This is a genomic window from Salinibacter sp. 10B, assembly GCF_002954405.1.
GTDB lineage: Bacteria > Bacteroidota > Rhodothermia > Rhodothermales > Salinibacteraceae > Salinibacter.
On record NZ_MQWC01000004.1, the window covers coordinates 3546157 to 3603827 of the forward strand.

46 protein-coding genes (2 of these 46 only partly in view) are annotated in these 57671 nt (G+C 61.0%); 31 read left to right on the forward strand and 15 right to left on the reverse strand.

The window, feature by feature from the left end; translation table 11 throughout:
• On the reverse strand, positions 1-124 hold the beginning of the coding sequence (locus tag BSZ35_RS14475) for a YkvA family protein (protein ID WP_105013106.1). The gene continues 455 nt to the left of window position 1, outside the view; only the first 124 of its 579 coding nucleotides appear in the window; it begins with the start codon at positions 122-124; its stop codon lies off the left edge, out of view.
• A gap of 209 nt (positions 125-333) precedes the next feature.
• Between BSZ35_RS14475 and BSZ35_RS14480 the strand changes: the two genes are divergently transcribed.
• Both BSZ35_RS14480 and BSZ35_RS14485 read left to right on the forward strand, forming a co-directional pair.
• Entirely contained in the window at positions 334-2316 is a 1983-nt protein-coding gene (locus BSZ35_RS14480; RefSeq protein WP_146110121.1) for a hypothetical protein, read from the forward strand.
• Positions 2317-2517: 201 nt separating this feature from the next.
• Complete coding sequence (locus tag BSZ35_RS14485; protein WP_146110122.1) at positions 2518-3051, forward strand: hypothetical protein; 534 nt, start codon at positions 2518-2520, stop codon at positions 3049-3051.
• Between the two features lie 103 nt (positions 3052-3154).
• On the opposite strand, the gene BSZ35_RS14490 is transcribed toward BSZ35_RS14485, so the two are convergent.
• The 4 genes from BSZ35_RS14490 to BSZ35_RS14505 form a co-directional block, all read right to left on the reverse strand.
• The gene (locus BSZ35_RS14490; RefSeq protein ID WP_181149356.1) at positions 3155-3874 is read right to left on the reverse strand and encodes a phosphatase PAP2 family protein; all 720 of its coding nucleotides are present in this window, start codon (positions 3872-3874) and stop codon (positions 3155-3157) included.
• A gap of 74 nt (positions 3875-3948) precedes the next feature.
• Positions 3949-5025 carry a recombinase RecA gene (gene recA / locus BSZ35_RS14495; protein WP_105013110.1) on the reverse strand — a complete coding sequence of 359 codons (1077 nt, stop codon included), beginning with the start codon at positions 5023-5025 and terminating at the stop codon, positions 3949-3951.
• Positions 5026-5223: 198 nt separating this feature from the next.
• On the reverse strand, positions 5224-5436 hold the full coding sequence (locus BSZ35_RS14500) for a type II toxin-antitoxin system prevent-host-death family antitoxin (protein WP_105013111.1): 213 nt from the start codon (positions 5434-5436) through the stop codon (positions 5224-5226).
• Between the two features lie 348 nt (positions 5437-5784).
• Entirely contained in the window at positions 5785-6690 is a 906-nt protein-coding gene (locus tag BSZ35_RS14505) for a DUF4835 family protein (RefSeq protein WP_258096581.1), read from the reverse strand.
• Between the two features lie 403 nt (positions 6691-7093).
• Here BSZ35_RS14505 and BSZ35_RS14510 point away from each other — a divergent pair, with 403 nt between their 5' ends.
• The 4 genes from BSZ35_RS14510 to BSZ35_RS14525 all read left to right on the forward strand — a co-directional run bounded on the left by BSZ35_RS14510 (position 7094) and on the right by BSZ35_RS14525 (position 12533).
• A complete protein-coding gene (locus tag BSZ35_RS14510; protein WP_105013112.1) occupies positions 7094-7921 on the forward strand; it encodes a hypothetical protein in 828 nt (275 codons plus the stop codon).
• 40 nt (positions 7922-7961) lie between these two features.
• Positions 7962-10088, forward strand: a complete 2127-nt coding sequence (locus tag BSZ35_RS14515) for a helix-hairpin-helix domain-containing protein (RefSeq protein WP_181149357.1) — start codon at positions 7962-7964, stop codon at positions 10086-10088.
• Positions 10089-10655: 567 nt separating this feature from the next.
• Positions 10656-11840 (forward strand): pyridoxal phosphate-dependent aminotransferase, encoded by a 1185-nt coding sequence (locus BSZ35_RS14520; RefSeq protein WP_105013114.1) that lies wholly within the window; start codon positions 10656-10658, stop codon positions 11838-11840.
• 66 nt (positions 11841-11906) lie between these two features.
• Positions 11907-12533: a YigZ family protein gene (locus tag BSZ35_RS14525; protein ID WP_105013115.1), complete on the forward strand. Its 627-nt coding sequence runs from the start codon at positions 11907-11909 to the stop codon at positions 12531-12533.
• A 32-nt stretch (positions 12534-12565) separates the two neighbouring features.
• Here BSZ35_RS14525 and rnhA read toward each other — a convergent pair whose 3' ends face one another.
• Positions 12566-13009, reverse strand: a complete 444-nt coding sequence (rnhA, locus tag BSZ35_RS14530; RefSeq protein WP_105013116.1) for a ribonuclease HI — start codon at positions 13007-13009, stop codon at positions 12566-12568.
• A 371-nt stretch (positions 13010-13380) separates the two neighbouring features.
• Between rnhA and obgE the strand changes: the two genes are divergently transcribed.
• From obgE to BSZ35_RS14545, 3 genes are all read left to right on the forward strand, one after another.
• Positions 13381-14412: a GTPase ObgE gene (gene obgE, locus BSZ35_RS14535; RefSeq protein ID WP_105013117.1), complete on the forward strand. Its 1032-nt coding sequence runs from the start codon at positions 13381-13383 to the stop codon at positions 14410-14412.
• Positions 14409-15575, forward strand: coding sequence for a DNA-processing protein DprA (gene dprA / locus BSZ35_RS14540; RefSeq protein WP_105013118.1), 1167 nt, complete (start codon positions 14409-14411; stop codon positions 15573-15575). The genes obgE and dprA overlap by 4 nt, the downstream gene beginning before the upstream one ends.
• A gap of 310 nt (positions 15576-15885) precedes the next feature.
• Entirely contained in the window at positions 15886-17022 is a 1137-nt protein-coding gene (locus tag BSZ35_RS14545; RefSeq protein WP_105013119.1) for an aminotransferase class V-fold PLP-dependent enzyme, read from the forward strand.
• 81 nt (positions 17023-17103) lie between these two features.
• Here BSZ35_RS14545 and BSZ35_RS14550 read toward each other — a convergent pair whose 3' ends face one another.
• Together BSZ35_RS14550 and ppk1 are read right to left on the reverse strand one after the other, a co-directional pair.
• Entirely contained in the window at positions 17104-17739 is a 636-nt protein-coding gene (locus BSZ35_RS14550) for a hypothetical protein (RefSeq protein WP_105013120.1), read from the reverse strand.
• Positions 17740-17772: 33 nt separating this feature from the next.
• Positions 17773-20010 (reverse strand): polyphosphate kinase 1, encoded by a 2238-nt coding sequence (gene ppk1 / locus BSZ35_RS14555; RefSeq protein ID WP_258096589.1) that lies wholly within the window; start codon positions 20008-20010, stop codon positions 17773-17775.
• Between the two features lie 736 nt (positions 20011-20746).
• Here ppk1 and BSZ35_RS14565 point away from each other — a divergent pair.
• Positions 20747-23704, forward strand: a complete 2958-nt coding sequence (locus BSZ35_RS14565; RefSeq protein WP_146110123.1) for a hypothetical protein — start codon at positions 20747-20749, stop codon at positions 23702-23704.
• Positions 23705-23884: 180 nt separating this feature from the next.
• A complete protein-coding gene (locus BSZ35_RS14570) occupies positions 23885-24277 on the forward strand; it encodes a hypothetical protein (RefSeq protein ID WP_105013123.1) in 393 nt (130 codons plus the stop codon).
• A 70-nt stretch (positions 24278-24347) separates the two neighbouring features.
• Here BSZ35_RS14570 and BSZ35_RS14575 read toward each other — a convergent pair whose 3' ends face one another.
• Positions 24348-24731, reverse strand: a complete 384-nt coding sequence (locus BSZ35_RS14575) for a response regulator (RefSeq protein WP_105013124.1) — start codon at positions 24729-24731, stop codon at positions 24348-24350.
• A gap of 627 nt (positions 24732-25358) precedes the next feature.
• Here BSZ35_RS14575 and BSZ35_RS14580 point away from each other — a divergent pair.
• Both BSZ35_RS14580 and BSZ35_RS14585 read left to right on the forward strand, forming a co-directional pair.
• On the forward strand, positions 25359-25841 hold the full coding sequence (locus BSZ35_RS14580; protein ID WP_181149358.1) for a nucleoside deaminase: 483 nt from the start codon (positions 25359-25361) through the stop codon (positions 25839-25841).
• A gap of 830 nt (positions 25842-26671) precedes the next feature.
• Positions 26672-27427: a DUF1080 domain-containing protein gene (locus tag BSZ35_RS14585; protein ID WP_181149359.1), complete on the forward strand. Its 756-nt coding sequence runs from the start codon at positions 26672-26674 to the stop codon at positions 27425-27427.
• A gap of 44 nt (positions 27428-27471) precedes the next feature.
• Here the strand turns inward: BSZ35_RS14585 and BSZ35_RS14590 are convergent, their stop codons facing one another.
• Positions 27472-30189, reverse strand: coding sequence for a cation-transporting P-type ATPase (locus BSZ35_RS14590; protein ID WP_105013127.1), 2718 nt, complete (start codon positions 30187-30189; stop codon positions 27472-27474).
• A gap of 135 nt (positions 30190-30324) precedes the next feature.
• Here BSZ35_RS14590 and BSZ35_RS14595 point away from each other — a divergent pair, with 135 nt between their 5' ends.
• On the forward strand, positions 30325-30840 hold the full coding sequence (locus BSZ35_RS14595) for a dihydrofolate reductase (protein WP_105013128.1): 516 nt from the start codon (positions 30325-30327) through the stop codon (positions 30838-30840).
• Here BSZ35_RS14595 and BSZ35_RS14600 read toward each other — a convergent pair.
• Both BSZ35_RS14600 and BSZ35_RS14605 read right to left on the reverse strand, forming a co-directional pair.
• Positions 30804-32024, reverse strand: coding sequence for a patatin-like phospholipase family protein (locus BSZ35_RS14600; RefSeq protein WP_105013129.1), 1221 nt, complete (start codon positions 32022-32024; stop codon positions 30804-30806). The genes BSZ35_RS14595 and BSZ35_RS14600 overlap by 37 nt on opposite strands.
• A 126-nt stretch (positions 32025-32150) precedes the next feature.
• On the reverse strand, positions 32151-32957 hold the full coding sequence (locus tag BSZ35_RS14605) for a DoxX family protein (RefSeq protein ID WP_105013130.1): 807 nt from the start codon (positions 32955-32957) through the stop codon (positions 32151-32153).
• Positions 32958-33280: 323 nt separating this feature from the next.
• On the opposite strand from BSZ35_RS14605, the gene BSZ35_RS14610 reads away from it, so the two are divergent.
• The 12 genes from BSZ35_RS14610 (at position 33281) to leuC (ending at position 50607) form a co-directional block, all read left to right on the forward strand.
• Complete coding sequence (locus tag BSZ35_RS14610) at positions 33281-33799, forward strand: hypothetical protein (protein WP_105013131.1); 519 nt, start codon at positions 33281-33283, stop codon at positions 33797-33799.
• A gap of 55 nt (positions 33800-33854) precedes the next feature.
• On the forward strand, positions 33855-34904 hold the full coding sequence (locus tag BSZ35_RS14615) for a potassium channel protein (protein ID WP_105013132.1): 1050 nt from the start codon (positions 33855-33857) through the stop codon (positions 34902-34904).
• A gap of 218 nt (positions 34905-35122) precedes the next feature.
• On the forward strand, positions 35123-36106 hold the full coding sequence (locus BSZ35_RS14620) for a L,D-transpeptidase (protein WP_105013868.1): 984 nt from the start codon (positions 35123-35125) through the stop codon (positions 36104-36106).
• 92 nt (positions 36107-36198) lie between these two features.
• Positions 36199-37611, forward strand: coding sequence for a glycoside hydrolase family 140 protein (locus BSZ35_RS14625; RefSeq protein ID WP_105013133.1), 1413 nt, complete (start codon positions 36199-36201; stop codon positions 37609-37611).
• Positions 37612-37852: 241 nt separating this feature from the next.
• A complete protein-coding gene (locus BSZ35_RS14630; RefSeq protein WP_258096599.1) occupies positions 37853-39064 on the forward strand; it encodes a hypothetical protein in 1212 nt (403 codons plus the stop codon).
• Positions 39065-39258: 194 nt separating this feature from the next.
• Positions 39259-41391, forward strand: coding sequence for a glycogen debranching protein GlgX (glgX, locus tag BSZ35_RS14635; RefSeq protein WP_105013134.1), 2133 nt, complete (start codon positions 39259-39261; stop codon positions 41389-41391).
• 916 nt (positions 41392-42307) lie between these two features.
• Positions 42308-44095 carry a biosynthetic-type acetolactate synthase large subunit gene (ilvB, locus tag BSZ35_RS14645; protein WP_105013136.1) on the forward strand — a complete coding sequence of 596 codons (1788 nt, stop codon included), beginning with the start codon at positions 42308-42310 and terminating at the stop codon, positions 44093-44095.
• Between the two features lie 117 nt (positions 44096-44212).
• The gene (gene ilvN / locus BSZ35_RS14650; protein ID WP_105013137.1) at positions 44213-44860 is read left to right on the forward strand and encodes an acetolactate synthase small subunit; all 648 of its coding nucleotides are present in this window, start codon (positions 44213-44215) and stop codon (positions 44858-44860) included.
• A gap of 100 nt (positions 44861-44960) precedes the next feature.
• Positions 44961-46004, forward strand: coding sequence for a ketol-acid reductoisomerase (gene ilvC, locus BSZ35_RS14655; RefSeq protein WP_105013138.1), 1044 nt, complete (start codon positions 44961-44963; stop codon positions 46002-46004).
• A 130-nt stretch (positions 46005-46134) separates the two neighbouring features.
• Positions 46135-47232 (forward strand): 3-isopropylmalate dehydrogenase, encoded by a 1098-nt coding sequence (leuB, locus tag BSZ35_RS14660; protein WP_105013139.1) that lies wholly within the window; start codon positions 46135-46137, stop codon positions 47230-47232.
• 187 nt (positions 47233-47419) lie between these two features.
• Positions 47420-49066: a 2-isopropylmalate synthase gene (locus tag BSZ35_RS14665; protein WP_105013140.1), complete on the forward strand. Its 1647-nt coding sequence runs from the start codon at positions 47420-47422 to the stop codon at positions 49064-49066.
• 131 nt (positions 49067-49197) lie between these two features.
• A complete protein-coding gene (gene leuC / locus BSZ35_RS14670; RefSeq protein WP_105013141.1) occupies positions 49198-50607 on the forward strand; it encodes a 3-isopropylmalate dehydratase large subunit in 1410 nt (469 codons plus the stop codon).
• A gap of 108 nt (positions 50608-50715) precedes the next feature.
• Here the strand turns inward: leuC and BSZ35_RS14675 are convergent, their stop codons facing one another.
• Positions 50716-51195: a four helix bundle protein gene (locus BSZ35_RS14675; protein WP_105013142.1), complete on the reverse strand. Its 480-nt coding sequence runs from the start codon at positions 51193-51195 to the stop codon at positions 50716-50718.
• Between the two features lie 68 nt (positions 51196-51263).
• On the opposite strand from BSZ35_RS14675, the gene BSZ35_RS14680 reads away from it, so the two are divergent.
• The 4 genes from BSZ35_RS14680 (at position 51264) to cimA (ending at position 56173) form a co-directional block, all read left to right on the forward strand.
• Positions 51264-51881, forward strand: coding sequence for a 3-isopropylmalate dehydratase small subunit (locus BSZ35_RS14680; protein ID WP_105013143.1), 618 nt, complete (start codon positions 51264-51266; stop codon positions 51879-51881).
• Between the two features lie 126 nt (positions 51882-52007).
• Positions 52008-52715: a class I SAM-dependent methyltransferase gene (locus BSZ35_RS14685; RefSeq protein ID WP_105013144.1), complete on the forward strand. Its 708-nt coding sequence runs from the start codon at positions 52008-52010 to the stop codon at positions 52713-52715.
• Positions 52716-52750: 35 nt separating this feature from the next.
• The gene (gene ilvD / locus BSZ35_RS14690; RefSeq protein WP_105013145.1) at positions 52751-54469 is read left to right on the forward strand and encodes a dihydroxy-acid dehydratase; all 1719 of its coding nucleotides are present in this window, start codon (positions 52751-52753) and stop codon (positions 54467-54469) included.
• 96 nt (positions 54470-54565) lie between these two features.
• Complete coding sequence (gene cimA / locus BSZ35_RS14695; RefSeq protein ID WP_105013146.1) at positions 54566-56173, forward strand: citramalate synthase; 1608 nt, start codon at positions 54566-54568, stop codon at positions 56171-56173.
• 3 nt (positions 56174-56176) lie between these two features.
• On the opposite strand, the gene BSZ35_RS14700 is transcribed toward cimA, so the two are convergent.
• On the reverse strand, positions 56177-56659 hold the full coding sequence (locus BSZ35_RS14700) for a hypothetical protein (protein ID WP_258096609.1): 483 nt from the start codon (positions 56657-56659) through the stop codon (positions 56177-56179).
• Positions 56660-56932: 273 nt separating this feature from the next.
• Positions 56933-57217, reverse strand: coding sequence for a DUF2470 domain-containing protein (locus BSZ35_RS14705; RefSeq protein ID WP_105013147.1), 285 nt, complete (start codon positions 57215-57217; stop codon positions 56933-56935).
• Positions 57218-57428: 211 nt separating this feature from the next.
• Between BSZ35_RS14705 and trxA the strand changes: the two genes are divergently transcribed.
• Positions 57429-57671, forward strand: partial view of a thioredoxin gene (trxA, locus tag BSZ35_RS14710; RefSeq protein ID WP_105013148.1) — the 5' portion only. The gene runs 570 nt beyond the window's last position; 243 of the gene's 813 nt are visible here — the first part of the coding sequence; it begins with the start codon at positions 57429-57431; its stop codon lies beyond the right edge, outside the window.

Sequence of the window (57671 nt, forward strand, 5' to 3'; positions counted from 1 at the left end):
GTCGCAGGAGGCGGGCACGTGCTTTGACTTTCGGTACTACGCTGCGGGCCTGTTCCCGTACGCGATCGGGGGCGGGAAGGAATCGACGCAGGCGCGAAGAGTCGGACGAGGCGGAATCGGTCATGGGAGGGTCCGCACATCTGTGAGGTGAATCTGGACTCTGTTAACGGATCGTTAGGAAGAAAGCTCCCCACCCCTCCCTCACGGTCACCTGCACGATGCTACAGGAATGCAATCGTCTCGCGAATCTGAGGCTTTTGCTTTTACAGCGTCGCACTCGTTCCTTAGGTTCAACTACAGACCATCGGACTGCCTCCGTTTTCTTTCCCGCCTATGGCTGCTCGTTTTCGTGCTTCTCCGTTCGTTCGCCCCCTCATGTGGAGCATCTGTCTGCTGGGTGGGGTCCTGCTCGTGAACGCATGTGGGATCTCGAAGTCGACCCAGAAGACGCAATCGACCCGTACCCTTCGCCTCACGGCTCTTGATAGTACCTCAGGGACGCCCCTCGATAGTGCCCGGGCGGTGAATCGGACCCTCGGCGACACCCTTCGGACCGACTCGGCAGGGATGTTTGTGATGCGAGACATTGAGCCTGCGCTCTATGTCTTCGACGTGAGTGGGTATGGGTACCATTCGCAGCGGCACGTGTCGGTCTTGGTAGAGCCCGAGGATACCAACGCTACCGCCACGACTACGCTGTTGCCGCAGCTTCTGAGCATTAATTGTGAGGGAAGCCGGCCGTACAACTGGGACTATCTGACGGAGGAATACAAAAAGGACTCCACGCAGGTTCGCATTCAACTGATTGAGGTATTTGCGGACGACGGGGAGGTGCAGGTGCAGCCGGTGGTGGTTAACGACATGCCCACCACGACGCTCTTTCTCCCGAACAACTTCGGGGCACTCGGGCATTACGACGTGCAGCTGTATGATGGGAACAGCAATCGAATTCCGTTCCACTACAAAAATGCCCCGCCCGATCAGAGCGGTCATCGCATCTATTCGAAGGGGGATATTCTTCCCGTCGTCCCGAAGGGCACTGAACGCCTCGATCCCACGACCCTCGTCGTCGGAGATAGTATTGAGGATGGACGGACGATCTACGCCCGACTGCGCTATACCTTCTCTACCGAGGACACCTTGCAGGCCACCTCCGCGACAACATTCCCGGAGCTCAACCTGGACTCGCTCCAAGTGCCCGTCTTCGACACCCTCCGCACCGACGGTCGGGTGCGCGTGCCGGACAGTCTCGTCATCCAGCGAGACACCACCCGCATGCGCGTTGTCGGCATCGATACAACCGTAACCCGAAGCGGCTACACGCTTTTCTCAACGCTTCGAGACTCAAATGCGGCTTCAACGGCGCAGGCGGCCCGAAATATGCTCTACGTGCCTGATTCGGTGAAGACCCGCGCTCGACGCGACTCCCTCGAAGCTCGTGCTGCGGCCGACACGACGGTTCCCGACATTGATACCACCGCTGTGGGGCCCGCCACCGCTCGGTACGGCCTCCACATTGTGGATCGTACCGACCGATTGCGTCTCGACTCGCTGCTGACCAACGATGATCTCGCACAGTCCCTGGCCGGAGGACTTCCCGACCGGGATATGACGGCTGACTCGCTGCTTGCCCTGTCGGAAACTCTCCGCGACGCGTTCCTCCGCATTCCGGTGCCGTCCACAACCGAGGTCCAGCGAGGACTGGAGACGGAGCCTGACTCTGTCCGGCGCGACTCCGTGATCCTGAGCGCTCCTGTGGCCGACTCGCTCTTCCGCATTATGTCTCCGGACACGCTCTCGGAGTACGACTCTACTGGAAGCATCGCGCAGCGGAATCCGTTCCTCCCGCCGGATCGAAGTGCGCGGATGACTCCTGGAGTCGACTCCATTCCCATCGACTCGCTGCAACTTACGGTGGCGCCGGATGCCGACTCGGTCGTGACCGACACGGTGATTGCAGAAAACCTGAGTAATCCGCCTGCCCATACGTACTGGTTCGTTCCCGACTCGCTCTCGTTGCCTGGGACACAGGTGCTGGCCGTTGATCCGACCTTCTTTCGCCTCCGGGCCCGAGCGCACGTTGATACGACGACCACGATTGACGTAGAGGGACTTCTCCCTGCACGCGTCGGCAAACGCCCGCAGATTGCCTCAATAGAATACCCCCAACAAGTAATCCGTTCGCCGGCCGGAACGTATCGCTCTGCGTACTTGCAGGTGTGGAAGAAGCTGCAGTCGAATCAACTGAAACAGCAGTACTGTCAGATCTTCCCCTTTCCGCTTCGGTCGGAGTGGCGATCCACGTCCATGCATTAAGAGACTGTTTTGATTTTTGGCCGGATTGAAAATCGCAGAGGTGTTTCGCCGACCTGAGGGGACCGTTCATGGTTCGGAAGCCCCTAACACAGAGAGATTTCGACGACCTGCGGTCGTTACGCTCAGCCTGAAATGCGATCGTGTGAAATCAAAACAGTCTTAGAACGCGCCACACTGCTCCTTTCTCCAACGTGTTTTCCCGTGCGTTTTTCTCTCTTTTGCCTTGCTGGCCTTCTCTTTGTTGCGTGCAGTCCTGAGCCCCAGGATACGGCCCGGGCCCCCGCCGTTCAAAAAGATACCCTTTCCTATCATACCAACGGGGTTCCGAAAGAAGTGGCGATTCGGCGGGGCGACTCGGTTCTCGAACGCCGCACCTATCGGCATACCGGAATGCTGTCTCGTGTAGAGACCACGGACTCCGTACAGGGGTATTTCGATCTTCACAATCCGGATTCCGCCGCGGTCCTTCGGGATTACCTGCACGGCCGGTGGCGCAACCTCAACGCCGACACCTCCCGCGATCAGGCCAGTGCGTTCTACATTTTCGAAGAGGAGCAACTCACCTTTGAGAATCCGACCCGACGGCCGTTGGAATCGCTGGGGGTAACCTACAAGAACAACCGGCGGCTTCTCACAGACGAAGGAATGTCGGTGCAAGCAGACATTGCCTCCTTCGATACGGTTCGCGTCACCGGATATACCCTTATTCGCACGCTCCCTGCGGATTCCCTGTGAGTGCCTTCGGCAAAAGCGGATTGAGGGAGGGGACGGAACGTCCAGAGGGAGGGGCAAATGGGCTCACGCGAGTGTTGTAGGAGAACGACCGCCAGACGGGTGCTCAGAATTGAATCTGGACGGAAATTGGAGCAGGGGCCGAAGATGTTCCCATCGGATTCGCTTGGACGCGATCCGGCGTGAGGGCATTCCGGAATTGATGAATGAGCACTGCAAGCCCCGTTCCCAGGGCCGCGCCCACGAGTACGTCACTCGGGTAGTGTACGCCGAGATGCATGCGACTCAGAGACACGGCCGTGGCCCACACGATCCCTGGCCCAATCACGTACCACCGGGGGTGGGAAAGACTCCACGACGTGGCCAGTGCGGCCGACAATGCGGCGTGACCGGACGGAAAAGAGGTGAACCGGTCTCCGGCCGCTGGATGATGAGCGGAGCGAGCCGTGAGCGCACGGTGCACGTACGGACGGGGGCGCCCCACCGCCCGCTTGAGCCCATAGACGAGCCCGAAGGTTGCGCCCTGCGTGAGCGTGAGGCGGTATGCATCAGAAACATCGTCGCCCGCTCGTAGGAGGGCTGCTCCCCACGCCAGCGGTACGGCCCCGTAGAACACGGGATACGCAGAGGCATGCGCCCACCGGAGAGGCCGGACGACCCCCGGGTGAGATGTGCAGTACACTGCCGCGAGCCCTTTCGTGTCGAGCGTTCTCGTTTGGCGTGCCCTCTCCTCGCAGAACGGGACCGGGGCCTTTGCCGGTTGGGCCTGTCCGTTCTCTGCACTCGCGCAGAAAAACACAAGCAACAGGGCGGCCCCGCGAGCCATGTTCGACATCGATCCGGGTATGGTACGCAATGGGAGGGAGGGCGATACCGGGGGGAGGGAAACCAGTCCCGAGTTTAGGAGTCCTCGTCCGCCTCCGCCGCTTCGGTCTCCTCGTCTTCCGCCTCTTCCAGCTCTTCCATCTCCTCCTCGGAGATCATGCCGAGCTCCTTCCGGATTGCCAGCTTGATTTCCTGTCGCTCCTCCGGATGCTCTTCCAGCCACTCCTTCGTGGCCTCCCGTCCCTGCGCGATGGTCTCTTCCCCGTACGAGTACCAGGACCCGCGCTTCTCCAGGATGTCGTGCTCGGTTCCCAGGTCGATGAGCTCCCCGAGTGAGGAGATGCCCTCTCCGTAAATAATATCGAACTCGGCTTCTTTGAAAGGAGGGGCCACCTTGTTCTTTTTGATCTTCACCCGCGTCTTGTTGCCAATCACATCCTGCCCGTCTTTTACCGCACCGATACGGCGGATGTCCATGCGGACCGACGAGTAAAACTTGAGCGCGCGCCCTCCAGAAGTGGTCTCCGGATTGCCAAACATGACCCCGATCTTCATGCGGATCTGATTGATGAAGATCAACGCCGTCTTCGTGCGGTTGATGGTTCCGGCCAGCTTGCGCAGCGCCTGGCTCATGAGGCGAGCCTGCAGGCCGACGTGCGTGTCTCCCATGTCTCCTTCGAGTTCCGCCTGGGGCACGAGGGCCGACACCGAGTCGATGGCGATCACGTCGAGCGCTCCGCTCCGCACCAGCGTATCGGCAATATTGAGCGCCTGCTCGCCAGTATCGGGCTGGGAAATGAGCAACTCGTCGATGTTTACGCCCAACTGCTCAGCATAATTAGGATCGAACGCGTGCTCCGCGTCGATAAAGGCACAGGCGCCTCCCAACTTTTGAGCCTCGGCAATGATGTGGGTTGCAAGCGTCGTCTTTCCCGACGACTCCGGGCCGAAGATCTCGATGATGCGGCCCCGGGGAACTCCTCCGACGCCCAGTGCCGAATCGAGGGCGAGAGATCCCGTGGGAATTGCTTCCACCTGCCGGTTCGGGTCGTCACTCAGCCGCATGATGGATCCCTTACCGTGCTCCCGCTGAATTTGCTTGACGGCAAGGTCGAGTGCTTTCTCTTTGGCTTCCCCGTTTTCGTCTGACATATCCGAGTCGTACGTCTAAGTGCGAAGGGCATACGGAACCGGACGACCGCTCCGGCCGGGTACGGTGTGGACTTCTAAGACACACGCTGACCCTCGATTCTAACGTCCAGTCACGAGAGACGAGCGGACCGGGGCAATAACCGGTCGTTTGTGTTACACATATAATGCACACGTGATTCCCCGGGGCGTTTCCGGTTGCTAAAGGTCTTCGATTTCAGAAAGGGCGCTAACCCCGAGCTTCTTCTTAATTTTCCGGTACGTCTCCCAGTCGATGAGAACGGCGTGTGGCTCGTTGTTCTTCTGAATGAGCACCCCGCGCTTCGTCTCCCGAACATGGGTAATCAGATTCGCCGTTTCGGCTCGAAGCTCGGTAATGGTAGCAATGGAATCAACGCCTTCAGTGTTGTACATGGTCGGTGGGAAACGGTGAGGGAAAGGTATTGGCCGTCGAACGGGTTCCTCTCGCTGTGTGGATACAGCGTGCATGCACGCTGTCGGCGACGGAGAGACCTGGGACGGGAGAGGAGAAGGGAGGCGTCGCGCTCAGACGGGATAGACGCAACCGATTGTTTTCCCATTTGGATCTCTTGAGAGAGAACGCAAGGGGGAAGCGTACGATCCCGCTTTCGTTCCCAAAAGAGGGGCAAAATTTCATTTCTGCACCTCCGTCCATTCCGTGGCAAATCCCCATCACAGAAGAGAGGCCAAAGAACAGTAGGTTCGTCTTGGGAAAGGAGAAGAGAGACGCAGAGAAATCCGTTACTGAATCAACTTATTGTACTCGGTGGAATGAGAGGGGTCCACCTGCGTCAGAAGATTATACGCTCGATTTTGTAGGTCGCCGTCCGCAAAAATCGCGGTGAGTTCCTGATACTTCGTTGCAAAGAAGAGGTCGAGGGGATAAGACCCGGTTAGGGTCTGATTCAAATCCTGAAGCGATTCTACCACCTCCAGCACCACACCCCTCGCCTTTTCAGGTTCTTGTACGAAGCGGTCCAGGCCCTGAAGGTGGTAGCGGTAGTACGCCCGACGGAGGGGCTGATGGCGTTGGGCCAGCAGGTCGTTGATGAGTTGACGACGATTGCGCTGATTGCTGACGGACGACCAGCCGGGGTCCCCACTTCCTTCGGCTCGGTTGGCAATCCGCCGAGCAGTCTCGAAGTACGGCGTGCCCCCGAGTTCACTGAAGGTATCGTAGTCGTAGCCAAGAATGAGGTACGCGTAAAAGTCGAGAACAGACGTAAGGGCGTTGTACTGCTCCAGGTCAAAACTCAGTGAGGTACCGCGTCCGTATTCGAAGCGCCACTCCGGGTCGTTCACCCGAATGACAGTGGTTGACTGCGAGGTGCCGTAGATGGGACGTCGGGTGGTGACGACGAGGCGAGACCGAAACTCCGATAGACTAATCGACTCCAGGATGATAATTTGCATCGAGCACACGATCTGTTCGTGTGCCAGAAATTCCTCGTCCGTCCAGGTTTGGGTGTTCATGTACTCCTCGATGCGCCGCTCCAGGTCATCGAGAAAGGAAAATTCGGAGCCACTCAATTGGGACCGATCGAGCTGTACCTGGCAGGACAACTCTTGCGCAGCGACCGGTTGGAACGCTACCACTCCCCCAAAGAGAAGCACTGCAAGGCCAAACCATCGGATTTGCGTCAGCACGGATCGTACCCCCTGGTGGAAACAAGAAAAGCGCTGGCGAAACAGAGGACCGATGCTACCTTGCGGTTCTCCTCAGGTTTCTCACCTTGACATTCGGATCACCTTTTCTAAGGTTTAAATACAGGGTTACCTCATTCTTTTCTCTTTTGGGGAGGCCGACAATGGTCGATCCTCGACAAGTTTCAGCGGGCGACTTCCAACTCTGCTCGCTCTTGTTGCACGGACGCGCGCCAGGGGACACGGCGGCTCAGGGTGGGCTGGAGGCGACATGGCCGGACGTGAATGTGCAGCGTTGATCACGACGGGTCGGGCGAGGGCCTCCATTCGGGGGCGTGTGTACACGGTAGGGGAGGGATGCACAATCGTTCTGCCGCCGCTCTTTTCGGCTCGATTGTTTTCGCCAATGCCTTTATCCCTTCGGCTTCTTCTGATCGGGGTAGCAATAAGCACCGTTCCGGTGTTGAGTTTCGGTCAGTCGTCGTATGATCTCTACGGGAGTGCCCGGGCGGATGCGCTCGGGTACAGTACGACGGCCGCCCCGTCGGCTCTTGGGGTGCATGCCAATCCGGCTGCTGCAGCCACTCGGGACCGGTCCGTGGCGAGTTTTTATGCCCGGGAGGGCTTTGGCCTGGCGGCGCTCCGCTACGGGGCCGCACACGTCGTTCGCCCCTTCAGTTGGGGGGCGCCGTCGGCTGGTATCAGTACGTTCGGGTTCGAGGAGTACCGCGAAGTGCACCTGAGCGCCGGATATGCACGCAGCGTGTCCTTGGGGACCACCCGTTCTCTTCATGCCGGAGCTACAGTGCGATATCATCACACCTCGATCGCGGGGTACGGAAGTGCCGGGGCCGTGGGGCTCAATGTTGGACTTCTCGTTGCGCTGCTCCGGTCGCTCCATTTCGGGGCCCATGCGACAAACGTAAACGGGGCCCACGCGGCGAATATGACTCTGCCCCGCACACTGGCCGTGGGGATTCACTATCGGGCGCTTGACCATGTGGCAGTGCTCGCCGACGTGTTTAAAGAAGATCGCTTCCCGCTATCGGTGCGTGGGGGAATTGAGGTCTCTCCCGTTTCTCCCCTCGTACTGCGGGTGGGCGTTACCACAGTCCCCGTTCGCTTCATGGGAGGCGCCGGCCTTCGGCTGGGGCCGCTCCATGCCGACATCGCCGCCGAACAGCACCGGGAGCTGGGGTGGTCGCCCTCTGCTTCCTTGCGGGTTCAGTGGTAACGGACGCTCGTTTCGTGTATCCGCCGCTTTTTTTGCTCCCATGCTTCGTGTCCTCGTATTCAGCCTCGGATGTTTTCTGCCCGTAGTCATTCACGCACAACCGACCGCCGACACTCTACAATCGGATCTCCGCGCCGACTCGGCGGGCGTGTACGATGGCCTTCAGCGTGTTCTCGACGAGCAGCGCTTGGACACTGAAACGACGAGCCGAGCGGTCGAGGCTCTCACACGCCTTACCCGCAATCCCCTGGACGTAAATCGGGCGTCTGCTTCGGAGCTCAGTGCCCTTCCCCATCTTTCCCCGGCCCTTGCCCGTCGGATCGTTCGGTATCGTGTTGAGCACGGGTCTTTCGCCTCGCTTGATGCGCTTGCCGAGATTCCGGGACTGAACCGTTCATTGCTCCGCGCCGTCCGTTCCTACCTCACTGTTGCCTCCACCAATGCTGACTCAGTCGGCCCCTATCCGTCGCCCCCTCCTCTGAATACGATCGTCTCCAATCTCGAGCTCGACCTTCTGCAGCGAATGACTCGGGAGCTTGACCCCGGACGTGGATTTCAGAGTGACTCCGCCCACACGACATTTCAGGGATCACCGGTCCGTCTGACTACCCGTGTCCGAGTCGGCTACCAGCGACGCGTACAGTTTGCGCTTACGCTTGACAAGGATCCGGGAGAGGCACTCCGCTGGCAGCCGCAGACGGCCACCTACGGCTTTGATCACATCACTGGAAATTTCGCCTTGCAAGACATTGGGCGGTTGGAAACCTTGGTGGTCGGCGACTTTTCGGCTCAATTCGGACAGGGGGTAGCACTGTGGCGCGGGCTCAGCTTCGGCAAGGGGCGAGATCCAGTATCGCCCCTCATTCGCAGCGGACGGGGCCTCGTTCCGTACCAGTCCACCGCCGAAAACCGATTCTTCCGGGGCGTGGGGGCCACCGTTGCTCTCACGCCCTCTCTTTCCGTGACTGCGTTCGGTTCTCGTCACCACCGCGACGCCACACTCGATTCGAGTCGGGTATCAACGGAAGAAGCAACGGGACCTCCTCCAGCACGGACCCTTTCGGTAGGGGGACAACATCGCACACCCGGGGAACTGGCGGGAAAGGATGCGTTTGGGCTCACGACCGTCGGCAGTGCGTTCGAATACCAGACCCCCAATCTTCACCTCGGTCTGGTTGGATACCAGAGTCGGTTCGACCGCCCACTTCGCCCGCCGCCCCAGCCCGATCAGCGGTACGACGTGTCCGGTACGCAAACGTCCATGGTAAGCGCCTTTGCAACAACCTTTGTGGGGAATTACACGCTCTTCGGCGAGGTCGCCCGCGCCCCGTCTGGGCGCTACGGCGTCCTTGCGGGAGGATCTCTGGACCATGAGGCCGGTGTCCAGGCGCTCCTGCTGGCCCGTCGGTTCCCGAAAGCGTTTCATGGGCTCTACAATTCCGCGATTGGCGAGAGCGGGTCCACCCAAAACGAGGTCGGGATCTACACCGGCCTCCGCTTGCGGGTGTCCGAGCGTTGGAGTGTGTCCGCTTACGTAGATCAGTATCGCCATCCCTGGCTCCGCTTTAGCGTACCCCGACCGTCGAGCGGGATCGACACGCGAGTCGTGGTGGAGTACGACCCGCGCCCTTGGCTTTCCACCTCTGTTCAGGTGCGGGCCGAGCAGGAAGAAAAGGGGACGGAGCGACGAGGGCCAAATGGGCGTCTTCTGTCGGCAGTCCAGCCCGAAGAACGGCAGTCGGTGCGTTGGCACACAGAGTACACGTTCAGCGATGCCCTTACGCTTCGGACGCGTCTCCAGGGGACGCGTGCCTCCACGTCGGCTGCGCCCTCGTACGGAGTGCTTCTCTACCAGGGACTTCGTTTCCAACCGTTGCCAGCTTTACACTTTGATGCCCGGGTCGCATTTTTCAATACCGACGGCTTTGCGGCTCGTCTTTACGCCTACGAACACGATCTGCTCTACAGCTTCTCGGTGCCAGTGCTGTTTGGGCAGGGGCAGCGGTCGTATCTGCTCGTGCAGTACGAGCCCACATCCTCCCTGACCTTTGAGGCAAAATACGGCGTGACCTGGTATCCACATCGTCGAACAATCGGCTCAGGACTGAACGCCACCGACGGTCCCCGTGTACGAGAGCTTCGTCTGCAGGTCCGATGGCAGATATGAGCGTGCGCTGGGAATCTGAGGGCCCAGATCAAGATTAGATGCTTCGGGTGTCCTGGGGAATGATGGAGGGTATAGTCTACGTGTGGAGGACGACCCCGTGCTGGTTCAGTCCCATCCGCATGCGTCTGTCTGGTGTACGAGAGTGAAGGGGATACCGAATCCCTACTGCAGACCTCCGGTGGAAGAAGGTACGGCGGAGCAATACGCAAACCCCTCTCGTGTCGTCGGCACTGTCAAGGAGGGCTCCAGAAGCGCCGGTGGACTGTGACGTTACGAGTTTAACCGCAGGGGCGACACACCGTGGCACTGGGTTTTTCGTTTCCTGAACGGTCAATATCCTCTGTGTAGCGTCGTTGGAGTTCAGCGACGCTACAACGGGGACATCTCCCTCGTCCGGCGGATAATTTTGCAATCCTACACTCCAAAGGTGGTGACCACAACTGCGAAATGAACGTTGGGGGTCGCTTCTTCGGGAGGGGATCTACGGCACAGGCGGTTCTGTTTGCACCCCGGAACTGGCGCTCTTTTCTTAGAGGCACACTAGCTCTTCGTTGTTCTCTCAACCGTATGAGCTTTTCCGTCTCGATTGCTGAGCGCGCCCGCCCGTTGGAGCAGAGCGATATTCGGTCCGTTACTCAGCGCGTAGAGCGAGCCGGGGGCATCAATCTCGGGCAGGGCATTTGCGACTTGCCCACCCCCCAGCCCATCAAGGCCCGCGCGCAACAGGCCATCGCCGACGACCACTCCATCTATTCGCATTATGCCGGCATCGAGCCGCTCCGCCGGGCCATCTTGGAGAAGGTGCAGGACGAAAACGACCTGCCCGCCAGTTCGCCAGAGGAGGTAATGGTTGGCGTTGGGTCCACCGGCTGCTTCGTCGCGGCGGCGTTCACTCTGCTGGAGGAGGGGGATGAGGTCGTTCTCTTCGAGCCGTTCTACGGATACCACCGAAATATCCTGGAGCTCACGGGGGCGACGATTCGGTACGTGCCCCTTGGAGGGCCTGCGTCTACGTTCGACCGAAAACGGGTTGAGGATGTGCTCACGCCAAAGACGAAGGCTGTTGTTGTGAACACGCCGGCCAATCCAAGCGGCAAGGTGTGGACGCGTGAGGAGCTTGGTTCCCTTTTGGACCTGATGCAGAAAGAGGATCTCGTGGCCATCACCGATGAGATCTACGAGTACATGCTCTACGATGGGGCGGAGCACGTATCCCTGGCGAGCCTGCCCGACGCCTACGAGCGCACCATCACCCTCTCGGGCTTCTCCAAGACGTACAACGTGACGGGCTGGCGGCTGGGCTACGGGGTGGCCCCGGATCCCATCGCTGAGAAGATGGGGCTCATGAACGATTTGCTTTACATATGCGCCCCTCGGCCCCTCCAGCACGCAGCCCTCGCGGCCTTCGACGAGATGGGCGACGACTACGTGGCCGAGCTGCAATCGGACTACGCCGAGCGGCGCCGATTGATGTGCGAGACGCTGGAGGACATTGGGTTCGATGTGCCCTGGCCCGAGGGGGCGTACTACGCGCTGGCGGATTTTGGGGATCTTGCCGAGGAGCGGTCCGGATTTGCGGACGACGAGGCGGCGTGCGAGACGCTCGTCCAGGAGGCGAAAATTGCGAGTGTCACGGGGCGGTCGTTCTACCAGAACCCGGCTGATGGGAAGTACCAGCTCCGGTTCTGCTTTGCCAAGGAACTGCCGGTGCTCCGGCAGGCCTGCGAGCAACTGCGGGCAGCATTTGGGTGAGGGCAAGGAAGGACGAGTGGGGAACGGCGAGAGGTAAGGCGGTTTTTATTTCGAGACAGAGTGGTTGTGGACGATACGTATCGAACCATCAACGGCGAGGGGCAGGCAGAGCTCAAAGTAGAGGGCTCGCGCTTTGTGGCAGAGATATATCCGGTGGAGACGCGAGAAGACGTAGAGGCCCACCTCGAGGTCGTGCGGGAGCGGGAGCGCAAGGCGTCCCACCACTGTTTTGCCTATCGACTGGGGAGAGACGGCGACGACTTTCGTTACGATGACGATGGTGAGCCGAGCGGGACGGCCGGGCAGCCGATTCTTCGCCAGATCGACGGACGGGACCTCACGAATACGCTCATTATTGTCACGCGCTACTTCGGCGGGACGAAGCTGGGGACGGGCGGTCTCATGCGGGCCTACGCGGATGCGGCCGATGCGGCGCTCGAACGGGCGACGATCGTTGAGAAGGTAGTACGGACCCCGGTGCGGCTCCGCTTTACTTACGACGATACGGCCCCGGCGCGTCAAGTGCTTCAGCACTTCGATGCAGAGGTGACAGACAGTGACTACACGGACGTGACCGAGTTAACCGTCGGCGTGCGGGCCTCGGAGGTGGAGGCGTTCGTCGAGGCGTTTCGGAATGGACTGTCTGACCGGGGCGAAATTTTAAGCGTCGGAGAGCATGAGAGCGAAGCGTGAGCGAGTACGCTCCCGCGCGTCCTCTCGCCCATTCACTTATACTGCTCCATCGCGGCCACGGCCAGCTCGTCGGCCATGTTGTTGAGTTCATTATCGGCGTGGCCTTTGACCCACACCCATTCCACGTCGTGCCGGTCGGCCTGCTTCAGCAAAGCCTTCCACAGTCCTTTGTTTTTCACGTCGTCGTTGGAGGAGGTCTGCCAGTTGTTTTCCTGCCAACTGTCGAGCCAGCCCTGATTGAAGGCATTCGAAAGGTAGGCACTGTCAGTGTGAAGCGTGACGGAGGTGGGCTCGTCAAGGGCCTTCAGGGCTTCGAGCGCAGCGGTCAGCTCCATGCGATTGTTGGTGGTGTGCGGCTCGCCACCGGTCAGGCGCTCGGCGTCCTCGCCGGCAATGACGATGGCGGCCCAGCCGCCCGGGCCGGGATTGCCGCTGCAGGCGCCGTCGGTGTAGATGGTCACGTTCTTCTTGGACATTGTGCAGGGGGAGGAGTCGTTGAGTAGGGGACGTTCTCGTATGAATGACGTCGCGTAAGGCGTGATACGTGACGCGTAGGTATCTGATCGTCGAACGACCACGGTTCACGAACCACGGATCACGCTATGATCCACGAGGGGCACGCTCATTGGGTTGGGCTGTCGCATGTGGCGGAGCATCAGGCCGTGGGGATCTGGGATTCCCAGCATCGGCACGCGCAATCTACGGGGTGGGGCGAGGGGCGTCCACCGTTTGTCCGGAAAGCCGTCGTGAAAACGTGTAGGGCGAGGGACGCAGGTGTGGAAAAACTTTGTGGAGGCGCCCGGCGTACGACATATGTTGTTGACTTTTGGATAGAGCGGAGTGACGAATGCAGTTTTTGGATGAGGTCGACCTCAAAGTGAAAAGTGGCGACGGGGGGAAGGGCGTCGTCACGTGGCGAACGGAGAAGTATGTGCCGAAGGGCGGGCCGTCGGGCGGGGACGGAGGGGATGGTGGATCCGTATACGTGGAGGCCGACGAGAACCTCTATACCCTGATGGACCTGAGCCACAACAAGAACGTCTTCGCTGGGGATGGGGAGCCGGGGGGGCGCCGGGAGCAGACCGGGGCGTCGGGCGAGGATAAGGTGATTCGCGTGCCGCCGGGGACGGTTGTCAAAGAGACCGACTCGGGGATGGTTTTGGGCGAGGTGATTGAGGACGGACAGCGGATTTGCGTGGCAAAGGGCGGGCAGGGCGGACGCGGCAACGCTTTCTTCAAATCGAGCACGAACCAGGCGCCTCGTCACGCCCAGCCGGGGGAGAAGGGGGAGGAACGCCACCTCACCTTCGAGCTCAAGCTGATGGCAGACGTGGGGCTCGTCGGCTTCCCGAATGCCGGCAAGAGCACGCTCGTCTCGGCCATCTCTGCGGCGGAGCCCAAGGTGGCGGACTACCCGTTCACCACCCTCACGCCCCAGCTGGGGATGATTTACGTGAGCGACTTCGAAACCTTCGTGATGGCGGACATTCCCGGCATTATCGAGGATGCCCATGAGGGAAAGGGACTTGGCCTCCAGTTTTTGCGCCATATTGAGCGCACGTCCGTTCTTCTCTTCGTCATTCCCATCACGTCCAAAGACCTTCACGACGAATACGAGCAGCTTGTGCACGAACTCGAATCGTACGAGGCCGACCTGATGGACAAGCCCCATGTGATTGCTCTCTCCAAGGTCGACATTCTCGCGCCCGACGAGCGCGAGCTTTTGCCCGATGTAGTGGCGGATGCTTTTCCCGACGACGTTCCTCTTCTTCCCATTAGCGCCGCGGCCGACATTGGCCTCGATCAACTCAAGTATACCCTCTTCGAGCAGGTCAAATCCGTACGGTCGCACACTTCGCCGACCCCAACTGAGGCATGAGACTGCCCCTCGATTCCGACGACCCCTCTCCTGATCTCGACACTTCCCAAGAACAGCGCGCCCTGATCGGGCTCTCCCTCGTCCCCGGTGTGGGGGCGACGCGCCTGCGGGCGCTTCTTGCTCACTTTGAGGCCCCGAGTGCGGTCTTTCGGGCGTCGCGCTCTGCCCTCGAACGGGTGGACGGGGTGGGTCCGCAGACCGCCGAGGCCATTCTCACGTTCGAGGACCGCGCAGCGGTGGAGCAGGAGATGGGTCGGGCCGACGACCTTGAGGCCACACTCATCTCGCCGTGGGACGATCGGTTCCCCGACCGACTCCGTGAGATCTACGATCCGCCGGCCTTTCTCTGGATGCGAGGCACGCTGCCGGAGGAAGCGGCGCCAATGGTGACGGTCGTGGGCACGCGCCGCTGCACCGACTACGGCCGGGCACAGGCGCATCATCTTGCGGGAGCGCTGGCCCGCCGCGGCTTCACGGTTGTGAGCGGATTGGCCTACGGCATTGACGCTGCCGCCCATAAGGGGGCCCTCGACGCCGGGGGGCGGACCCTGGCTGTGCTTGGCTCTGGCGTGGGATGTATTTATCCTCCCAAGCACACGTCGCTTGCCAAACGGATTGCGGAGAGCGGGGCTGTGCTGTCGGAGTATGCTATCGACGCGGAGCCCGACGCCCCGAATTTTCCGGAACGCAATCGGATTCTGAGCGGACTCGCCCTCGGTACGCTTGTCGTCGAGTCGTATGCAGAGGGTGGGGCTCTCATCACGGCGCGGCTGGCGTTGGAGCAGAACCGGGAGGTTTTTGCCCTCCCCGGAAATGTCACGAAAGACTCCAGTCTCGGAACGAATCGGCTCATCCAACAGGGACACGCAAAGCTGGTGATGGAGATCGAGGATCTGTTGGAAGAATTGCCGGATCTGACGGTGGAGACGGCGGAAGACGTGGATGCAGACATGGTGGCTTCCGGTACGAGGCCGGACCCTGCCGAAGAGTTGGAAGGACCCGAGCAGGTGCTCTACGACGCCCTCTCCGATACGCCGATGCACGTGGATGCGCTCTGTGAGGAAACGGGGCTCGACCCGTCGACAGCACTCGTGTCCCTGCTAGAGTTGGAGTTTAAAGGGCTTGTGCGGCAACTGGCGGGCAAACAATTTCGACGCGCCTAATCAGCTTGCGGAGAAGGGGCACAAGCCATGATGAAGAGCGGGGCATGGCCATTTTGTGTAGGAAAGCCGGTTTTTTCGTGGGCACGAGTCTTCCGCTTTTTCGTCATGATCACTGGCCATTCGGCTCTTTGATTTTCTGCGGCTGCAGTTGACCGTCGGGGGGACACGTTGGGAGGCCTCCGATGAAGCGCAGGCCCGATATGAGATCGACAAGCATCGTAAGAAGCGGGACGACCCGGACGGAGGAACGAACGCTGGGCGCAGGTGCCCGTGAAAAGAGTCCATTGTCTTCAAATAATGGTGTCCCCCGATGACCGTCGATGAGCTGCGTGCTCACTTTCCCCATACCGACCACCGGACATACGTTAATCACGCGGCGGTGAGTCCCATGAGCCGCCCCGTAAAAGCAGCCATCGACGAGTATGTGGCCGAGCGGCACGGGGCGGATCCAAATGCGCCCATTGCCAACTTTGAGGCTTTTCAGCCGCTCATGGTAGAGGGCAAAGAGCGGGCGTCACGGGTGCTGGGGACCGCACCGGAGCAAATCGAGTTCATTCCCAATACCTCAACCGGCCTCAACGTGCTGGCTCAGGGACTCGACTGGACGGCAGGCGACCGCATTGCACTCCCGGATGGGGCGTTCCCAACCAACGTGTATCCCTTCTTGAATCTGGAGGAAGAGGGAGTCGACGTGGATTTTGTACCGACCGATGAAGGTGCCTATACGCTCGACGACATTGAGCAGACCCTACGCCCCGAAACGCGGCTTCTTTCGGTCTCGTGGGTACACTTCCTCTCCGGGTTTCGGGCCGACCTAGAGGCGATCGGCGAGCTGTGCGACGCCCACGATGTCCTGTTCTGCGTCGACGCGATTCAGGGGCTCGGGGCCCTCCAAATCGACGTGGAGGCAGCGGGAATTGATTTTCTTGCGGCGGGGGGGCACAAGTGGCTGATGGCGACGCAGGGGATTGGCCTGCTTTATTGCGACGCGGCGCTGCAGGATCGGCTCCGGCCGCCTACCGGCTGGTTGCATGGGCCGGTTGACTGGGAGCACCTCGATCGGTATGAGTTGACGTTTCACGACGATGCGCGTCGGTTTCGCACCGGTACGCTCAACAGCGTCGGGGTGGCAGCGTTGCATGCAGCTCTCGGCCTTCACCTCAACGCTGGGCCGGCCTGGTGCGAAGAACAGGTGGTGGATCTTTCTACGACCCTCGCAACGGAGTTGGCAGAGCGCGGACTGCGGCGATACGGAACGTCCGATCCCCAGCATGCGAGCGGCATCGTCACCATCGCTCCGGAGGAGCCCGATGCACTGTTTGAGCACCTCGCGGCTCACGACATCACCGCGGCTGTGCGGAACCAGAAGGTTCGGTTTGCGCCCACGTACTACAACAACGCATCCGACCTGCGACACGTCTTGGATGCGGTCGATTCCTTTCTGTGATCAAAAGCCATTCGCCGGGAGGCGTAAAGCCGCATTTTCGGCGGTTTGTCGCCGGAGCGGACAGGGGGAGCAGGCAGGGGGCTACGTTACAGACGCGGGGGAGGGTTCGTCCGACGATGCCGTCAGCGTCTGAATCCAGCGGGCGTATCCGTACGAGTCGTCCGGCGAGAGGGAAGGAGGATCGCCCTGGCCGAAGAGATGATTCCCCATCTGCTGCAACGTACCGGGCAATGCCTCCGGGCGTCCTTCCGCCTCCATGCAGATGGACCATGCCTGATGCCCGTCCGAACGAACCTCCGTCAGCTCAATCTTGGCCTCGGCCGGGTCCGATTCAATCATGTGGTCGAGGCGGGCGGCCTGTTCGTCGGGCGCGATTTCGAGCCGGAGGCGCTGCTTGTGGACCGGCACCCAGAGGCCGGTGGGGTCGTCTTCGAAGAGGTCGTGATGCTGTTCGACGGTGGGGAAACTCCACTTTACCCAACGTTCCTGCACGCCTTTTACGTTGTCCGCAAACGTGATGGGCGTGCGGTCGCCCATGCGGTGTTTGGTTTGCACCTTGCCCTCGCGGAGCTTCACGTTCATCCCTGGGTCGTTGGAGACAAGGTAGAGGTCGGTGCGGGCCGATTCGGCCTCGGCACCCAGCGAGTGGATCCAGTCGACGACGGCGTCGGGGGGCGCACCGTCAACGAACCAGCGTACTTCGAGTGTATCGTCCATGGAGCGTACAGTCGGTGAGAGCGTGAGGGAGGGCTACAGAGTTCGGTGTTGAGCATGGGCCATCAACTGCTCCTGAAAGCCCATGGCCTCGTCGGGGGTGGTGGGAACGCGCTGCACGTACCGACCGCTGGCCTTCAGGTCCCAGGCCGAACGCCGATCGGTAAGAGCAGCGTCGAGGAGGTCCAGCAGGCGTTCCTTGTGTTGCGGCGCTTTGACCTCCACGATGGCCTCCACGCGATCATTCAGATTTCGACTCATCCAGTCGGCACTGCCAATGTACACCTCCTCCTCTCCATCGTTGCCGAAGTAGTAGATGCGAGTATGTTCCAGAAAACGGCCCAGAATGCTCGTCACGCGAATATTTTCGCTGTAGTTTTCCAGACGGGGACGTAAGAGGCAGTGGCCACGTACGATGAGGTCGATCTGCACGCCGGCCTGGGAGGCCCGGTACAGGTGCTGGATCATTCCCTCATCGTTCAGTTGATTCATCTTCGCGATGATCCGGCCCTCTCGTCCTGCGGTCGCGTGGTCAATCTCACGTTGAATCAATTCTTCGAAGCGACGCCGCATGTTTTGGGGGGCCACCAGAAGCTCGCGGTAGTGCTGTTCCGGGGCATAGCCGGTGAGGTAGTGAAAGAGGTTCGTGATGTCGTAGCCGACATCCTCGTTGCGGGTGAAAAGACCCACGTCGGTATACTGTCGGGCCGTCTTCGGATTGTAATTGCCGGTGCCGATGTGGCAGTAGGTCCGTGGTTCCCCGTCCTCCTGCCGGATGACGAGCGTAACCTTCGCGTGCGTCTTGAGCCCGACGAGGCCGTACGCCACGTGCACACCCGACTCCTCCAGCATCCGCCCCCACTCGATGTTGTTGGCCTCGTCGAATCGGGCCTTCACCTCCACGAGCACGGCCACTTGTTTGCCCTGCTCTGCGGCGTCGACGAGGGCGGCCACGATGGGCGAGTTTTCGGAGGTGCGGTAGAGCGTTTGTTTGATGGCGAGCACCTGCGGATCGTCGGCGGCCTCTTCTACAAACCGCTGCACGCTTTCCTGAAAGGAGTCGTACGGGTGGTGCACCAAAATGTCGGATTCGCGGATGGCGGCGAAGATGTTGGGGTAGTCGGCCGTTTTGCCCTTTCGAATGAGCGCTGTTGGGTCGCCCTCCCGGCGGAGGCGAGGCGGGACGATCGGCTCCCACGGCGTGTATTTATGCTCGGGAACGTCGAGGTCCGAGAGGGGCATGCAGTCGACGTGACCGAGGAGGCTTTTGGTCTCGTACACGTCCCGGGCGGCAATGCTGAGCTCGTCCGTCAGCAACTGCCGCACGTCCGTCGGCATGCCCGGCTCCACTTCGAGACGGACGACGGGGGCAAACCGGCGTTCCCGAAGCTCTTCGGAGATCATCTTCAGCAGGTCATCGGCCTCTTCTTCCTCGCGCCGCATGTCGGCATTGCGGGTCACCCGAAAGGCGTAGGCGCCGGTAATCTCCATCCCGCGAAAGAGATCGGCCAGGTTGTGGGCGATGACTTGCTCCAGCGGGACGTAGTGGTGCGGCTGTGACAGGGGCACCCACCGATTTCGGTTGGAGGGCACCTTCACGCGAGCAAACTGGTCCTTGTCGCGTCTGGGATTGTGGAGCGTAACGGCGAGCGACAGGCTCAGATTGGAGAGGAAGGGGAACGGGTGGCCGGGGTCGACCGCAAGCGGAGTGAGCACCGGAAAAATATTCTCCTGAAAATATTCGTCGGCCACTGCCTGCTGGGAGGGAGATAGGGCATCGTAGTCGAGAATGTGGATGCCGGCCTTCTCGTGCAATCGGGGAACGAGCGTCTCGCCCCAGAACGAGGTGAGCCGATCATACAGCGGAACGACGGCGTCCCGAATGAGGCGCAACTGCTCTTTCGGGGTGCGCCCGTCGGGCGAGGGCTTCGTTACGCCCGCGGCAGCCTGTCGCATAAGTCCCCCCACGCGCTTCCGAAAAAACTCGTCGAGATTTCCTGCCGTGATGGCGACGAAAAAGACGCGCTCTAGAAGCGGCGTTCGGTCGTCGAGGGCCTGGTGTAGCACCCGCCAGTTAAAGTCAAGGGTGCTGAGTTCACGGTTGAAATAGAGGTGTGGATGATCGAGCGCAGCCCGAGGGGGGACGTCGCGCTGTTCGACGGAGGGAGGGAAGGTGGCGCCCGCTGAGGCCGTTGATTCGGAAGGCGAGGGGATGGGGGCCGGGTTGGAAGGCGTCCCGTCGGCGGCAGGAGCGGAATCGGAATTGGAGGACACGGTCGAGCGAGGGGCGCTGAAAAAGGGGATTCGTTCCTCTCAACGAACCGATGTGAGTTCTGGGTTCCGCCTGGGGAGAAATACGCGGTTTCTCATTCGTGCTGCTGATTCGTGGGGCAGCGGACAATGGCAGGACATCGTCTTCGATCACACATCCGGACAACATTCAATACAACGCCGTACGTCGTTTGGAGAACCGCATACGAACTGGTATTATGGACTCGTCTAGAAAAGTGCGATCGTGCAGCCTAATATCGTCTATCGAAAATGATTGGACACTTCCGAGCTCCATTTCGTAAGGAATGCGCCTTCGTTGAGGACGGCGTCCTTCCCCACTCCGATGCGGGGGCTCCACCGGAGGAGGTGGGCACTCGAAATCGACTTGGAGCCCCTGGCGATGAGGATACTGATCCCCGGAATGAGGGTAAGATGGGCGTGCCTCGAACCCATTTCTGGCTATCAGCGTCGCTCTTGGAACGGTAGGTAGCATGTGTGTCCGGCACCACACGCTAGAAACGGTCACATATGCCATTCACCTATCGAAAAATGAATCCTAAGAGGGAGGGACGAATTCACGCGCAGGCGGACGGGCGGAGGACGCGATAGATCACTAGAATCCATTCGAGGGGACGGCTTTACTTTCCTCGCTTCAAGGGGGAAGGGTCGAAAAGGTCGACCATCAAGATGAAGAGGGAGATGGCGCAAAACAGGCTGTACGGACCGATCTTTTCTACGCATGTACGTTTTCCGTAATCTGGTTGAGTGGCTCGCTGTCACGAGGGGGCGATGCGTGCGGGGGATGTTGATGTGTGGGGGGCTCCTTCTTTGGATCGGTACTCTGGCCCCGGTCCAAGCGCAGCAACCGCGGGCCTACGGGGTCACGTACCGACCGGATGTGGAGTATCAGGTATGGGAGAGCGACCACTTCGACCTCATTTACCAGACCGGCGCGCAGGACATGGCGCGACGTACGGCTGCCGCACTGGAAGAAACGTACACCGGAACGGACTCCCTGGTTGGGCTGGGGGCGGACCTCCACATGCCAGTCATCATCAACAATTTCAACGATCGGTCCAACGGGTTTGTCCACCCCTTGCCGTTCCGGCAAGAAATTGAGGCGCCCAGTATCAAATCCGACGCGCTGGTGGCCCGTGCATCGTCGTGGCCTGCCGTCGTGGGGCCGCACGAGCTGGTGCATGCTGCCCATGCCGAGGTGGAGGCCGGCATTGGAGTCGGCGGACTCATCGGATTGTTTGCACCGGACGTGGCCCGGACCCTCAACCTGCTGGCCCCGTCGGGGTTCATCGAAGGAGCGGCAGTATACCGGGAAAGCCGGATCGATTCAGAGACGGGACGGCTGAACGCGCCTCTTTTTCAGATGAAGATGAAGGCGGCGATGCTTTCAGACGATCCCTGGAGCCTGACGCAGCTACTAGAGTCGCCCGCCTACACGCAGCCGTTCGATCGCCACTACATCGGGGGAGGACACGCCTTTGAGTACTTGGCCGAGCACAGCGATTCGGCATCGACGGAGTTTTTCCGAACGGCGGTGCGATGGCACAATCGCCTTCCCTTTTTTGGGCACGGCGTCTGGTTGGGGCTCAGCACCGATCAGTTCCCCTATCAGCTGAGGCGCGAGATGCAGGCGGCATTCCGCAAACAATATCAGGCCGAACTTGATCGCCGGAAGCCGTTTACGGCCCATTCTGTGGTGTCCGGAAAGGAGGGGCGAAATCATCGCCGACCGTACTGGGTGACCGACAGTACGCTGGTGGCCTACGTACACGGGTACGACGTGCGACCAGGATTCTACCGCATCGATGCCCAAACGGGCAGGCGCACGCTCATTCGAGTACAGACGCTTACAGAAGATCGGGCCTACAGTCTTGGGGCAGACTCCTCGTCCCTCCTTGCGGGCCGATACGTGCAGGATCCACTGGTGTCTCGGCAAGAGATTGCAGAAGTGGAGCGTGTGGATTTGGCGGACGGCTCGGCGACGCGTCTGACCGATGGGGCACGGGCCTTTGCGCCCGCCGCGGGCCCCGGACGCACCGTGTACGCCATCACGAACGATGGTCCGTTTACGCGGTGGATACGGATCGGTGATAATCGGTCCACGGACATGCTTACCCCGAAGAATGCACGGAGCATCCGGCAGGTGGCCCCGTCGCCCCAAGATTCGACCATTGCGGTGCTAATAAATGAGAAGGGACGACAGCATCTCTACCGTGCTCGTCGTCCCCTGAGCCCTTCTGCTCACCTGCGTCCCTGGATTGGATTCAAAGACGCGGTCATTCATGATGTGAGCTGGGGACCGGAGGGACGGTATCTGCTGTTTGCGGCCGATCCGAGGGGGACATCCAACGTTTTTGCCTACGACACGGATACGGAACGCCTCCTGAAACTGGCCAACGTCCGGTTCGGGGCTTTGGAGCCCTCGCTCTCGCCCGACCGCTCCACGCTCGCGTTCGTCAACTATCGGCATGAGCGCCACGATCTGGTGCAGATGGCGTTCCGCCCTGACTCGGCGACCATCGTACCAGACTCGCTCTTCTGGCGGGGAGCGGGCGGGGGAATGCTCATTGAAGACCGGAGGTTCACGCCCCATTCCTCATTGGATACGATCGAGGCGCGGCCCTACGCCGCCTGGCGCCACCTCGCCCCTCGAATGGTGTATCCTGTGCTCGCCGGGGAGGGGAACGACGAGCCGCTGCCGTATCTGGAGGAGCCGAATCGGACGGGGCCGCTGGGCGCAGGCGTTGGACTCGGGGTGCAGGGGGCTGATCCGCTCCGACGCTGGGCGTATCAAGGCACCGCCTTCTGGCAGGCTGATCGGTTGTGGGGGGAGACCCGCGTACAGAGTGGCTCGTTTCTCCTGCGTCCGTCCCTCTCCGTCTACGACCGGCCCTTTACGGCACTCGTTCGGGGCCGGCAGGAGACGTTTCTCGCAGGCGTTGAAGAGCGGGGCGGAGCCATCGGAATGCGGCTTCCGGTAACTCTACGCTCCAATGTGTATCAGACGCGATTCCGTCTTGGGGTGACTGCCGACGTGCGCCAGACCCAGCTGTTTGGGGGCCGGTTCTCCGAGCCAACCGACTACGCAACCCGAGCCACCGTGAGCCCCCGGGCCGTCTTCGGGTATCGCCTCCAGCAAAATCCGCGTGACCTTGTGCCCAACACCGGCGTTGTGCTTGGGCTCCAGGGAGAGGTGGATACATGGACCAGTGACGGAGAGGGAAGTCGAGGGATGGTCGCCACAGTGAACACCTATCTTCCTTTTCTTCGATCTAGCCATACCGGCATCCGACTGGGCGCACAGATGCTCGTGCAGAATGAGGCCTCGATTTTCAATACGAGCTCGTTTGTGCCTCGTGGGTATGACGGACTGAGTGCCGGGTACTCGTTCGAGAATCAAAACGACACGTTTCTGCAACTGGAAGCGGAGGTGACCCAGCCGCTCTGGTATATCGACGACGGGTTCACAATCCTTCCGCTCTACGCAAAATCCCTGTCGGTGTATGGCTTTGGAGAGACCCTTGGGGCGGTGGGGAACGAAGGGTGGGGCCACGCCCTCTCGTCCGTTGGGGGGGGACTCCGGCTCGAACTCCGCGTGTTCTACGGATTTGGGCTGGATCTTCGTATTGGCGCTGCTTATCGTCCTCAGACCAACGACGTGGTGACAATTTATCGGTAGTGGAGGTCTGGAACGGCGTTTGTAGATACAAGTCCGGAGAATGTGTCGTAACGTCTGCCCGCCAGACTCGAAGCCGGAGGCGTTGGGACACGAAAACGGGTGAATGCGTCGAACCTTCTCTAAGGCGGAGCGTTCGCCCTTTGTCCACGCCAAGTCGAATTATTCAGCGCCATCCATCTTATGGAGAAGGAAAAGCTGACGTGCAAGACCTGCGGATGCGAGAGCCTGCGGCCCATGCAGGTAGTGTTCGACGAAGAGGAGGATCACGAGGTGCAAAACCTCCTCGGCGGCGAGCAAGAGTCGCGTTTTTACAGCTGCCAGGTCTGCGGGGACAACTGGCTGTCGGTAAAGGAAAAGACGGCCGACGGAAGCTGCACCATCACGTTCGTTCACCAGATGGGCACCTCCCCGGTTCTGAAGCGAGTGGCCCACATGGACAACCCGGTGATCGTCTCGGACGACAACGTGGACGAGTGGGAGTACTTCAAGGGCGATAAGCCGGTGGCCGAAGAGGAGTGGCAGAACACTCTGGACGACCGTCGGGAGACCCTGAAGGCGACGTGCATGAATTGACATATCCCTCTCTCCTTCTTGAGAGACCTTTGCCCGGAGTGATCCTCACTCCGGGCATTTCTATGAATGTCTACTTCGGCGCAAGGGTCATCTCGATCGCCTCTTTAAGATCGGCTCGCGTAAAGGGCTTGCTCACGTACTGATCGAACCCGGCCTCCAAGAAGTCCTCCCGATCGCCCGGCATGGCGTAGGCCGTCAGGGCAATCGCGGGCACGTCTGCCATATCGTCACGTTCGCGGAGAAGGTGAAGAAGATCCGTGCCGGTACGCTGCTCGCTGAGGTTGATGTCGAGGAGCAGGGCATCGAACGAGTGATCGTCGACAGCCTCAAGAGCCGCATCCACTCCTGGCACAACGACAACCTCGAAGGACTTCTTCAGCAGGTGTTCTAGAAGCAGTTGGGTTTCGGAGTTGTCTTCGACCGCGAGAATGCGGGGCGTCTCTGCTGCACTCATGGAAACGGAAAAACGGGTCTGAAAGCCAAGGCGTCGAGCGCACGTACCCAGGCGAGGGTCAACTCGCCTGAGGGGAGCTGCTTCGTCTAAGGGTAGGAAAGAATAAAAGCAGTCCCAGTTTCAGAACGAGACGGGGCGCGCGACTCTTCGCAAAAACTAATACGGCTGGTGCGATCGAATCAGCGTATGATTCCTTTGCGACGTAAGAAAGAATGAGCTTGCGTTTGCGGCGGTGCACATATTTCACACTATTGCCTAAGCCGTCTTGAGGCTCTGACCATCGAGAAGGGGAGGGTCAAGCCAAAGCGACAACCAGTACCGTTCTCACGATTTGAGAATTATCACATGCCATTCCAGTAACACCAGCTGAGCGCATTCTTGCGAAGAGACACGCACCCACGCAGACACAGGCAGAAGAACCACTGCTGCCCATGGTATTGAGGGAAAGTCTAAAGCAAGAATCGAACCGACATTTCTAAAAGAGGACCCGCATGACACGCGCCGTTTTTCGGCCCAGCATACTGGACTCTTCTGAAGATTGGTGCGGGGAGAGCTTCGGCTCGGAACGCCATGCGGTTTGGCACTTTGAGAGGAACGGATTTTCTTTCTCGCCGCCCACGCTCCACCATGTCTGCCCCTTTCAATTCTACTTCTTTTCTGCGAGATGCCCTCGATCTGGCCGTTGAAAATGTCGAGTCCGGCCTCGGCGGTCCGTTTGCGGCGCTCGTCGTAGAGGACGACACGGTGCTGGCACGGGGGACGAACCGAGTGACGACCGTCCACGATCCCACGGCCCACGCCGAAATTACGGCCATCCGAGCGGCTTGTCAGGAGCGCGGCCACTTTGAGTTGGAGGGTTGTACTCTCATTTCGACCTGTGAGCCCTGTCCCATGTGCCTGGGCGCCATCTATTGGGCGCGGCTTGACCGCGTCGTTTATGCCGCTACCCGTACCGACGCCGCACAGGCGGGCTTTGACGACGATCACATCTACCAGGAGATCGATACGCCGCCTGCCGATCGCCGCATTCCGATGACGCAGCACTTGGAGACGGAGGCCCAGCGGCCTTTTGAGGCTTGGCGCGACTACGAGGAGCGGGTAGAATACTGAGAATGCGTTGTGCTATATTTCGATAACATATGCATCTCTCTCCAACCGAGAAAACCACCGTCGCTCCAAAGCTTGACTTGGAGCCCATCCGACGTACGGCCAAGCGTTAATTGGGCAGCCAGGTGGGCTCTGGCAATCTAGATTGCCTAGATCAAGTCTGGCCATCTAGATGTCCAGGAGCGACGATGAAACTGTTTTGGGAAGGAGCGTGCGTGTCGGGCATCACACAGGACAGGACCTATGGCACAAGCCGATCGAAGGGAACAGGTATAGCTCCCTTCGACTGCGGGCATCGTGGGCTGGCATGCGGCGGTCGTGCCCAATCGGCATGGGAACGTCGACATGGGACCGGCGCCGTGCTTCATCGCAGTCTCGACAAGAGACGCGGGAGCTGCTGCACGCTGCTCTCTTCCACGTAGGTATGTTCTCTGACAGGGAGGCCGGGGCACCGGATCGATTTTTTTCCTTTGCGACAGAAAAAGCGGTTCAATTCACCTTGTATTGTTTCGGGGTAACACTTAGCCTGTGAAAGTAGCGTCATAATTTCCATTCGTACGCTGGTGTTATTGAGAAATCTCTTTTTGCGAGACACAAGCATCAGTCGTATTGCTGCCTGTCCACAGGCCTCGACTTGGGTATCTTCTCTCGGTTCTCACTGAGCCGCTGCTGGTTACTGTTGATACCAGGAGGGGACGGAAGGGAGGAGGGCCTCTCGCTGGAAAGTGTTGTCGGTATCGACAGTGCGTTCCCCTTCGGTTACGAAGAGAAACGAACAATCTGAACGGACGCCCTGCCTCTCACTTTTTGCACTCACGATAGTCCGAATGCTTATGCGTGTACGACACACCCTTATTCTCTCTCTTCTTGCCAGTCTCATTGTGATCCTCGGCGCGTGTGGAACCGGGCAGGAGGAATCCACGAATGCGTCCTCCTCGGCCACGGCAACCCTTCCCCTCACCGAACATCCGGACACAACGGGCTGGGATCTGCTCTTCCAGCCCGACTTCTCCGACGCCATACTGGATACCGCGAATAGCTGGACCATGGAGGAGGGGGTCCTGGTTGCAAACGATCACAGCACCATTTGGAGCGACACCACCTACGGGGATTTTGTCCTCGATTTTGAGGTGCGCACGCCCGACGGTACCAATAGTGGGGTGTTTTTCCGAACGGCCGACCGGGCCGACATCCTCTCGGCGCTTGAGCTACAAATGTACAACCCGCCAGGGCCGGACGCGGAGGCCGACTCTGCCCATCGGTACGGGGGCAAAAACGGACTGGCCGCCCTATACGACTTGAAGGGACCGACGGGAGGGACTCCGAAACCGGCCGGTGAGTGGAATCGCTTTACGGTCACCGCACGCGATTCCATGATCTATGTGGTTATGAACGGCGAGCAGGTCCACGAAGTGAACCTCAACAACTGGACGGAGCCCGGCCTGACGCCCGAAGGTGAAGAGCATAAGTTTGACCGGGCGCTCATGAATCAGGCCGAGAGCGGTCCCATTGGGATTCAGGGAATCCATAGCGAAAATGAGGTGTCGGTCGAGTACAGAAATCTCAGAATCCGACGGCTTGAGGAGTAGCCTTCTGGTCGGGGCCAGGGGCCGTGCCTCCCCTCTACGTGAGGTCAAGACGTGCGGGGCGAGTACCGGGCGCGCAGCGTCAGGGCGAGTTGTCCCACCACAAGTGGGAGCAGACTCATAAGGGCGATAATGCCCCAACCGGCCGCGGAGGGGGGCTCGATGGCGAGGACCGCTGCAATTGGGGGGACGTACGTTGCCACCAGCAGAAGTCCGGTGCAGAGGGCAAGCGCTCCCCACACATACCCGTTTCGGGTCACGTCATTTCGGAGCAGGGAGGCCTCCGGGGGGCGCATGTTGAAGACGTGCCAGAGCTGACCGAATGCCAGCGTAAGAAACGAGATCGTAACGGCCGACTCCCCCGACAGCCCCAGGCCCCGGGTGGCCCAGAACAGGGCACCGAGCACCGCTCCGGCGAACACTGCGCCGTACCCTGCAATCCCGATCCAGTGCCGTCGTTGCAGTACCGGCTCCGAGGGAGGACGGGGCGGGCGACGCATGGTGGAGTCGTCGCCCTCACCGACGCCCAGGGCAAGAGCGGGGAAGACATCGGTCACCAGGTTGAGGAAGAGAATCTGTAGAGGGAGAATGGGAAGTTGGGTGCCCAGAATTGTTGCAAGGCCCACCACCGCCACTTCGCCTACGTTGCATGACATGAGGTAGTAGACGAACCGTCGGATGTTGCGGAAGATCACCCGTCCTTGCTCTACTGCGGCGACGATGGTGGAGAACGCATCGTCCTGGAGGACCATGTCCGCTGCTTCCCGGGCTACCTGGGTGCCACGCTGCCCCATCGCGATGCCAATGTCGGCTTTTTTCAGGGCCGGGGCATCGTTCACCCCGTCGCCCGTCATGGCGACAGTGCGGCCCGCCCGCTGATGGAGCTCAATCAGGTCCAGTTTTTGGCTTGGAGAGGCCCGGGCAAAGAGGCGCGTGCTGAGTTGACGGTGCCGTTCCTCGTCGTTCAGTTTCTCCGGAACCTGCAGGTCGCGCCCGTGGATGACGGGGGCTTCGGCATGGTCCACGAGTCCAACTGCGTGCGCAATGCCCTGGGCTGTTGCGGGTTGGTCGCCGGTAATCATGACGACATCGATGCCGGCAGAGCGGCACTGCTCGATGGCCTGCTGTACGTCGTCCCGCGGCGGGTCGTAAAGCCCTACGAGGCTGAGAAGGGTCAAATCTTCGTATGGAGAAGCAGTCGGGTCGTCTACCGTTTTTTGAGCAAGGGCGATGATCCGTAGGCCTTCCTGGGCCATTGCTTCGTTGCGCTCCATCCAGCGGGTGCGAGCCTCATCGTTGAGGGGCACCGGGCCGTCGGGGGTTGCTTCGTGTGTGGCCGCGTCGAGCACCGCTTCGGGGGCCCCCTTCACGGCGACCCGATGGCCGCCGTTGGACGTGTGCACCGTCGCCATCATCTTCACATCTGCGTCGAATGCCTCCTCCTCCACTCGCGGCCACTCCTCATCCAGTGCGTCGGGCGTAAGGCCGGCGTCCGTCCCGGCCCGCAGCAGAGCGACCTCCATGGGGTCCCCTGTCCCGGTGTCGGACGCGGAATCGTAGGTCGCACTCGTACAGAGCATGCCCACCTCCAGTACTGCGCGGAGGCGTTCGTCGTCCGTTGGGGCAATCGGGGCCTCGTCCCGTGTGAACGTCCCGTCTTGTAGATGAACGGTTTCGTCTCGGAGTGCCCACGACTTCACCGTCATCTGATTTTCGGTGAGCGTGCCGGTCTTGTCTGTACAGATGACTCCTGTGGCGCCGAGGGTTTCAACCGAGGCGAGTCGCCGAACGAGGGCGTTGCGGTGGGCCATGCGTTGCATCCCGCGCGCCAGGGCGATCGTTGCTACGATCGGCAGCCCTTCGGGAATAGCCGCTACGGCGAGCGCCAGTCCGGTTTCAATCATCAAGACCCACGCCTTCCCCGACAGCACGCCGCTCAGCGTCACGCCCACGATTACAAGCATCGTCACGCCGATCAGCTTGCGGCCCAGCTCCGCCAGCCGCTCCTCCAGGGGCGTGGCCTCCGACTCTGCCGTTGCTACGAGTGTCGAAATTTCTCCCAGCTCTGTTTGCATGCCCGTTCCCACCACGACCCCGAGTCCGCTTCCGCGCGTGAGAGCGGTGCCCTTGTACAGCATCGAGGCCCGTTCGGCGAGGGGCGTGTCCTCGGGCACGGGCTCCACTTGTTTGTCGACCGGCACACTTTCGCCGGTGAGGGCCGACTCGTCGACCTGCAGTTTCGAGGCCTCCAGCAGCCGCACATCTGCCGTCACGACATCACCTCCTTCCAGCACAACAATGTCGCCGGGCACGAGCGATTCCGCGGAGACGATCTGCGTGTCGCCATCGCGGCGAACGCGGGCATCGACGTGGCCCAGCTCACGCAACGCCTCCATCGACCGTACCGCCCGCAGCTCGGTTCCGAATCCAATGGCCGTATTGATGACGATAACGACGACGACAGCCCAGGCCTCCAGCACGTCTCCTGCCAGAAACGCAACAATCGCCGCCGCTCCCAGCAGCGCGATAATAAGGCTTTTGAACTGATTGGCGAGGATCGTCCATGGGCTCACGGATTCGTGTCGACGGAGCTCATTTGGGCCGAACTCCGCTCGACGCTGGGCCACCTCGGAGGGATCGAGTCCCGTTTCGGGGTCGACCCCCAGCTCACGAGCGCTTTCGTCTCCGGATTGGGTCCACCAGGCCGACGCCGAGGAGGGAGGAGCAGAAGTCTCCAGGGAGGAGTCGTCCGTGATATTTTCCATTGGGCTTCTCATTTTTTCAGTCGCAGAAGGGAGACAAACAGGAGTTGGGAACGTGCAAGCTACGGTTCCTAGGAGCAGGAGAGTGCTCTTGCAGGATCGTTCGGTCGCCTTCGTTTAGAGTAGAATTTCCCGCTCATGCCCGAACTGGTTATTGTCGCCGCCGTCGCCGAAGACAATCGTGTCATCGGCAACGATCGAGACTTGCCCTGGCACATTCCGGAAGATCTTCAGCATTTCAAGGACCTCACGACGGGCCATCCGCTGATCATGGGGCGTCGTACGTTCGAGTCCGTCGTGCACCAGTTCGGCGGTCCCCTGCCCGACCGGCGGATGATCGTGCTTACCACGCAGGGCCCGATCGACGAGTATCCAGAGGTCGAAACCTACGCCTCGATCGATGCGGCGATGGAGGCGGTGTCCGACACAGAGCTTGTATTCATTGGGGGAGGAGAGGCCATCTACCGACAATTCTTACCGAAGGTTGATCGGATGGAGCTGACGCTCGTGGAGGGCGAGTACGAGGGCGACACGTATTTCCCTCCATTTGAGCACCTGGTCGGGGACGTCTTTGAGGAGACGGCCGTGGACCCGCGCGACGGCTTTCGGTTCGTGACCTACGAGCGGGTGGACACCGAGGAGGACGGGTCGTGATCGCGTCCGTCGGTGCCAACGGGCTCGCGGGCAAAGAAGGCCTCGATGCGGTGGTGTTGGCGCTTGGCGTCATTGTAGCCGATTTCGAGAAGGCGTTGCAGATAGCCGGGTTTAAAGAGGAGCATGCTCAACCAGTCGGATTGGGGGTCGTCCTGCCACTGGACGGCCGAGAGGAGCGTGCCCATTGCGCCCCCGATGTTCACGCTGTAGTCGTTGGCCAGGGCGCCGAGGTCCACGGAGGGGCGCAGGACGAGAAGATCGATGGGGCGAAGGCGGCCGCGCTGGTCGGGGCGGAGGCGACGCACCAGCCGATTGATGCGGCGGAGGACCGCGGCGTCGTGTTCAAGCACGTCCAGCAGCAACACGTTGGCGAGGATGCCCGCCATTTGGAAGAGCGACGGGTAGGCGGCGGTACGGCCGGAACGGGTGGCCTCGGCCCGAGATCGTTCGTAGCGGGTCGAGATGACGAAGAGGCGGTCGGCGCCGAGATGCACGGCGGGGGCAAGCGGATCGAGCATGCGGAGGCCCCCATCGCCGTACCACGCCCCATTTAGCCGCACGGCGGGAAAGACCATCGGAAGGGCGGTGGAGGCCATCACGTGATCGAGGCCGAGTTCGGCGCGTCGACCTACGCGGTTGGGGCGTTCCCAGCTCTGGATGGAGCAGCCCTGCACCCAGGTGACGGTCTGCAGGGTGGCGTAGTTGGAGGTGGAGATGGCCAGTCCACTCAGCCGTCCCGAGTCCAGATTTTCTTGCACGCCCGTAAATTGCCCCTGCCCGTCGGTTGGCAGTCGCTTTTCGAGATAGTTTCGGAGGGGCGTCGTATCCAGAAGGGTTTGCTTGGCGCTTGGCGTCCCCTTTAGGAGCGATCGGCCCATTGTCCAGAGCGAGCGCGGCGTAAACACGTCGTCCATCGTGAGCTCTTCCCAGTACGACGTGAGGTCCGCGGTCCGTTCGGCCCACGGCGCCGGGTCGGCAGCCAGGTGGGCGGCGTTGATCGAGCCGGCCGATACCCCCGTCATGAGGGGCACGTCGGCTTCCGGGAAGGCCTCGCCCACGTAGCAGAGCACCCCGGTTTGGTAGGCCGCTCGGGCCCCGCCCCCACCCAGCACGAGGGCCGCCGATGAACGTGATGGTGGTGACAGTGTAGCGGTCCCATTCTCAGACGAAGATCCGTCATTCATTGTGATCGAAAAGCCCCAGGCAATCGCGCATCATGTGAAATATACGTTTCCTTACACACCTAGAGGACGCGCACGTTCGCCCAGACTTCAGACCGAAGGGGAGATTCGTTCCGCCTGGTCGGGAAATCACGACGTATGCCAGCGATACTGACGCAGGATCTTGGCGTCGCGGGTACGCTTCATGACCGTATTGCACTTCTCGCAAACGAAGTCGACTTCCTTCACGGGGGCCGAAATGCCGAGCATGAAGAAGAAACCGGCGTTCCATCCATAGCGCGGCTTGGCCGTCACCCGAGGATGGGAGAGGTCGTGGCCACATCCACAGGTGATCATCTCCGCCTTGTCAATGGCGGACTGCTTGGTAGCCGTTTTCGCAGTGGAAGAGGCGGATAGGTCGGCCGGGTCCGCTGGTTCGCCCACGCCCCCATCCCTCGGAACGGCCTCCCGGTCCTCAAAATCGTCGTCGCGCCACCACGGCTCCGGGTCTTGGTCCTGAAGTTCGGGTTCGTGCTCAAACACATATCGATCGGCCGACCATGGACCGCTCCCAAAGACGAACACCACCCCGAGAAGGAAAAGCACGAGCGCCGAAAACTCCAGCGACTGGTTGGCCGACAGGAGTCCCTCCTGCAGGTGGACGAGGAAGACCGCTCCGATGAGAATAGGGATTTGGGTAAGGGCCGCTAGGCGGGTGAGCAGGCCCGCCGCGAGCATGAGACCCCCAAACAAGTGGGCAAAGCTGACGTAGTGTGCGAGCGCCGCCGAGGCCATCGAAAACTCCGAGAGATCGACGAGTGTCTCCAGCCCCTGCGACGCCGAGATAAAGAGAATGCCGCGGACGAAGAGGCCGATCCCGAGATAGATTCGCACGAGGTCGAGCACCACCTCGCGATTTTCATCGATCCAGTTGATGAGGGTTCGGTAGCGTAGCATGACGGGGCGGTTGTTTTAGAGGACACCTGCGACCGTAAGGCGTCTCTCGAACCGATGAGTGGGAGCTGCGCGGGAGAAACACCCGAGAGTGAAGTTGAGAAACGCCGTAATGCTGTATGGAAACTTATGCTTTTCTATGAATGGGCCGTGAATCGGTTGCAGGGTTTGGGGGACTGAGGGGGGACAGTGGTTTTATCGTTACACTTTTTCTTCACGACAAGAGCGAAGAGGTTTTTGACGGGACCACGTTCGCAAAAACAAACGCCGACCCGGTTCTTACAAGAGGGGCAGTAGTCCTCGACTTGTCAGGCTCTCTGATCTCTATGCCGTCCGCTACGACGCTTCTACCACGCCTTCCGGATGCTGCCCGCGTTTGGGTTCACCCCGCTGCGGCTTCTTTACCCGATGAGACGCAGAAGGCCGTCCGCAATCGTCTAGAGCGCTTCGTCGACGAGTGGACGTCCCATCAGCAGAACGTACAAGGGGGCGTAAGCATCCTCTACGATCGTTTCGTCCTGCTGGCCGGCGCGCGGACGGACGGCAATGATCCGTCGGGCTGTGCCATCGACGATGCTACGCGCGCCGTGGATGCCGTAGCCGAGGATCTGGGAATAGAGTGGGTGCCGTCCCTCCACGTGCTATACCGGACGCAGGAGGGAGAGGTGGCGGCCGTGCCCCGCTCCACCTTTCAGGAGCGAGCAGAGGCAGGCACCATCACGACCATGACGACGGTGTTTGATCCCAGCGTCACGACCCTGGGGGCGGTGCGAGACGGGGAGTTCGAACAGCCGGCGGGACAGTCGTGGCACGCGAACGCCTTCTCGCTTCCGGAGCCAGCGTAGGTATTCCGGGGCCTTCGACCGACCGCCCTTTGCCTGAATCCTCTCTGTTTTCTACATGGCTTTGTTGGTGAATCCCTGGGAGGCCTTGATGGGCTGGTTGGCCCGGATGGATCCGTCGCGCCGCGAGATCTTTCTGGCGAGCCTTGCTCTGCTGGTGCTCTTCGCGATTGGGACCACCGGGTATGCCCTTCTCGAAGGCTGGTCCGTGATGGATGGGCTCTACATGACGTTCATCACGCTCTCCACAATCGGCTTCCAGGAAATCCATACCCTGTCGGATGCCGGGCGTTTGTTTACACTTGGGCTCGGCATTACGGGCATCGGGCTCCTCACGTTTGTGGTCGCCCGGTCTGCTCAGCTCCTCCTCGCCAGCGAACGCCTCCGCGAACGCCAAAATATGAAGCAAATCAACGAGCTTTCGGATCACTACATCATCTGTGGATACGGCCGCGTAGGACAGCGGCTGGCCGAGGACCTGATGGCGGCGGACAAGCCCTTTGTCGTAGTCGACATCTCCGACGAAGAAATCGCCGATCTTCGGGACAAGGAGCATCTGTACGTTCAGGGGAATGCCGAAGAGGAGGAGATCCTAAAGCAGGCCGGGCTCGATCGGGCCCGCTGCTTGATCCTGACACTGCCCGAGGACAGTAGCAACGTCTTTGTGGCGCTTACCGCCCGGGAAATGAATCCCGATCTTTTTATACTGGCCCGAACGGTGGACCACGACAACCGAAGCAAGCTTCTCCACGCTGGGGCCGACAAGGTGATTGCCCCGAGCGAGGTGGGGGCCGATCGCATGGCGCAGGTCGTCCTCCGTCCCAACGTGGACGATTTTATGGAACGGGTGCTTCATGCCAACGCTCTCAGCCTTCAAATCGACGAGGTGGAGGTACACCCCAGCGCGCCTCTCGCGGGTCAGTCCCTCGCCGAGAGTAATTTTCGGCAGCAGTTCGATGCCGTCGTGATCGGCATCATCGACGCCGAGACGGGCAACATAACATTCAATCCTACCCCCTCGGCTCGCATCGAAGCCGGGGATATTCTCATCGTTCTTGGCGATTCGGAGGTCATCCACGCCCTGCGGGAGAAGGTGTGCACGCCATGAAAGAGTGAGGGACGGGGCACAGAAGGCGGCGTATGGAGGAGGGCATAGGCACACGTCTTGCGCCTCGCGGCGTCATAGACCACGAAAACGAATACGAGCCCACCAGATGGCACGGGCGCATCGTCATGTTGGGCCCGTTGGGAAACGGATGCGTCGTATACAGGTAGACACAAATATCCCACTGGATGTCTGTTGCCTTGAACGATGCACGTCCTCGCATGTCACTCTCTTTGCGTTCCCTCTTGATGTCTCTCGGGGGAATTGCCCTCCTTGCAGGCATTAGCGCCACGCCCGTCGTCGCCCAGGGATACTTTGATCAATATGCCCTCGAAGACATCTTGTCGACACGGGCAGAAGAGCTTAACGATCTTCCCGACGTCTACTACGAATACGTCGTCCTCGACGATTTGAGTGGCAACCACGTCGTGGCCCGCAACCGATTCTACCGCCGCATTGGGGACGGCGACACGGAGCTCGGGCGTGATCGGTCGCAGCTTATTGAGCTCCTCAACCGTCAGAGTGTCGAGAACACGCCCCTCGGCGACACGCTGGTCGTACCTACGCAGTTCGACCTCGACTTTCGGGCGTACTCCCCGTTTCCGCGCTATTACCCAGGGGCGCACACCCTGAGCAAGGTGTTTATCATCCACAAGCGCGTGCAGGCGTTCGCGGCATACGAGTATGGCAAGCTTGCGCGCTGGGGCATCGTGAATACCGGCGATCCCGACTCGACGGCGACGCCCAACGGCCGATTCAACTTTAACTGGAAGCAGGAGCAGCGCGTCTCTACGCTGAGCCCCCCGGGAGAGGAGTGGAATATGCGGTGGGTCTTCAACTTCGTCGCGTCTCGGGGCATCCACATCCACCAGTACTCGATGCCCACCGGCGGCCCGGCCAGTCACGGCTGCGTTCGCCTCGTCGACGCCGACGCGAAGTGGATTTACGACTGGGCCGAGCCCTGGGAAACGACGAAGGGGCACATCGGTCCCAGCTCCATGCGGGGCGATCTCATAGATCAGGGGACGATGGTCCTCGTGCTGGGCGAGGAGCCCGAGGGCGACCCCGAGCCCTTTGAGTACAAGAAGCGGTATCCGGTCCTGAAGCGGGTCCAGCTTCCCAACGATCCGTACGAGGTCCCGCCCGGCACCAACCAGCAGGAAATTTGGGACGAGCGACGACGGGAAGCGCGGGCGTCCCGATAGGGCGATCTCGTCGCAGGTCGCGATTGATATTTTCCCGCGCACCATCTACACTCGGACATAAGTGAAGTTATTTTTTCATTTCTGCTGAGCTCATGCTCTGTATTTTCCGATCGGATGCGATTGCGGTCGCTCTCGTCGTGGTTGTACTCGGCCTTGTGCTTCCGATCCCCCCCTCACAGGCGCAGTCCGATGCGTCGCCACCGCCATTGGGGATCTCTGACGACGGCCGTCGCCTCGTGCAGCCGGACGGCACGCCCTTTTTCTGGCTCGGGGATACGGCCTGGGAGCTGTTCCATCGCCTGAATCGTGAGGAGGCGAAGACCTACCTCGACGATCGCGCCGAGAAGGGATTTACCGTCATTCAAGCGGTCGTACTGGCCGAACAGGATGGATTGAACACGCCAAATCCTTACGGCGAGACGCCGCTCCACAACAACGATCCCACACAGCCGAACGAGGCCTACTTCGACCATGTCGATTTCGTCGTCGACCAGGCCGAACAGCGGGGGCTCTACGTTGGAATGCTGCCCACGTGGGGCGACAAGTTCAACAAGAAGTGGGGCGTGGGGCCGGAAATTTTAACGCCGGAAAATGCGCGGGCCTACGGCGAATTTCTGGGGGAGCGCTATCGGGACGAGCCGATCATCTGGATTCTCGGGGGCGATCGCAATCCGGAGAATGAGGAAGACGTGGCCATAATCCAGGCGATGGCCGACGGAATTGAGACGGGAGACGATGCCCCCCTGATGACCTACCATCCAATGGGTGGGTCGCAGTCGTGGCAGTGGTTTCACGCAGAGGCATGGCTGGACATCCACATGTTTCAGTCGGGGCATGACTTCGACATTGCCAACTACGAGACCACACGGGCGGGCTATCTGCGGGCGCCTCCGAGGCCGGTGATCGACGGCGAGCCGCGCTACGAAGACATCCCGGCCGGCTTTGACCCCAAGAAGGGGCGTATCGGTCCTTTCGACGTACGACAAGCGGCGTACTGGTCGGTCTTGTCGGGCGCCTTCGGCCACACCTACGGCAATAACAACATCTGGCAGATGTGGGACGAGGAGTACGAGCCGGTGTTGGGGGCCCGGTTTTCGTGGCACGAGGCCCTCGATCACGTAGGGGCGACGCAGATGGGGCACGTGCGGCAGCTTTTTCTCTCGCGTCCGTTTTTAGAGCTTGTGCCAGACCAGTCGGTGTTGGCCGGCCCGGCCGGAACCGGGGCGGCACATCAGCGGGCGGCACGAGGAGGGGGCGGACGCTACCTGATCGCGTATACGCCGTACGGGGCGCCGGTGTCGGTGTGGTTGGGGACGATTGCGGGGGAGACAGCCGTTGCGCACTGGTTCAATCCCCGGACGGGGGAGGCGCAGGAGATTGGCACGTTTGATGCGACCGATACGCACACGTTCGATCCGCCGGGAGACACTGGACGGGGGAGCGATTGGGTCTTGGTCGTTGATGCCGCCTCTGCCGACTTCGGCTCTCCCGGGCAATTGGAGTAATCCCGAATGCCGAGGCTGGTTGCACATTTTGCTTCGGCGGGTCCGGACGCGGGTCTTCGAGAGGCGGAAGTGATTCTTGCAGAGAGGCTGGCCGCACGGCTTTGATCTGACCTTCACGCAGCAACCTCCTACGTTGTATCTGCTTGAGGTGTGGAGGAGCAGACGTTGTATGTACCCGCTCCTTCAACCTTCCGGGCATCCATTCCGACGTTCGCAATTGTCCCGATAGTCTGTCCCACCTATGTGTTTTGATCGTTCCCGGCCGTGGATTGGGCTCGCGGTTGTAGTTGCTGTTTTCAGTGTACTTGCGGCAGGATGTTCGTCGCCCTCACAGGCGCCGGACACAACGGCTCAGACCTCCTCCCAGCCGGCGACGCCCAGTGGTCCGAATCTTTCCCTGCTGTACGCCACAGCCGAAGAAGGGCTCGTTTTCCACGATGCTCGTCGCGACTCCAGTCGCACATTGGTGCCGGGGGCGGTCGACGACAGCGTACAGGCCCGCTCGGCGTCCGGTCGATACCTTGCGTTCACCTACCGCACGGCCGACTCGACACACTTGGCCCTGTTCGACCGTCGGGCGCAGACCCTCCAGCCGATCGACGCCCGCAGAACGCCCGTCACCTATTCGCTGGCCTGGCATTCGTCGGAGGAGCGGCTTGCCTTTGCGTACTACAGGCCCGCACGGTCCGGCACGCGGGGACCCGGCGATGTCTTTGTGGCCACGCCGGACGGTGCGACGCGCGACGTGGGGTGCAGCGCCGCCCGCGAGGTGTTGGACTGGTTGCCGGATGGGTCGCTCGCCACGCGCAACGACGATAAGCTCTACGTGGTGGCGCCGAGCGACTGTGCTACCCGTGCCTCCGCCGATGCCCGTCGCATGCGACGGGCGACCTACGCCCCCAGCGGGAAGCATCTCGCGTATATCCATCGAGAGCTCACCTACGACCGCGACAACCGTGAATATACACCGGACTCGTCCCTCATGCTTAGCGACGCGCGGGGCGGCAACGCGCAGGAGCTTTTTGGACACGAGCGGCGGGTGCGCCATCTCCGGTGGGGGCCGGACGCGACGGAGCTCGCCTTCGACGTACGGGTAGAGGCCTCTGGGCATCGGCAGATTGCTGTCTACAACCTCGCCCGTGAGCGGACCGTCTACCTGACACCCCCCACCCAAACGGCGGCCGACCAGGTGCACCCGATATGGTCACCATCCGGAACCCACGTGGCATTTACGCTGCGTACGAGCACAGGGCCGCAGGCAGCGGTGCGGATTGAAGGGCAGACGCGGCGGTTCGGATTGGTGAAGGGAGCCGTTGGGGGATGGGTGGACGATCGCACGCTCGTCGTGCCTGGACCCGACAGTCTGCGCGTCCGGGCACTCAACGGCAGTACCCAGTACGCTCATCCCGCGCCCACGTCGCTCATCCACGTTTGGAGTCGCGACCCTGCATAACGGGAGACGACGAGCGGCACTTTTGGACAGTTTTGGTTGTGCGGGGGCGTCCGAACCAGACGCACCGGAACCGGAGTGGGGGTTGAGAATGAGAGGGGAGACCTGTTTCCATGCCTCGGTACAATTGAAGAACGGCCGGGCCCGCCGGTAGTCCGGTGGGTCGCCTGCCGGGGGCCACTTTTCCTGTTGCTTTCATGTCTCTCGATCTTGCGCTCCCTCCGCCTCACTCCACTCCCCCGGCAACGGAGACCGGCTTTCCACTTCCTCTCGGTCCTCACATCTGGGACGGCGGCATCAACTTTTCCTTGTTCAGTCGTCATGCGACCCAGGTGTGGCTGGAGCTGTACGACGAGCCCGCGGACGCCATTCCACGACATCGGTTTTCTCTGACAGCCCCACGCCATCGTACCGGCGACCTCTGGCACATCTGGGTAGAGGGGTTGGTGCCGGGGCAGCTATACGGGTACCGGGTCGACGGTCCCTATGCGCCCGAGGAGGGGCACCGATTCAATCCGTACAAGCTGTTGTTGGACCCCTATGCGGCGGCCATTACACACATGGAGAACTGGGACTTCCGCCGGGCACAGGGATACGATGCCTCGGATCCCCGGAAGGACCTTTCGTTCTCGACCGAAAACAATGCCGACACGGCGCCCAAGTGCGTGGTCACGGAGCGGCGGACGGGGTGGGAGGAGCGGCGCCCTCTCCGGCGACCGTGGGCGGACACGATCATTTACGAACTGCACGTTCGGGGCTTTACGGTAGATCCCAGTAGCGACGTTGAGCATCCTGGCACCTACCGGGGGCTCATCGAAAAAATCCCGTACTTGCAGGACCTTGGGATTACGGCTGTGGAGTTGATGCCCGTGCAGGAATTCAACGAGCGAGAAATTGCTCGCGTAAATCCGCTTTCGGGAGAGCCCCTTCGCAATTACTGGGGCTACAATCCCGCCACGTTTTTTGCCCCCAATGGGCTGTATTCCAGCACCGGTACTCAGGGGGAGCAGGTAGAGGAATTTAAGGACATGGTGAAGGCCTTTCACGAGGCCGGCATTGAGGTCATCCTCGACGTCGTGTTCAATCACACGGCAGAAGGGGATGAGATTGGGCCGACGATGAGCTGGCGCGGACTGGACAACCGCATCTATTACCTGCTGACGGAGGATCGACGCTTCTACAAGGACTACACGGGCACCGGCAACACGGTCAAGTCGGACCATCCCGTGGTGCGCGATCTTATCCTGGACGCGCTCCGCTACTGGGTCGTGGAGATGCACGTGGATGGTTTTCGGTTCGATCTTGCCTCGGTATTGGGACGAGACGAGGATGGGCAACTCCTGGCCGACCCGCCGCTTTTGGAGCGCATTGCTCACGACCCGGTGCTCCGCAACGTGAAAATGATTGCCGAGGCATGGGACGCAGCCGGGGCCTACCAGGTGGGACAGTTTCCAGCGAAAGGATGGTCAGAGTGGAACGGACACTTCCGCGACGACGTGCGCCGGTTCTGGCGGGGGGACTCCGGCATGTTGGGGACCTTTGCGTCTCGCCTTGCCGGCAGCTCCGACCTCTACGGCGGCGGCGAACGGGGGCCGGAGTCCAGTATCAACTACGTGACCAGCCACGACGGCTTCACGCTCAACGACCTCGTCAGCTACGCCGAAAAGCACAACGAGGCCAACGGCGAATTCAACCGCGACGGCACCGATGCCAACTACAGTGCCAATTATGGTGTAGAAGGCCCGACCGAGGACCCGCAGGTCAACGCTGTGCGGACCCGTCAGATCAAGAACGTTCTCCTCACGCTCCTGCTGTCGCACGGCGTGCCCATGCTGCTGGGCGGCGACGAATTCCGCCGCACCCAGTACGGCAACAACAACGCGTACTGCCAAGACAACGAGGTGGGCTGGTGGTTGTGGGACCGGCTCGACGATCACAGCAATATTCACCGCTTCGTTCGCGAGTTGATCACGGCCCGGCGGGCGTACTCGCCCCTCCAGCATGCTGGATTCTACACCGACGAGGACCTCCAATGGATTGGGCCGCAGGGCGAGTCGCCTCGTTGGGAGGACTCGGAGGCTCGTGCGCTGGGCTGCTATTTGCCGGAGAAAAATGGCCTGGCCGTGCTCCTTCTTTTCAATGCCGGCCGGGAGGCCGTTGATTTCGACCTGCCCATGCAGCCGAACGACCGTCGCTGGCACCGCAAGGCCGACACCGCGCTTCCGTCCCCCGACGACATCACGCCCCTTGGTGAGACCAAGCCGCTTGATCAGCAGACGCACTACACGGTAGACCCGCAGTCGAGTGTCGTCCTCGTTGCGCCGGCGTAACGTCAGTGTTTCGTAGACTGCGTTTTGAGAAGGGGGAAGAACCGTGGAAGGCATTCGACGAGGGACGACCAACGCTGCCCTGAGGTGGTTCTTGCTCCACTCCCCCTTTGGTTGAAGGTCCCGTCAGAACCGACCCTGGGCGCACGTAGAGAAATCATTTCTAGATCCTGAAAGGAGGGAGAAGGCTTCTGCGGGGCTGTCGAAGTTTGTATTTTTTGTAACTTGAGGGGAGGGAGTGGGCGAGAGTGGGACGGTAAAGCCGAATCATTCCCGAAAGTGAGAGGATAGGTAAAATTCTTTTCTTTCATTTCCTGTAAATCCCCAGATATTCCGTGTTGGAAGCGCTTTCTTTCTGAAAGATACTTTATCTAGGGGTTTTGTACACTTCGTCATCTCTTCACTTGACAGGGATAGCTACGACCCTTTACGTGGAAGCGAACTTCAAAAGACGAACCTGTTCGCTCGCGATGCGCACGGCTCTTGCCCACATGCCGGTTCCGTCTCCACAAGCCCGACGACTGTGCGGGCCGGAGGCTTTGGCTGCGAGTACAGGATCGGTCGCTTTTGAAGGGATTGCCGTCAGTGGACGAGTGTTCCGGATTTTGGGGCTCGTCCTTCTTCTTATTCTTGCGATTCTTCCGGGTTAACAGCCGACGGCCAATCCCTTCCACTCGATGACTCCAGGTATCGTGCGACGCTGAGGGGATTGGCCCCCTCCCCAGACTGATGCCTGATATTTTTGCCCGAGTCATCGCTTGTCCTCCCAGGGTGCCTACAGAGTGCTTGGTCTGCTCTGGAATTCCTCTGTGGTGTTCATGCGGGCACTTCGGTATTCGGTTGGGGGACGGTTGGACTGGAAGGTCGCGGTGTGTCTTCCACACGAGCGACGTTTTCTCCACGACAGGCTCCGCAACCGATGCCGACTGATTCTCTGAAGACCTCCACCCCATCTACAGCTTCCAACGGCGCTCCGGACGCCCCTGTGTTGAAAGGATCCGAGATCTTTGTGCGGGCCCTCGAAGAAGAGGGAGTTGACCGTGTCTTTGGCCACCCCGGAGGGGCGGTCATTAAGATCTACGATGCAATGGAGCGGATCCAGCCCGACTACGAGCATGTGCTCGTTCGGCACGAGCAGGGGGGGACGCACGCCGCGGAAGGCTACGCCAAGGCTACTGGTCGCGTCGGCACCGTGCTCGTCACCAGCGGGCCCGGGGCCACGAACACCGTCACGGGCATCGCGGACGCCTACTTGGATTCCGTGCCCATCGTTGTCTTTACCGGTCAGGTGCCCACCCACCTCATCGGGAACGATAGCTTCCAGGAGACGGACACCACGGGCGTGACCCGCAGCATTACAAAGCATAATTTTCTGGTGCGGGACGTCGACGAGTTGGCGTCGACGATCAAAAAGGCCTATCACATTGCCCGGACGGGGCGGCCGGGGCCGGTCGTCGTCGACATTCCCAAGGATGTGCAAATGGACAAGAGCACATTCGTTTATCCGGACGAGCCGGACCTGCCGGGGTATTCGGTGCCGGGAAAGGGCGCATCGAGGCAGGTTCAGCGGGCGGCACGCATGATTGAGGAGGCCGAACGGCCGCTGCTCTACGTTGGCGGGGGAACCATCAACGCGGATGCGCCGGAGCACCTCACCAAGCTGGCACGGAAGACCAACATTCCCGTGACCACCACCCTGCACGGGCTCGGGGCATTTCCGGAGACCGATGACCTCGCGCTTGGATGGCTGGGGATGCACGGGTTCTACCATACCAACATGGCGGTGCAGAATGCCGATCTCATTATTGCTGTGGGGGCACGCTTCGATGATCGCGTCACGGGCGATGTGGATGCGTGGGCGCCCGACGCCAAGATCATCCATGTCGACATTGATCCGTCCTGCATCTCGAAAAACGTGTACGCGGACTGCGCGATCATTGGAGATGCACAGAAGGTTTTGCAACAACTTCTGCCCAAAGTGGAGCCGAAGGACACGGAGGAGTGGCTCGCCCAGATCGACGAGTGGCGCGACAGTTGCCCGCCGTATGAGTACGAACAGCCGGACGAGGATCTGATTGCGCCCGAGTCTGTGGTCGAACAGTTGTACGAGAAGACGCAAGGCGAAGCGGTCATGGTCTCGGACGTGGGGCAGCACCAGATGTGGGTGTGCCAGTACTATAAGTTTGGGCGCACGCGCTCGCACATCAGCTCGGGGGGGCTCGGCACCATGGGCTTTGGGCTTCCGGCCGCCATGGGGGCCGCCTTCGGCATGCGCGAAGGCCGGGACCTCGATGTCGTGTGCGTGAGCGGGGATGGGGGCTTTGTGATGAACGCGCAGGAGCTCAGTGTGGCGGCCGCCCACGGGTTGCCGCTTAAAATCGCGGTCCTCAACAACAATTTCCTGGGAATGGTGCGGCAGTGGCAGTCGCTCTTTCACGAGGATCGCTTCAGTCACACCGACCTGACCTCAACGAACCCCGATTTTGTGAAGCTGGCCGAGGCGCATCACTGCGTGGGGCTTCGGGCCACCTCCCCGGACGAGGTTGGCGACGTGATCGATCAGGCCTGGGAGGTCGACGACCGGCCCGTTCTCATGGAGTTTGCGGTGCCGAAGGAGGAGATGGTGTTCCCGATGGTGCCGGCCGGTGCTGCCAGCGACGACATGCTCACCGAGATGTTTAGCAAGGAGGAAATGGCAAAGGAGTGAGGTGGATTTCGTATTGCGTATCCCGTTGGAGAGAAACGGAATACGCAATACACAGCACCTCACCTGTTTTGAGCACACCGCCTGACGCTGCTTCTACCCACAACCCCTGCAGCCCCCATGTCCGACGAAGAGACCCTCACCCGACAGCAAATCCGCCGAAAGCGCAAGTTCGGCGAACCGATTCTGCCAGAGGAGGAAGACGAGACCGATCAGAAGCACCGGCACATCATTGCCGTCACGCTCGAAAACACGATCGGGGCGCTGAACCGGGTCACGAATCTGTTTTCTGCACGCGGCTTCAACCTTGAGAGTGTAGCGGTCGGAGAGACCGAGGATTCGTCGATTGCCCGCCTCACGCTCGTCACGGTGGGTAACGATCGCATTGTGGCGCAGGTGACGCGCCAACTGAAGGGCCTAGTGAACACGTACGACGTGACGGACCTCACCGATGCCGAGCACGTCGAGCGCGAGCTGTGTTTGTTGAAAGTGCAGTACACGTCCGACACTCGGCCGGAAATTCTCGATATCAAGGACATTTTTCGGGGACGTGTTGTGAATGTGACACCGGAGACGATGGTGCTTGAGGTGACTGGGCCGAACAAGAAGATTAACGCCTTCATCGGCATGATGCAGGAGCACGGCATTGAAGAGGTGGCGCGGAGCGGGCAGGTGGCCATGCACCGTGCTCTGGAGTATGAAGCGCCGAATCCGCTTGCGTCGTCCGAGTCCGAGGTGAACGACAACGGCTCCTCAGACGCCAACTAGCGCCTCGTATAGAGGCTCGTCGTCGAGCCCTGTGTAAAGGCGTCCCGCCCGGGACGTCTCAACCCAACACTTTATCTCTCTTTGACTCTTTCTCCTGTCTATGAAAGTGCATTACGAAGCAGACTCTTCACTCATCCACGACAAGCAGGTCGCCGTGATTGGATACGGCAGTCAGGGCCATGCCCATGCGCTGAATCTCCACGATAGTGGGGTCGAGGTAGCGGTGGGCCTACGGCCCGACTCCTCCTCCCGTGAAAAGGCCGAACAGCAGGGCCTGACGGTGATGGACATTGGCGAGGCCGCTGCGTGGGGGGACGTGGTGATGCTCCTCATCCCCGATCAGCACCAGAAGGAGGTGTACGAAGAACACCTGAAGGAGCACATGACGCCGGGCACTGCGCTTGGCTTTGGGCATGGGTTCAACATTCACTACGACCGAATCGAGCCGCCCGAAGGAGTGGACGTCTTTATGGTGGCTCCGAAGTCTCCCGGCCATCTCGTCCGGCGCACCTACGCGCAGGGCAGCGGGGTGCCGTGTCTCGCAGCGGTCGACCAGGATGCCTCCGGCGGGGCCATGGAGCTTGCCGTGAGCTACGCCGACGCCATTGGGGGAACCCATGCGGGCGTTATTGAGACGACGTTCAAGGATGAGACCGAGACTGATCTCTTTGGGGAGCAGGCTGTGCTGTGCGGCGGGTCGCAGGCACTCATCCAGGCAAGCTTCGAAACGCTGGTCGATGCCGGCTATCCGCCCGAACTCGCATATTTCGAGTGTCTGCATGAGTTGAAGCTCATCGTGGATCTCTACTATGAGGGCGGCCTCGAATACATGAACTACTCGGTCAGCGACACGGCCGAATACGGCAACTACACGCGCGGTCCTCGCGTGATCGATGATGACGTACGGGAGGAGATGCAGGACATCCTCGAGGAGATCCAGTCCGGCGAGTTTGCCGAGGAATGGATGGAAGAGTATGAGAACGGGGCGCCCAATCTGCTGGAGCAGCGGGAGGCGCTGAAGGATGAGCAGATCGAGAAGGTGGGCAAGAAGCTCCGCGGCATGATGCCATGGCTCGATGGCGACGAGACGCCGGACAACGGCGAGGCACCCGACGCAGAAGAAGCCTCGACGGAATCGGTGTAGCTGCGTGTGTGGGGATGGGCGTGTGGGCGTATGTGAGTTTGTGTGTAGGAAACGTCCGTACCCCCACACTCCCAGACGCACATATGACTGGATAGACAACCCTCTGCTACAAGTATCTACCCTTTACCGGATGGAAGATTCGAGAACCTACAATATCACCTGGCTGCCGGGGGACGGCATTGGACCCGAAGTGACGCGAGAAGCATTGCGCGTGATGGAGGCGGTGGCCGATACGCACGGATTTTCGCTCTCGGTGGACGAGCATCTTGCTGGAGGCGCCGCCATCGACGCGACCGGAGAGCCGTTGCCTGAAACCACCCGCACCGCCTGTCAGGAGAGCGACGCCGTCCTGCTCGGCGCAGTCGGCGGACCGAAGTGGGCCGACACGACGGGCGATCAGCGGCCGGAAAGCGGGCTCCTTGCGCTCCGGAAGGTGCTGGGCGTCTACGCCAACCTACGGCCCGTTCGTGTGCCGGAGAGCCTGGCCGATGCCTCTCCGCTTCGCCCCGAGCGCGTGGCCGACACCGACGTGCTCTTCGTTCGCGAACTCACCGGCGGCATCTACTTTGGCACGCCGCGCGGCCGCACCGAAGCAGGGGTGGCCAACACGATGGTGTATTCGGAAGAAGAAATCGAGCGCATTGCCCACATCGCCTTCCAGCGGGCCCAGCTGCGCGGCGGGCACGTGACCTCGGTCGATAAAGCCAATGTCCTCGACGTATCTGAGCTGTGGCGGTCTGTTGTGACCGACGTGAAGGAGGAGCATTATCCGGATGTGGAGCTGCGGCACCTGTACGTCGATAACGCGGCCATGCAGGTAGTACGGGACCCTCGACAGTTTGACGTGGTACTGACCGGCAACCTCTTTGGCGACATCCTTTCCGACCTTGCGGCGGCGCTGCCCGGCTCGTTGGGCCTGCTGCCCTCGGCGAGCGTTGGAGGAACGGTCGGCCTGTTCGAACCGGTGCACGGAAGTGCCCCGGACATCGCAGGCACAGACCAGGCCAATCCCATTGCGGCCATTCTGAGCGGCGCACTGCTCCTCGATGAGATCGACGAGACTGCGGCGGCTGATGCGGTCCGGTGGGCCGTAGATGCGACGCTGGAGGACGGACGTCGAACTGGGGACCTTGCGGCCTCCGCCGACGCTGCGTCGACCTCTGAGTTTGGCCGGGCCGTGGCCGAGCGGGCCGCCGACCATACTCCTCAAACGACCACAGCCTCATGATTTGCGCATCTCGTCGCGGAATGTCGCTCGTTCCGATTCCCGCCGCGAACTGGCACGTACAGGGACGGGTGAACCATCAACTTATCAAGCGTCCGGACCGCCCGTCCTGAGCGACGGTTGTGTTCGGGCGCGCGTCCGCTCCTCCTGCATTCTGCGTATCTGACCGATCTGACCTGAGCATCCGACTATGACCGACCACGTCACCATTTTTGACACCACCCTGCGCGACGGCGAACAGGCGCCCGGGGCCTCCATGACTGTAGACGAGAAAGTCCGCATCGCCCAGCAGCTTGCGACGCTCGGCGTAGATGTGATTGAGGCCGGCTTTCCGGTGTCCTCGCCCGCCCAAACCGAAGCTGTCCAGCGCATTGTCGCGGAGGTGGAGGGTCCCGTCACCTGTGCGCTTGCCCGCACGATTGAGGACGATCTTCTCGCTGCGGGGGAGGCGCTGGAGGGGGGCACCGACACCCGCGTTCATACGTTCATCGCGACGAGCGACGTGCACATCGAGGCGAAGTTCGACAAACTTGGCGACACGATGGCCGAGAAGCGACGCGCCATCATTGAGCGGGCCCAGACGGCGATCGAGCATGCGCTCACGTATACCGACAACGTTGAGTTTAGCGCTGAGGATGCGGGCCGTACCGACCCGGGCTTTCTCCGAGAGGTCGTGCAGGCGGCGGCGGAGGCGGGGGCGACAACCATAAACATTCCCGACACTACCGGCTATTGTGCTCCGAGCGAGTACGCCGACCTTCTGTCGGACGTTCGGGAGAGTCTGCCCGATCCGGAAGCCGTCATCCTCTCCACGCATTGCCACGATGACCTGGGACTGGCTACGGCCAATACACTGGCCGGTGTGAAGGCAGGCGCCCGGCAGGTGGAGTGCACGATCAATGGCATTGGCGAACGGGCTGGAAATGCCGCCCTGGAGGAAATTGTGATGGCCCTCGTGGTGCGGAGCGACGAGTTTAATGTAGAGACGAGCATCAACCCCAAGCACCTCACGCGAGCGAGCCAGATGGTGTCGGCGGCGTCTGGCTTTCCGGTACAACCGAACAAGGCAATCGTGGGGAGCAATGCCTTCAGCCACGAGGCCGGCATTCACCAGCACGGCGTTCTGAAGGAGCGGTCTACCTACGAAATCATGTCGGCCGAGGACGTCGGGCAGGACACCGAACAGATTCGCCTGGGCCGCCACTCGGGCCGCCACGGTCTTTTCAACCGCCTCGAAACGCTGGGCTACGAGGTGCCCGATGGGCATCGGTCCGAGATCTACCAGCGCTTCCTGGATCTCGCGGATCGGAAGAAGGAGATCTTCGACGAGGACCTGGAGCGGATGATGGAGGAGTTCGGCTACGGGGGTGATTCGCCCCTTGGAGGAGAGAGGCGTATGGACGGCGCCACCGCCGATGGGGAGCCCCTGGCCTATCGCCTTGATCATTTTTCCGTCCACCTCGAGACGAACGCCGAGCCGGCGGTGGGCATCCGACTCCAGCGGTACGACGGGACGGTTCGTGAAGAAGAGGCGACGGGGGACGGGCCGGTGGAGGCCCTCTACCGCGCCATTGATCACGCTGTAGACCAGCCGCACACGCTAGTCGACTATTCCATCCGCTCGATCTCAGAGGGGGCTGATGCCCAGGGCGAGGTGGAGGTTCGCATCCGCTACGGAGAAAATTACTTTACCGGCCGTGCTCGTGGGACCGATGTGGTGCGTGCCTCTGCGGAGGCGTACGTCGATGCCTTGAATCGGCTCGCCGCCGCTCAGTCCGACGCTGAGTCCGTCGAGTTCGTTCGGGACAGCATCATGAACGCGTATAACGGAGAGTAGTCCGTCCGTATCTCGTATTGCGTAGGGCGGAAGGGAAGAAACGTCATGAAATACGCACTACGAAATACGCCCTACCGGCACCCGAACATACTGATTTTTGAAGCTTCCTACGTTCAAATACGTCGTCTTCTATGTCCACCGGTACCCTCTACGACAAAGTCTGGGATCAGCACACCGTGCGCGAGTTGCCCACCGGCGAAACGCAACTGTTTGTGGGGCTCCACCTGATCCACGAGGTCACCAGTCCGCAGGCCTTTGGGATGCTTGAGGAGCGTGACCTGTCGGTGGCGTTTCCGGACCGCACGTACGCCACGACGGATCACATTATCCCGACGGCTGACCTGACGCGTCCCTTTGGGGATGCACAGGCCGAGACGATGCTGCAAGAGTTAGAGCAGAACACGGCGGAGTACGACATCACATTCTTCGATCCGGATTCCGGCGCGCAGGGCATCGTGCACGTCGTGGGGCCGGAGCAGGGCCTCACCCAGCCCGGCATGACCATCGTCTGCGGCGATTCACACACGAGCACGCACGGGGCCTTCGGCTCGCTCGGCTTCGGCATCGGCACCAGCCAGATTCGCGACGTGCTGGCGACGCAGTGCGTGGCAATGGAGAAGCAGAAGGTGCGCCGCATCCAGGTGAACGGGACGCTCGGCGACGGCGTCTATGCCAAAGACATCATTCTCAAGATTATCGGAGAGCTCGGGGTGGAAGGGGGCATCGGCCACGTCTACGAGTACGGTGGCCCGGCCATCGAAGCCCTCGGCATGGAAGGGCGGATGTCCATCTGCAACATGAGCATCGAGGGCGGTGCCCGCGCGGGGTACGTCAATCCCGATGTCACGACATTCGAATACTTGAGGGGCCGCCCGCACGCCCCCAGTGGCGAGGAGTGGGAACAGGCCATCGATTGCTGGCAGTCTCTCCGCTCCGACGAGGACGCGACGTACGATGACAAAGTGACGTTCGACGGCTCGGCCATCGAACCGATGGTGACGTGGGGCATCACGCCGGGACAGGCCATCGGCATTTCGGAGTCCATTCCCGATCCGGATGATCTCCCGTCCGGACAGGCGGAGACGGCTCGGAAGGCGCTTGATCATATGGACCTGTCGCCAGGCCGGACGATGCGGGGCGTGAACGTGGACGTGGCATTCCTGGGGTCGTGTACGAACGCGCGCATCTCCGATCTTCGGGAAGCAGCGTCGATTCTGAAGACGATCGGGCGACCGGTGGCCGACGACGTGCGGGCGATGGTCGTCCCGGGATCGCAGGGCGTGAAGCAGCAGGCCGAAGAGGAAGGGCTGGCCGATGTCTTTCGCGACGCGGGCTTTGACTGGCGCGGGGCCGGATGCTCGATGTGCCTTGGCATGAATGAGGATCAGCTTCAGGGCCGCGAGCTCTGCGCATCGTCCTCAAACCGCAACTTCATCGGGCGTCAGGGCAGCAAGGACGGCCGCACCGTACTCATGAGCCCGGCGATGGTGGTGGCCGCGGCGGTGGAAGGGGAGGTTACGGACGTACGAGAATTGCTGTAGCCGGAGCACTGTGCTATGACCCGTATTGCGTATTTCGTATTGCGTAGGGGCTCTCAACGTCCGTTTGAGGCACCCTTGAAGATACGCAATGCGCAACACGAAATACGCTCACGACGCAAGCGGAACGTGTTCGAGTAATTCTTCCATCTGTTTGTCGGAATCTCCGTACGATGAGTCAGGCTCTCGAATTTCACCGCCTCGCTGCCTGGGAATGATGGTGAGGAGAAGACGAATAATCTCCGTCATGAAATTGAGACGATGGCGCGCGACTTGTTTACCCAGCACGAAGCGCCCTTTGTAGTACCAGTCTCTGCTTTCGCGAGCGGAGCCCAGTGCATACTCGTAGAATCGTGCGCGATCCTTTCCGGTCCCGCGTGAATAGCCTTCGGCAATGTTTGCCCCGACCGAGCCAACGGCCCGGTATAACTGATCAGCAACCTCTTGGGAGCGTTTTTCCTTTTGGAGTGAGCTAGCATCCCGCCAACAGACATCAGAGGCAAACAGGCTGAGCCGATACACGCGCATTTCCCAAAGCGGATCGTTTTGAATTGAGTCCGGAACCTGCTCCTTCCACGATTCAAACGTCATGGGTTGAGTGCACTGTCTGGATTGTAGCACCACACGAGATACGCAATACGCAACACGCAACACATAATATGAGCACTGCGAAAGACAAAGTCGTCACTCACGTAAGCGGCTCAGCGGTTCCGGTGCGGGGCAACGACATCGACACCGATCAAATCATCCCTGCCCGATTCATGAAGGAGGTCACCTTCGACAACATGGGCGAGTATGCGTTTTATGATGCTCGCCGGGACGACGACGGCAACCTGAACGACCACGCGATCAACCACTACCCGAACGGGGAGATTATGGTGGTGAACCAGAACTTCGGGTGCGGCTCCTCCCGCGAGCACGCCCCGCAGGCGCTCATGCGCTGGGGCATCGACGGCCTCATCGGGGAGTCGTTTGCGGAGATCTTTGCGGGCAACTGCCAGGCCCTCGGCATTCCCACTGCCACGGCCGACCACGACACAATCGAGTGGATCATGGAGCAGGTGGAGGCAGATCCCGCGCTCGAACTGACGCTCGACGTAGAGGACGAAACCGTGACCGTTGGAGACGAGACGGTGGACGTGACGGTCAGCGACGCCCAGCGCGAAGCCTTGCTCCAGGGCGTGTGGGACACGACGGCGCTCATGAAGAGCTACATGGACGAGGTGGAGCAGACTGCGAATTCGGTGCCCTACCTGAATGGGTTTTCTGAGTGCTGAGCAGTGTTGCTCTACGTGTGTTGCGGATTTCGTATTGCGTATTTGCGGTGATGTCCTCCCCGAGTGCCAGAAATACGAAATACGGAATACGCAATAATCCCTCGCTCTCCTTCCGACGATTTGAACATGGAGAAATCCTCGGTCAACGACATTCGGGCGCGGTTTGACAACGACGTGGAGCGGTTCGCGTCGCTCGAAACGGGGCAGCAGAGCTTCGTGGATGCCCGTGAGGTTCTCGACCGCACCACCCGAGCGGCCGCCGCTACCAGTCCCTCGGCTACGCACCTGCTCGACGTTGGGTGCGGCGCCGGCAACTACACCCTCAAGTTTCTGGAGCACGGACCGGAGGTGCACGTCGACCTCGTGGACCTGAGCCAGCCGATGCTCAACCGGGCCGTCGAACGGGTGGGCGCGACCACGTCGGGCACGGTGCAATCCATGCAGGCCGACATTCGCGAGTGCGCCCTGGAATCCGAGCGCTACGACGTGATTCTAGCCGCAGCGGTGCTACACCACCTTCGTACCGACGCGGAATGGGAAGCGGTGGCGGCGAAATTCTACGACGCTCTCCGTCCCAGTGGGGCTCTCTGGGTGGCAGACCTCGTGGATCACGATGCACCTCCCATTCGCGACGTAATGTGGGACGAATACGGGACCTATCTCGAATCCCTCGACGGGCCCTCGTACCGAGAGGAAGTTTTTGGGTACATTGAGCAGGAAGACACGCCGCGCCCGCTTCTGGAGCAGATCGACATTTTCCGAGAGGCCGGATTCCAAACCGCCGAGATTTTACACAAGAACACGACCTTCGCCGCGTTCGGTGTGATGAAGTAGTCCGCGTGCGGCGGTCACCCTAGATTGACGACATTATGGCTGACGCATCGACGAATGGGCATTCCAAAAAAATCCAGAGCCAGGAGGTCACCGACGGCATGTGGTGTGCGCCCTCACGCGCCATGTTTCGGGCGATGGGCTACACCGACGAGGACCTCGACCAGCCGCTGATTGGCATTGCCAATCCGGCGGCCGACGTGACGCCCTGCAACGTGCACCTCGACGACGTGGCCGACGCCGCGCGCACCGGTCTCAAGAATGCCGGTGGCACTCCGATCGGCTTTGGGACCATCACGGTGAGCGACGGCATCTCGATGGGGACGGAGGGCATGAAAGGGTCGCTCATTTCCCGCGAGGTGATTGCTGATTCGGTGGAGCTTGTCGCGTTTGCGGAGCGGCTCGACGGCCTCGTGGTCCTCGGCGGCTGCGACAAAAACATGCCGGGTATGATGATGGCGGCCATTCGGGCCGACCTGCCGAGTGTCTTTCTCTATGGCGGTTCGATCATGCCGGGCAAGCACCGGGGGCAGGACATCACGATCCAGAACGTTTTTGAGGCGCGGGGGGCGGTGGCCTCGGGGCAGATGACCGAAGAGGAACTCGACGAAATGGAGCGTCACGCCTGTCCGGGGGCTGGCTCGTGCGGCGGCATGTTTACCGCCAACACGATGGCGTCGATCAGTGAGGCAATCGGCTTTGCGCCGCTGGGGAGTGCGAGTCCGCCGGCGGAGGATGAATCGCGCTACGAGGTGGCGCGCGAATCTGGAGAACTGGTCGTAGAAGCCCTGGAAGAGCGTCGCCGACCGTCGGACTTCCTCAGCAAGAAGTCTTTCGAGAACGCGATTGCGTTGCAGGTGGCCGTGGGGGGATCCACGAACGGCGTGCTCCACCTTCTCGCGATGGCGGCGGAGGCGGGCGTCGATCTCTCCATCGAGGAGTTCGACGAGATCAGCCGTCGGACGCCCAAGATCGGCGATTTTCAGCCCGGGGGGCGGCGCGTAATGAACGATCTCCACGAGGTCGGCGGCGTGCCGGTCGTGCTGAAAGAACTGTTGGACGCCGACCTGCTGCACGGCGATGCCCTCACCGTGACGGGCGAAACGCTTGCGGAGGCGATCGAGCGGATCGATCCCCCGGCGATCGCAGACCTGGACGTTGACTACCTCTACACCGTCGATGAGCCGAAGAACGAGGAGGGGGCCATCCGCATCCTCACCGGCAACCTCGCGCCCGACGGGGCCGTGCTCAAGATTACCGGGGCCGATGACCTTCGGTTCGAAGGGACGGCCCGCGTCTTTGAAAACGAAGAAGAGGCGACGGCCCACGTGCAGAAGGGCAATATCGAGTCCGGCGACGCCATCTTTATCCGAAACGAAGGGCCGAAAGGGGGGCCGGGCATGCGCGAGATGCTGGGCGTGACGGCCGCGCGGGACGGGCAGGGACACGCCGAGGACGTGGCCCTCATCACCGACGGACGGTTCTCCGGGGCGACGCGGGGCCTTTCAATCGGACACGTGGCGCCGGAGGCGGCGGCCGGTGGGCCCATCGCTGCCGTGCAGGACGGAGACACGATCATCATCGACATTCCGGAGCGGCGACTGGAGATTGATCTCACGGACGAAGAAATAGAGGAGCGGCTGGACGACTGGTCGCCCCCTGCTCCGCAGTACAAGACCGGCGTGCTGGCAAAATACGCGACCCTCTTCGGCTCCGCCGCACAGGGCGCCATCAGCAACGTGACGCTCGACTCGTGAGACGTGAATCGTGAGACGTGATAGCGGTCGCGTTCATTAATCGACCCGTCCGCGTCGCGCACATACGCCCACACTCCCATACGCACACAGCAGACAATGACGGACGCAGTCGAACTCTTCGACACCACCCTCCGCGACGGCACCCAGGGCGAGCACGTCACCCTCTCGGCCCACGACAAGGTGCGCATTGCCCAGAAACTGGATGCCTTCGGGATTGACGTGATTGAGGGCGGCTGGCCAGGCTCCAATCCGAAGGATCAGGCGTTCTTTGAGGAGGCAAAGGGCATTGAGTGGGAGCACGCGGCCATCTGCGCGTTTGGCTCCACCCGCCACGCCTCCAACGCGCCCGCCGACGATCCGAATCTGCAGGCTCTCATTGAGGCGCAGACCGATGTCGTATCGATCTTTGGCAAGTCGTGGACGCTGCACGTGGAGCAGGCCCTCGGCATTTCGCTGAAAGAAAATCTGGATCTCATCCGCTCGTCCGTCGCCTTTCTTCGTGAGCATGGCAAGCGCGTGATCTACGACGCCGAGCACTTCTTTGACGGCTACGCCGACCATCCGGAGTACGCCCTCAAAACGCTTCGGGCCGCGGCGGAGGCGGGGGCCGACACGCTCGTGCTCTGCGACACCAACGGCGGCTCGCTCCCGCACGACATCCACGAGGTGACGGCCACGGTGCACGGTGAGGTGGAGACGAGGCTCGGCATTCACGCCCACAACGACGGCGGGTGCGGGGTGGCCAATAGTCTGGCGGCCGTGCGAGGCGGGGCGCGGCACGTGCAGGGGACCATCAACGGCCTGGGCGAGCGGTGCGGCAACGCTGACCTGTGCTCCGTCATTCCCGACCTGCAACTCAAGATGGGCTACGACTGCGTTGAGGAGGAGCAACTGACGACGCTGGCCGACCTGTCCGGCTTTACGAACGAAATCGCGAATCTCGACCCAAACGACGGCGCGCCGTACGTGGGGCGCAGTGCCTTCACGCACAAGGGCGGCATTCACGTCTCCGCCGTCATGAAGGAGCCGAGCACCTACGAGCACGTAGAGCCCGAAGCGGTGGGCAACCGCCGCCGCGCACTGGTGTCCGACCTTTCGGGCAAGAGCAACATCCGCTACAAGGCCGACGAGATGGGGCTTGATCTCGACTCGGACGATGCGGCGCAGGCCGTCGAGCGGATTAAAGAGCTAGAGCACCTCGGCTACGAGTTTCAGGGCGCCGAGGCCTCCTTTGAGCTGCTGTTGCGCACCATTCAAGGCGATGTCCCCGACTTCTTCGACCTGGAGCGCATGCGCGTGTGGAGCGGACAGGACGACGAGGGGGATCAGACGGTCGAAGCCTCGCTCGCCCTCACGGTGCAGGCGCAGCGCACGCTGGCGGTGGCGGAGGGGAATGGACCGGTGGACGCGCTTTCCAACGCGATGGGGGAGGGGCTGGAGTCCTTCTATCCGCACCTCGACGACGTACATCTTACCGACTACAAGGTGCGTGTCTTGACGCCGCAGGACGGAACGGGGGCCACGGTGCGTGTTCTCATTGAACACAGTAACGGCGCGCAAACCTGGAATACCGTCGGCGTTTCGGCCAACATTCTCGATGCGAGCTGGCAGGCGCTGGCCGACGGCGTGCGCTACTTTCTCCTACACGCGGCCCCGGAAGGGGACGTGGAATCTTCTGCCGAAACGGACGTGGCCGCGGCCTGAACGTTACGCGACCTTCTCTGGAGACGACGGGTTCACGTCGGCGGGCTCGGGGATGGAGTCGCCCGAGGCAGCAAGCCGATCCTTCCCATTGAGAGCAGCGTCGGCCTCCTGACGCGTCCGTACCGCTTTCGACCAGGCCGCGTTCAATAGCTCATAGTCGAGGGCCTGCCAGTCCTCCGGTACATTCTCCACGCATTTGAAGCCGTAGGCGACGGGGGAGAGGCTGGCACGCGGCGCACTGGACATGGAGATGAGGTGAGAGCGACCCAGTCCGAGCCGAAACTCGCCGTGCAGCTGGCCCAGAATGCAGTGCTTTCCATCGTCGAGCTCCAACGTCTCGGAGTCTACACGTCGATGCCACCCCGGGTCGAAGTCGTCGAGGTACGTGGCTCCGCGCTGTACTCGCTTGCGGACAGCCTCAGGGGTGATCTGCTGTGTGCGGCGGGCCTGCCACCAATCGCGAACGCGCTCAAGGAGGGTCAGCATAGAACGAGGTCGGATCGGACGAAAATCAGTGGATGTCTATGTACCATGAGGAGACTCCGGGGATCCATTTCGCCAGGGGCGAGGTATTGGATTCTTGTTTGGAGTGTTGTCGAGAGAGGGGGAGAAGGGCGTGTGGGAGCATGGGGGCGGCACTACGAATTTTTGCTTCCTATCTGTGCTCCCTTTCGCCCACGCTCCCGTGCTCATCCTGGCACGAGAGGAAAAGAGCCTCAGAGCTACCGTGCATTGGTTTGTTGACCGACGCTTGGAGGCTTACCCCCGCGCATTCAGGGCCATATCGACGAGCGCCCGGTGGGCATCCTCGGGCGTGTGGAGCGACTCGTTGAAGTCAATCCGGAGCTCCTTTTGCCCGTTGGCCATATCGACGTCAAGCGTGATGCCCTCTGCGTCGATGTCCGTCATGCGAGCCGCCGTTGCGCCCGCTTCTCCAGCGTAGACCTGGGCGAAGAGCAGCAGGTCGTCCGCGTGCTCTTCGTTCATGTGGTTGATGATGCGGGTGGCATCCTCTTCGGAAAGAACGTGATCGCGGTGTTCCATTGAGAGACAGGAGGATATGGTGGAAGTTAGACAATGATCATACGTCGTCTAGACTGAACATGTTGGCGGAGATCGAAGGGGGAGGGCGGTCACTCTGAGAGAGGAGTATTCGGCGGGATTCAAAACTCCTCTTGAAGCGGGAAGCAATTTTCAGAGTGCTGCGTGAGATACACAAACATTCATCGTCCGACACCAATTCTCCGTTTCCGTTATGGCCTACGAGGTAGACGACTTTCAGCAGGATGTCATTGAGACGAGTGAGGAGACCCCGGTACTCGTCGATTTTTGGGCGCCCTGGTGTGGGCCGTGCCGGCAGCTGAGCCCGGTACTGGAATCGCTGGCGGAAGAGGCGGACGACTGGATCCTTGTGAAGGTGAACGTGGACGACAATCAAGAGCCCGCGCAGGCGTACGGCGTCCGCGGCATTCCGGCCGTGAAGCTGTTTGTAGACGGT

Excerpts from the sequence above, each read along its gene's own strand:
- BSZ35_RS14480 (WP_146110121.1), top strand. The coding sequence starts at position 334 with ATGGCTGCTCGTTTTCGTGCTTCTCCGTTCGTTCGCCCCCTCATGTGG.
- BSZ35_RS14490 (WP_181149356.1), bottom strand. The coding sequence starts at position 3,874 with ATGGCTCGCGGGGCCGCCCTGTTGCTTGTGTTTTTCTGCGCGAGTGCA.
- recA (WP_105013110.1), bottom strand. The coding sequence starts at position 5,025 with ATGTCAGACGAAAACGGGGAAGCCAAAGAGAAAGCACTCGACCTTGCC.
- BSZ35_RS14500 (WP_105013111.1), bottom strand. The coding sequence starts at position 5,436 with ATGTACAACACTGAAGGCGTTGATTCCATTGCTACCATTACCGAGCTT.
- BSZ35_RS14510 (WP_105013112.1), top strand. The coding sequence starts at position 7,094 with ATGCCTTTATCCCTTCGGCTTCTTCTGATCGGGGTAGCAATAAGCACC.
- BSZ35_RS14515 (WP_181149357.1), top strand. The coding sequence starts at position 7,962 with ATGCTTCGTGTCCTCGTATTCAGCCTCGGATGTTTTCTGCCCGTAGTC.
- BSZ35_RS14520 (WP_105013114.1), top strand. The coding sequence starts at position 10,656 with ATGAGCTTTTCCGTCTCGATTGCTGAGCGCGCCCGCCCGTTGGAGCAG.
- rnhA (WP_105013116.1), bottom strand. The coding sequence starts at position 13,009 with ATGTCCAAGAAGAACGTGACCATCTACACCGACGGCGCCTGCAGCGGC.
- obgE (WP_105013117.1), top strand. The coding sequence starts at position 13,381 with ATGCAGTTTTTGGATGAGGTCGACCTCAAAGTGAAAAGTGGCGACGGG.
- dprA (WP_105013118.1), top strand. The coding sequence starts at position 14,409 with ATGAGACTGCCCCTCGATTCCGACGACCCCTCTCCTGATCTCGACACT.
- BSZ35_RS14545 (WP_105013119.1), top strand. The coding sequence starts at position 15,886 with ATGACCGTCGATGAGCTGCGTGCTCACTTTCCCCATACCGACCACCGG.
- BSZ35_RS14550 (WP_105013120.1), bottom strand. The coding sequence starts at position 17,739 with ATGGACGATACACTCGAAGTACGCTGGTTCGTTGACGGTGCGCCCCCC.
- BSZ35_RS14565 (WP_146110123.1), top strand. The coding sequence starts at position 20,747 with ATGTACGTTTTCCGTAATCTGGTTGAGTGGCTCGCTGTCACGAGGGGG.
- BSZ35_RS14570 (WP_105013123.1), top strand. The coding sequence starts at position 23,885 with ATGGAGAAGGAAAAGCTGACGTGCAAGACCTGCGGATGCGAGAGCCTG.
- BSZ35_RS14575 (WP_105013124.1), bottom strand. The coding sequence starts at position 24,731 with ATGAGTGCAGCAGAGACGCCCCGCATTCTCGCGGTCGAAGACAACTCC.
- BSZ35_RS14580 (WP_181149358.1), top strand. The coding sequence starts at position 25,359 with ATGTCTGCCCCTTTCAATTCTACTTCTTTTCTGCGAGATGCCCTCGAT.
- BSZ35_RS14585 (WP_181149359.1), top strand. The coding sequence starts at position 26,672 with ATGCGTGTACGACACACCCTTATTCTCTCTCTTCTTGCCAGTCTCATT.
- BSZ35_RS14590 (WP_105013127.1), bottom strand. The coding sequence starts at position 30,189 with ATGGAAAATATCACGGACGACTCCTCCCTGGAGACTTCTGCTCCTCCC.
- BSZ35_RS14595 (WP_105013128.1), top strand. The coding sequence starts at position 30,325 with ATGCCCGAACTGGTTATTGTCGCCGCCGTCGCCGAAGACAATCGTGTC.
- BSZ35_RS14600 (WP_105013129.1), bottom strand. The coding sequence starts at position 32,024 with ATGAATGACGGATCTTCGTCTGAGAATGGGACCGCTACACTGTCACCA.
- BSZ35_RS14605 (WP_105013130.1), bottom strand. The coding sequence starts at position 32,957 with ATGCTACGCTACCGAACCCTCATCAACTGGATCGATGAAAATCGCGAG.
- BSZ35_RS14610 (WP_105013131.1), top strand. The coding sequence starts at position 33,281 with ATGCCGTCCGCTACGACGCTTCTACCACGCCTTCCGGATGCTGCCCGC.
- BSZ35_RS14615 (WP_105013132.1), top strand. The coding sequence starts at position 33,855 with ATGGCTTTGTTGGTGAATCCCTGGGAGGCCTTGATGGGCTGGTTGGCC.
- BSZ35_RS14620 (WP_105013868.1), top strand. The coding sequence starts at position 35,123 with ATGTCACTCTCTTTGCGTTCCCTCTTGATGTCTCTCGGGGGAATTGCC.
- BSZ35_RS14625 (WP_105013133.1), top strand. The coding sequence starts at position 36,199 with ATGCTCTGTATTTTCCGATCGGATGCGATTGCGGTCGCTCTCGTCGTG.
- BSZ35_RS14630 (WP_258096599.1), top strand. The coding sequence starts at position 37,853 with ATGTGTTTTGATCGTTCCCGGCCGTGGATTGGGCTCGCGGTTGTAGTT.
- glgX (WP_105013134.1), top strand. The coding sequence starts at position 39,259 with ATGTCTCTCGATCTTGCGCTCCCTCCGCCTCACTCCACTCCCCCGGCA.
- ilvB (WP_105013136.1), top strand. The coding sequence starts at position 42,308 with ATGCCGACTGATTCTCTGAAGACCTCCACCCCATCTACAGCTTCCAAC.
- ilvN (WP_105013137.1), top strand. The coding sequence starts at position 44,213 with ATGTCCGACGAAGAGACCCTCACCCGACAGCAAATCCGCCGAAAGCGC.
- ilvC (WP_105013138.1), top strand. The coding sequence starts at position 44,961 with ATGAAAGTGCATTACGAAGCAGACTCTTCACTCATCCACGACAAGCAG.
- leuB (WP_105013139.1), top strand. The coding sequence starts at position 46,135 with ATGGAAGATTCGAGAACCTACAATATCACCTGGCTGCCGGGGGACGGC.
- BSZ35_RS14665 (WP_105013140.1), top strand. The coding sequence starts at position 47,420 with ATGACCGACCACGTCACCATTTTTGACACCACCCTGCGCGACGGCGAA.
- leuC (WP_105013141.1), top strand. The coding sequence starts at position 49,198 with ATGTCCACCGGTACCCTCTACGACAAAGTCTGGGATCAGCACACCGTG.
- BSZ35_RS14675 (WP_105013142.1), bottom strand. The coding sequence starts at position 51,195 with ATGACGTTTGAATCGTGGAAGGAGCAGGTTCCGGACTCAATTCAAAAC.
- BSZ35_RS14680 (WP_105013143.1), top strand. The coding sequence starts at position 51,264 with ATGAGCACTGCGAAAGACAAAGTCGTCACTCACGTAAGCGGCTCAGCG.
- BSZ35_RS14685 (WP_105013144.1), top strand. The coding sequence starts at position 52,008 with ATGGAGAAATCCTCGGTCAACGACATTCGGGCGCGGTTTGACAACGAC.
- ilvD (WP_105013145.1), top strand. The coding sequence starts at position 52,751 with ATGGCTGACGCATCGACGAATGGGCATTCCAAAAAAATCCAGAGCCAG.
- cimA (WP_105013146.1), top strand. The coding sequence starts at position 54,566 with ATGACGGACGCAGTCGAACTCTTCGACACCACCCTCCGCGACGGCACC.
- BSZ35_RS14700 (WP_258096609.1), bottom strand. The coding sequence starts at position 56,659 with ATGCTGACCCTCCTTGAGCGCGTTCGCGATTGGTGGCAGGCCCGCCGC.
- BSZ35_RS14705 (WP_105013147.1), bottom strand. The coding sequence starts at position 57,217 with ATGGAACACCGCGATCACGTTCTTTCCGAAGAGGATGCCACCCGCATC.